Genomic DNA, 54,617 nt, shown 5'->3' with positions numbered 1-54,617 from the left:
AAGTTGCCAACCACACACCACCCCATGACGGGATTGCAAAGGGACAAGTCCCTTTGCCCGCCGGAGGCACCTGCACTCCTGCCCCTCAACCCCCGCCCAAGTTTTTCTTGCTTGCCGCCTGATGCGCGGCTTCGCACATTCGGGCTATGACTGCTTCCTTTCCGGCCGCCCCCTTTTTGGCGGCAATCGCGCAATATCCGATTGATGAACTGTCCGATTGGGCGGCCTATGAGGCCAAGCTGCGCCGCTGGGTGGGTGAGGCGGCGGGGCAGGGGGCGGCGGGAAGGGGCGCGGCTTTGCTGGTCTTTCCCGAATATGGCGCGATGGAGCTGGCGGCGCTGGACCGTAAGGGCAAGTCGGATCTTGATGCCAGCCTTGGCGCGGTGTCGGACCTGCTGCCTCGGGTGGATGCGCTGCATGGCGAACTGGCGCGGGCGCATGGCGTCTATATTCTGGCGGCCAGCGCGCCCTGCAGGGTGGGGCATCATTACGTCAACCGGGCGCGCTTTTTCGCTCCCTCGGGCGCGATGAGCCATCAGGACAAGATCATGATGACCCGCTTTGAGACCGAGCAATGGGGCGTTTCTCCCGCCGGTGCGATCGGCGGCGGGCTGCGCCTGTTTGACACGGCGCTGGGGCGGATCGGCATCACCATCTGCTATGACAGTGAATTTCCGTTGCTCGCCCGCGCGCTGGCGCAGGCCGGGGCGGACATTATTCTGGCCCCTTCCTGCACCGACAGTTTGCATGGCTATTGGCGGGTGCGCATCGGCGCGCAGGCGCGTGCGCTGGAAAACCAGTGCTTTGTCCTGCAATCGCCCACGGTGGGGGATGCGCCATGGTCGCCTGCGGTCGATGTCAACCGGGGCGCGGCGGGGCTGTATGGTCCGCCCGACGCCAAGCCTGCGGCCGGGGCCGATATGCCCGCCGACGGCGTGCTGGCGCTGGGCGAGGAGGGTGTGGCGCATTGGGTTTATGCTCAGGTCGATCCGGCCCGCGTGGCGGCGTGGCGAGGGGATGGCTCGATCCTGACCCATCGCGACTGGGCGGTTCAACCGGGGGCGGGGGCGTTGCCTGAGGTGGAGGTGGTGGTTTTGCGGTAGAGGGATTTTTGCCTCCGGCGGGCAAAGGGCGGGGGCCTTTGCAATCCCATTATTGTCTTTGTTGCGCTAGACAGGCGAGGCGGGGCTTATAGTTTTAAAGCCTGCGGCGCCTTTTAGCGCTTGATCGCCGCGCCGCAGGCTTTTGAAACCCTCGTCTTTTGGCGCCATATTGCCAAGCATACACTACCCCATTAACGGGATTGCAAAGGGACGAGTCCCTTTGCCCGCCGGAGGCACATTTTGGCCCACCCCCGCATAAAGATCTTCTTCGACGGCGGCTGCCGCCCCAACCCCGGCCCTATCGAAGCGGCCGTGGTTATCAAGGGCGAGGTCCACTGGTTCGACCTTGGCCATGGCAACAATCAGGATGCCGAATGGCTGGCGCTGATCGAGGCGGTGAAGCTGTCGCAGACGCTGGGGTTGGAGCATGTCGAGCTGATCGGCGATGCGCTGGAAGTGGTGGATCACGCCAACCGGGCGATGCGCAACAGCGCGGGCGAGCAGGGCCATGCCGCCATCTTCGCCGCGCTTGTCGAAAACCTCCGCCCGGCCCGCATCCGCTGGATCAAGCGTCAGCAGAACCTTGCCGGCATCGCGCTGGCCTCACGGCATCCTCGATGATTCAGCCAATCCCGTCCCACATCAGTTTGAGACCCACCACGATCATCATCGCATAGATGATCCGATAGAACCGCGCCGCATCCACCCGCCGCACCACCCAGACCCCCGCCCATGTGCTGAGCAGCGCCAGCGGCATCAGCACCGCCGAATGCACCAGATTGGCCCGCGTGAACTGCCCCAGCGCCATATAGGCAGGCACCTTGATCCAGTTCATATAGGCAAAGGCGATGGCGGTCGTGCCCACCAGCACATCGCGCTCCAGTCTTTTGGGCAGCACGTACATCTGAAACGGCGGCGCGCCCGCATGGGCGATATGGCTGACAAAGCCGGAAAATGTGCCGAACAGCACGCCCACCCAGCCCGGCGAATTGGAGGGCAGGGCGGTCCTTCCGCCGCGCTCGTTCCACATGCGCTGCACCCCGAACAACAGCGACACCACGCCTACCGCCAGCAACACCGCCTTCTCGCTGACGCTGCGCGAAAACAGCCAGCCCAGCGCCACGCCGATGGTCATCCCCGGCATCATCACCTTCAGCACCGCCCCCGACCAATGCCGCCGGAACGACCACACGCTGACCGCATCCTGCACGATCAGGATGGGCAGCATCACCGCCGCGCTCTCCACCGGCGCATTGGCCAGCACCATGATCGGCATCGCCAGCCCTCCCAGGCCCGCAAAGCCCCCCTTGGCCATGCCCGACACCACCACGGCCAGCACCGCGCAGACAATCGCCATCGGTGTGTCGAGCATGGGGGAAACCTTTCATCCGGGGGGAAACCGATAATCGCATCAGAGCGATAGAGGCACCCGCCCGTCAAATCCAGCCACCTTTCAACACCATCTTAACCGCCACGCCGCTAGATACCCCCTATGACCCTGCTGCTCAGTTTCGTGCCGGAATTTCTGGTGATCGCCGCCCTGCTGCTGGTCGAGCGGGCAGGGCCGCGCACCGACTGGTGGCGCAATCTTCAGATCTGGGCGCTGCAACTGGCCGTGGCGCTGACCATCCTGCCCCTGCTGCGCGGCTGGGTCGGCCCGGCGCTGATCGAGGGCGCACACCTGCCTTTCTGGCTGGGCTTCATCCTTTTTCTGCTGCTCAAGGATCTGGCCGAATTTGTCTTTCATCTGGCCCAGCACCGCATTCCCTTTCTCTGGGCCATGCATTCGCTGCACCATTCCGACCCCGAAATGGCGGTCTTGACCACCCAGCGCCATTTCTGGGGTGATCAATTGATCAAACAGGTGACGGTCTGGTCGGTGGTGCTGATGATCCTATCGCCCACGCCCGCCATCGCCTTTGCCTATGGCATGGCTTCCCTGTGGAATCTGTTTGCCCATCTGGATGCGCGGATCGACTTTGGCCGCTGGTCCTGGCTGCTCAACAGCCCGGCCTATCACCGCCGCCACCATTCGCGCCTGCCCGAACATTATGACACCAATTTCGCCGCGATCTTTCCCATTTTCGATGTCATCTGCGGCACCTACCGACGCCCCGACGGCTATCCGCCCACCGGCATGGAGCGCCAACCCGAAAACCTGTGGCAGGCCGCCATCTGGCCGCTGATCTGGGACCGCCCGCAGCCCGCACCCACCCCGACCAGCACCACGCCCGGCACCGCCCCATAGAGCCACCCGGCCCGGCAAGGCGATCCCTAACCCGGCACTTCGCCGCGCGCCCTCGGCCCGATCCGGCCATCGTCCATAGCATCGCCCAACCGGCGGGCCACCTCCTCGTCCAGCGTAAAGGGCGGGGGCCGCCGCACGCGCATCAACCGCGCCTCCTCGCGCGCATAGCGGTGATACCGCGCCAGCCCCAACGCCTCGTCCCCCTCGCGCAGCAAGTCGGGCAAATGGCGAATGCCCGCCCGATCCATCGCCCCGGCGCCCGCCTCCTCGACAGCCTCCCCCGCTTCATCGGCGGGCGCCGCATCCTCCTGCGCCGCCTCCGCCTCACCCATATCCTCCCCTTGCGCATCCTCATCGCATGGCGCCGCCTGCGCCGCGATCCAGCGCTCGCGCATCCGCTCCAGCTTCATGTTGATGCTCTCAAGGATCTCCTCGGCCTCGCGCTCCTCCTCGATGGCCCGCGCCCGCTCCTCCGCCGCGCTCAATGGCCGCTCGCCCCCGCGCGCGCCATAGGCGTCATACCGATCCCGCCGCCGATTGCGCAAAAGAAACATCAGCAAAGGCGTGTCATACCGCCGCCAACTGGCCACCACCTCGCCATGCCGGACGATAAACCGCTCCTCGCCCGCAATCGCCCGCTCCAGCGCGCAATCCTCCAGCCGCGCCATGCCGCGATCCACCGCCTCCTCCCACGCGGCGGCAAATCCCTCCGCCCCCGGCGCATTGCGGATCTTGTACAAAGCCTCCAAACTCGCCCCGATCACCCGCGCCGCCTGCGTCACAATCCCGCTCGCCGCCAAGGCCGCAATAAACGCCCGCTGCCGATCCGGCGTGATCGAATTGCTCCGCGGCTGCTTGTGAATATAAGGTGCAAACCCCAGCAAAGGATCACCCTCCACCGGCGCCTCCCCCCGAAACGCCACCCGACTGGTCCGACGGCCCGGCCGCACACTGTCGCAATGCACCGCCCCGCGCGCCTCTGCCCCGCGCCCCTCCACCTTACCCATCGCCAACCTCCATCCACCAAGCCCAACCCACCCCCTCCGCCAAGCAAAGGGGAAGAGCGGTCTAACAAAGGGCAGGGGGTGTAGGAAAGAACGTTATGGGAACATTGCGGTGTGGTGGTCGGAGAGGGGGGGAAGGGATCGCTGCGCGATGGTTTTAAGGGATTAAGGGTGCCTCCGGCGGGCAAAGGGCGGGGGCCCTTTGCAATCCCTATATTGGGAGTGCTGGAGTGGTTATATTAATTCGAATATTGATAGCCATATTTGGGAGGGCGCACGTCTTTTAAACCAAAAGTATAATAATATTTTCTTGCGGCTCTCCATCCTCTGCGGAAACTGGGTATCCGAAAATCTGGCTTGTCTTCGCCATCCCAACAACTGGAGTCGATCCAATTTCCTTTTATCAAGTCTATATTACTAGGAGATATGCTAGAATAACCAAATTTTTTTATCAGGATCGCATTTCTTTTTCTTGTCGCTTGCCTGAGTGAGTTGACCAGCCAACCATCAAGTGAACGTAGCGTATCTTGATCATCAAGAAGAGCGTAAAAGCTCATTAAGCCTCTCATCTTTTTTAGTTTTTTGCCATCAAACATCATCGATGACAATTCACTCTCTGAAAGGCCACCATATAAATAATTTCTAATTTCCATGATCAAGCCAAGAAAATCCCAATCAAATTTATTTGCAGCGCTAAATCTCTTGGGATTGTATTGGAATTTATCTCCATAATGGAAAAGGTAAAGATGTATTAATCTTGATATCCTCCTTTTTATTCTTAAAACGCTAGAATCAGAAAGAGACAATCCAGAATTTTTAAAGCTATATCCTAAATACTCTATGCTTTTTGCGGTTCGTATTTCACCATCTTTTTCGGCTATTAGAGTTATTCCTGGCGATTTATTCGTATTTATTTTTATTCCTGTCTCACGGCAATGCTGCGCAAAGCAACTTTCGATAGCAACTGCACTTTCGTAGCTGTTGCATACGGCTGTCACGTCATCAGCAAAACGGACAAACTTCCCTGGCATGCGCTCTAGTCGAACGTCCAGTTGGTGATTTGCGAGATTGGCAAGGAGTAAGGATATGGAAGACCCTTGTGGTGTTCCTATTCGCCTAGTCATAAAGGATCCGGCGGCATGCCCTTCTTTGCTTGCATACTTATGAAACATAAATGCGCGAACAGCTTTTTTTTCAACTTCTGTTGAAACAATCATTTCTCTGTTATCAAGAAGATTCTTGATATACTTACTGGGAATTGATTCGAAGTATTTTTCGAAATCTATTTTAACCGAGTAAACTTTATCGGTTGATACAATGTAGCCCCTTAAATCTAAGATGGCGTCAAAAATGTTCCTCTGAGGGTGATATGCGAAGGAATGCGGAGAAAATCTTTTCAGATTCCGTTCTCGAATTCTTCTCATAAGCACATTCGCAAGTGCTGTGTCCGGAATAGAAAACGCCATAATGTCGCGCTTTCCGCCACCAGTTTTATCGATCTGAAAGTGTTGGGCAGGCTTTGGGCGATATTCCTGGATAAGAACCTTATGCCAAAGTGTTTTTGCCAAGAAATTTGCATTTCTTTTGCAATATACCGGATCGAAATGACGATTGATATATTCCACTGGTTTTTTTTCCGGTTCTTTCGGTGGCTCACCGGTGCGCCGAGCAATTCGGGATCGATGCTCAAGCTTCACTTTTTTCTTGGAAGATTGTTTTGCAAATATGCGATCGCAAATGATTTTTATTTCGCGTTTGATCTCAGTTTGCATAAATGCCCTGCATTATTTCGGCGAGATCAGAGAAGAAATGGCCACTCCTGCATTTCTGCATCGGTGTACTCAATTGCGAAACTTTACCTAACGGCAGAATTTCACGCTCAAGGCATTGGAGGCCTGTAACCTCCAGTTATCTTTGATCTCGCCTCGGCTACTACGCCACTAAATATGGTTAAATCACGTCATGTTAGTTGTTGTCAACAGAGTTCCGTGATTTTCGTTGTGAAGCCACAAAACTAGTAACAGGATTGCAAAGGGTCGAGACCCTTTGCCCGCCGGAGGCATCCCCCCCCCCAATGCGACGAACCGCTCAACGTCTCACCGCATCCCGCTTGCTCGATGCCCGCCGCGCCAGATATTCCCGTTCCCATCGGGTTTCAGGGAATAACAATCATGAAGGCATATCTGGCGGGATTGGCGATGATGGCGGCGGCGTTGGCGCCGGGGGCGGCTCTGGCGGATGATCCGCGTGATCCGGCGATGCGCAGTGCTGCGGCGCGGGCGCGGGACAAGGCGGAGATCCAGTGGCTGAACCGCAACCAGCTTGCCTATGTGCGCAAACGCGATGCCGGTTATGCCAAGGACTGGGCGGCCTATCGCGAGGCGCAAGGGCAGGGGCAGGCGCGCGGCGGCTCTGATTATGAAGAGACCTCTTATGATGCGGGCTATGGCGCGCGGCGCGACGCTGCCGATTATGCGCAAAGCCGCCGCGACTATGAGCGCGACCTTGCCGAATGGCGCTATGCGGCGGGCCAGTGCCGCGCGGGCAATTACGCCTATTGCGCCCGCTAAAGGCGCCGCAGGCCTTACAACAACATAGCCTCCGGGCATTCCGCCGCCCACATGGCGCAACGCGGACAGTAAAGGGATTGCAAAGGGTCGAGACCCTTTGCCCGCCGGAGGCCTGAACAACCCCGCCGGAGGTAAATCCCTCCGGCCGAAATCCTTTGCTCCCATAAATCGCTACCCGCGGGCCGCCCCATGCCCTAAGGCCGGTGGGCATTAAGGAGGCATCATGGCGGATCTGTATTTGAAAGCGCTGGAATCCGAGCGCAAGAAGCTGTGGGCCACGTGCCGCCTGAAGGGCTTGGCGCGGGACACGCCGGAGCGGCAGCGCATTGCCGAACTGGACGAACTGCTGCGCGCGCATAAGGCGAAATCGGCCTGAACGGTCCGGGGCGGGGCGGTTGGCGGGGTTCGCGCCCCGCCATCCTTGACCTGCGCGGCGAATGGGCGTAGGGCGCCCCAATTCTTGCGGGGTTTGGCTTGTTCAAACCTCGGCATAAGAGAGCTGAACATTGCCGGTGCGTGCCGGGTTTTGCGGGGTATCTCGCTGAAATCCTGGTGTAATCCGTCAAAGTAACCCGGCGCCTTTGGGCTGGGTGGAGCGTTTCGGTTCGTTTTTGCGTGGCCCGGCGTCTGTCGTCGGGCGATTCGCGATGGCGGTCTGTTTCCTTCATCCATGCATTGGCGCCAGATGGTCATGCGGCCTTTCCGGCCAATTGGCTTGTTCGCACCGGAAGAGGCGCTGCTGCAAGAGCGGCGCATTCGGAAGGGCGCTTTTGTGGCGGCGTATCGCCGTCACGCAAACAAGGTGAAGAGATTCAATGCCTACTATCAACCAGCTGATCCGCCACGGGCGCGAGCCGCAGAAGGCCAAGAGCAAGGTTCCCGCTCTTGAGCAGAACCCCCAGAAGCGCGGCGTCTGCACCCGCGTGTACACCACGACCCCGAAGAAGCCGAACTCGGCTCTTCGCAAGGTGGCCAAGATCCGTCTGACCAACGGCCGCGAAGTCATTTCGTACATCCCGGGTGAAGGCCACAACCTTCAGGAGCACTCGGTTGCTCTGATCCGCGGCGGCCGTGTGCGCGACCTTCCCGGCGTGCGTTACCACGTGCTGCGCGGCGTGCTCGACACGCAGGGCGTGAAGAACCGCAAGCAGAGCCGTTCGAAGTACGGCGCCAAGCGTCCGAAGTAAGACCTTCCGGTCTTTCTCGTCGGTCTTACAGATTTAAGGAATACAAGCGATGTCACGTCGTCGTCGTCCCGAAAAGCGGGAAATCCTGCCTGATCCCGTCCATGGCGATCAGGTCCTTTCGAAGTTCATGAACAACCTGATGCTTGACGGCAAGAAGTCGGTTGCGGAATCGATCGTGTACAGCGCGCTGAACACGATGCAGACCCGCGCCAAGGCCGATCCGGTTCAGCTGTTCCATGACGCGCTGAACAATGTGAAGCCCCAGATCGAAGTCCGCAGCCGCCGCGTCGGCGGTGCGACCTATCAGGTTCCGGTCGAAGTGCGCCCCGAGCGCGCCCAGGCTCTGGCGATCCGCTGGCTGATCACGGCCGCCCGCAACCGCAGCGAAACCACCATGTCGGCCCGCCTGTCGGGCGAGCTGCTGGACGCTGCGAACAACCGCGGCAGCGCGGTCAAGAAGCGCGAAGACACGCACCGCATGGCGGATGCGAACCGCGCCTTCTCGCACTACCGCTGGTAAAGGCTTTGGGGCGGGGCCGTTTTGGCGGCTCCGTCACAGGTTTGTCACTATTCCGAACCTAAGGGCGGGGATTGTCTCCTCCCGAACCCAAGGAAAACCCCATGGCACGCAGCCATCCGCTCGAGAAATACCGCAACATCGGTATTATGGCGCATATTGACGCCGGTAAGACCACCACCACCGAGCGTATCCTTTATTACACCGGCAAGTCCTACAAGATCGGCGAAGTCCATGACGGCGCCGCGACGATGGACTGGATGGAACAGGAACAGGAACGCGGCATCACGATCACGTCGGCCGCGACGACCTGCTTCTGGAACGACCACCGCATCAACATCATCGACACCCCCGGCCACGTCGACTTCACCATCGAAGTCGAACGTTCGCTGCGCGTGCTCGACGGTGCGGTTGCGTGCTTCGACGGCGTTGCCGGCGTGGAGCCGCAGTCGGAAACCGTGTGGCGTCAGGCCGACAAGTACGGCGTGCCCCGGATGTGCTTTATCAATAAGTTGGATCGCACTGGCGCCAACTTCAAGTACTGCGTGCAGTCGATCATCGACCGCCTGGGTGCGAAGCCGGCCGTGCTGTATATTCCGATCGGTCTCGAAGCCGATCTGAAGGGGCTGGTCGATCTGGTCCATAACCGCGCGATCATCTGGAAGGATGAATCGCTGGGCGCCGAATTCTTCTACGAAGAAATCCCGGCCGACCTGGCCGACGAAGCCGCCGAATACCGCGCCAATCTCATCGAGCTTGCCGTTGAGCAGGACGATGATGCGATGGAAGCGTATCTGGAAGGCAACGAGCCCGACGTCGACACGCTCAAGAAGCTGATCCGCAAGGGTACGCTGAACCAGTCGTTCGTTCCCGTCTGCTGCGGTTCGGCGTTCAAGAACAAGGGCGTCCAGCCTCTGCTCGACGCCGTGGTCGACTATCTGCCTTCGCCGCTCGACATTCCTGACGTCCAGGGCGTCAAGATGGACAGCGACGAGAAGGATAGCCGTCCCCCCGCCGACGACGCGCCGTTCTCGGCTCTGGCCTTCAAGGTCATGAACGATCCCTTCGTGGGCTCGCTCACCTTCATCCGCATCTATTCGGGTACGCTCACCAAGGGCACCTACCTGAACTCGGTGAAGGACAAGAAGGAAAAGGTCGGTCGTATGCTGGAAATGCATGCGAACGAGCGTAAGGACATTGACGAAGCCTTTGCGGGCGACATCATTGCTCTGGCCGGCATGAAGGAAACGACGACCGGTGATACGCTGTGCGCCGAACGTCAGCCGATCGTGCTGGAACGCATGGAATTCCCCGAGCCGGTGATCGAACTGTCGGTAGAACCCAAGACCAAGGCTGACCAGGAAAAGATGGGCGTTGCGCTCAATCGTCTGTCGGCCGAGGATCCCTCGTTCCGCGTGTCGACCGATCACGAATCGGGCCAGACCATCATCAAGGGCATGGGCGAACTTCACCTGGACATCATCGTCGACCGTATGCGTCGCGAGTTCAAGGTCGAAGCCAACGTCGGCGCTCCGCAGGTGGCCTATCGCGAATATCTGGCCAAGCCGGTCGACATCGACTTCACCCACAAGAAGCAGTCGGGTGGTACGGGTCAGTTCGGTCGCGTGAAGGTCAAGGTTTCGCCGGGTGAACGCGGCAGCGGCATCACCTTCAAGGACGAAATCAAGGGCGGTAATATTCCCAAGGAATATATCCCCGCCATTGAAAAGGGTTTCCGTGAAACGGCCGCCACCGGCTCGCTCATCGGCTTCCCGATCATCGACTTTGAAATCGTGCTGTATGACGGCGCCTACCACGACGTCGACTCGTCGGCTCTGGCGTTCGAAATCTGTGCCCGCGGCGCCATGCGCGAAGTGGCCCAGAAGTCCGGTATCAAGGTGCTGGAACCGATCATGAAGGTCGAAGTCGTCACCCCTGAGGAATTCATGGGCGACGTCATTGGCGACATCAACAGCCGCCGTGGTCAGATCCAGGGCACCGACAGCCGCGGCAACGCACAGGTTGTCGAGGCCATGGTGCCGCTGGCCAACATGTTCGGTTACGTGAACCAGCTGCGTTCGTTTACCCAGGGCCGTGCCCAGTACTCGATGCAGTTCTCGCACTATGACGAAGTGCCGGCGAACGTTGCCACCGAGCTGAAGGCCAAGATGGCCTGAGGTTAAGTTGAATACTGTCGGGGCTGGCGTGCAACATGCGCTTGCCAGCACCGACAGATCAGGCTAGGGGCGGCGCCTGAATTTCAGGCGAGTCTGGCAGGTGCCGTCTCGTGCAGAAATCTCATTTGAACGAAAAGAAGGTTTGAAACATGGCTAAGGCTAAGTTTGAGCGGACCAAGCCGCACTGCAACATCGGCACCATCGGTCACGTTGACCACGGCAAGACTACGCTGACCGCTGCCATCACCAAGGTGCTGGCCGAAACCGGCGGCGCGACGTTCACGGACTACGCGAACATCGACAAGGCTCCCGAAGAGCGCGAGCGCGGCATCACGATCTCGACCGCCCACGTGGAATACGAGACCGCCAACCGTCACTACGCTCACGTCGACTGCCCGGGTCACGCTGACTATGTGAAGAACATGATCACCGGTGCTGCCCAGATGGACGGCGCGATCCTGGTGGTGAACGCTGCTGACGGCCCGATGCCGCAGACCCGCGAACACATCCTGCTCGCCCGCCAGGTCGGCGTGCCGGCTCTGGTCGTGTACATGAACAAGGTCGACCAGGTTGACGACGAGGAAATCCTCGAGCTCGTCGAGCTGGAAATCCGCGAGCTGCTGTCGTCCTACGACTTCCCCGGCGATGACATCCCCGTGATCCCCGGTTCGGCTCTGGCCGCTCTTGAAGGTCGTGACGATGCCATCGGCAAGGAATCGATCTACAAGCTGATGGAAGCTGTCGACAACTACATCCCGCAGCCCCCCCGTCCGACCGACAAGCCCTTCCTGATGCCCGTCGAAGACGTGTTCTCGATCTCGGGCCGTGGTACGGTTGTGACCGGCCGCGTCGAAACCGGCATCATCAAGGTTGGTGAAGAAGTCGAAATCGTTGGTCTGAAGGCCACCGCCAAGACCACCGTGACCGGCGTGGAAATGTTCCGCAAGCTGCTCGACCAGGGTGAAGCCGGCGACAACATCGGCGCTCTGTGCCGCGGCATCAAGCGTGAAGACGTTGAGCGCGGTCAGGTTCTGGCCAAGCCCGGCACCTGCACCCCGCACACCAACTTCGAATCGGAAGTTTACGTGCTGTCGAAGGACGAAGGTGGCCGTCATACGCCGTTCTTCGCCAACTATCGTCCGCAGTTCTACTTCCGCACCACCGACGTGACCGGCTCGGTCACGCTGCCCGAGGGCACCGAAATGGTGATGCCCGGCGACAACGTGAAGCTCCAGGTTGAGCTGATCGCGCCGATCGCCATGGACGAGGGTCTCCGCTTCGCTATCCGCGAAGGCGGCCGCACCGTCGGTTCGGGGGTTGTCGCGAAGATCACGAAGTAATATAGGCCGCGCAGCCCGGAGGTGATTCGTCGCTTCCGGGCTCCGGTTTTCAAGGGTCGCCCTTTGCTGTAGCAGCGAAGGGCACTCTTTCTTTTTTGGCTCTTTCTCATCGGTAGCAGGACATGGAAGCTCAAAACATCCGCATTCGCCTGAAGGCATTCGATCATCGCGTGCTGGATCAGGCCACCGGCGAGATCGCCGACACCGCCCGTCGCACGGGCGCACTCATTCGCGGGCCCATTCCGCTGCCGACCAAGATCGAGAAGTTCTGCGTTAACCGCGGACCCCACATCGACAAGAAGTCGCGCGAGCAGTTTGAAGTTCGCACCTACAAGCGTCTGCTGGACATCGTTCAGCCCAACGCCGCGACCGTCGATGCGCTCATGAAGCTCGATCTCGCCGCAGGCGTCAACGTTGAAATCAAGCTGGCATAAAGGGATTGCGTCTGCTAAGGGCGCGACCTCTGGCCGAACTTGATTCGGCTGTTTGCCAGAAATGGTGCCTGCGCAGCTAAGCCTGCAAAGGAAAATGGGATACCTCCGGAAGTCTCGCTGGTCCTTGGATCGGCACTTGTTCCGGGCAGCGTCCCCCGTCTTGCCGAGCCTGAGATGGCCTGGCACTCGACCCGGACGGGGTCCGCTTCGTACATTGGGTTGAACACGCCTGTGGGGGATGGTCCGCTGCAGGCCTCTGTAAGGAGTAAAAGGTCATGCGCACCGGCGTGATCGCTAAGAAGGTGGGGATGACCCGCCTTTTCCAGGAAGATGGACGTCACGTTCCTGTGACTGTTCTGTCGCTGGAAGACTGCCAGGTGGTTTCGGTTCGTACCGCTGAGCGCGACGGTTATGTCGCTCTGCAGCTGGGTGCGGGCGCCGCCAAGCAAAAGAATGTCAACAAGCCGCAGCGCGAGCACTTCGCCAAGGCTGAAGTTCCGCTGAAGATGGAAGTTGCCGAATTCCGTGTGGCCGATGACGCCGTGCTGGAAGTTGGTTCGACCATCGCCGCCTCGCACTTCGTGTCGGGCCAGCTGGTTGACATCACCGGCCACACCCAGGGTAAGGGCTTCTCGGGCGCTATGAAGCGCTGGGGCTTCGGCGGTATGCGCGCCACCCATGGTGTGTCGATCTCTCACCGTGCGCATGGTTCGACGGGTAACCGTCAGGATCCGGGCCGCGTCTTCAAGAACAAGAAGATGGCCGGTCATCAGGGTGATCGTCAGCGCACCCAACAGAATCTCGAAGTTGTCCGCACCGATGATGAGCGCGGTCTGGTCTTCGTCAAGGGCTCGGTGCCCGGCGCGAAGAACGGCTGGTTGCTCGTTCGCGATTCGGTCAAGGTCGCTCGTCATGCCGACGCTCCGTATCCTGCCGCGATCAAGTCGGCTGTGGTCGATGCTGCTCCGGCTGTCGAAGCTGCCGAAGGTCAGGAGGGCTAAGTCGTGGTCAAGGTAACTCTGCAAAACCTCGACGGTTCGGCCGCTGCTGGCGAAATCGAACTGAACGATGCGGTGTTCGGCCTCGAGCCGCGCGCTGACATTCTGCACCGTGTTGTCACTTGGCAGCTGGAAAACCGTCGTGGCACCGCCCGTGGCGCTCGCGAGCGCAGCGATGTGGCCCGCACCGGCAAGAAGTTCGGCAACCAGAAGGGTGGCGGTACTGCCCGTCACGGCGACCGCAAGGCTCCGATCTTCATCGGCGGTGGTAAGGCTCATGGCCCTCGCGTCCGTGACTTCAGCCTGTCGCTGAATAAGAAGATCCGTGCGCTCGGCCTCAAGCTCGCTCTGTCCTCGAAGGTTAACAGCGGTCTGGTGGTCGTCGAGAACTTGGAACTGGCGGAAGCCAAGACCAAGGCTCTGGCTGCGACCCTCGCCAAGGCTGGCTATGCCGGCAAGGTGCTGGTGATCGACGGCGAAGCGGTGAACGAGAACTTCGCCCGCGCCGCAGGCAACATCGTCGGCGTGAACGTTCTGCCCGCCGTGGGCGCGAATGTTTACGACATCCTGAAGCATGACACGCTGGTGCTGACCCGCGCCGCTGTCGAGAAGCTGGAGGCCCGTTTCAATGGCTAAGGACAGCATCGACACGCGTCATTATGACGTGATCGTGGCGCCCCACATCACCGAAAAGACCACGTTGCTCTCCGAGAACAACGCTGTTGTCTTCAAGGTGGCTGAACGCGCGACCAAGCCTGAAATCAAGGCTGCGGTCGAGGCTCTGTTCGGCGTGAAGGTGACGGGTGTGAACACCCTGACCCAGAAGGGCAAGACCAAGCGCTGGAAGGGCAAGCCCTACAAGCGCACCGACGTCAAGAAGGCCGTTGTGACCCTGGCTGAAGGCCAGTCGATCGACGTGACCAGCGGGATCTGAGGGCGGTAGAACATGGCACTCAAGAGCTATAACCCGACCAGCCCGGCCCGTCGTGGCCTCGTCCTGGTTGACAAGAGCGCCCTGTGGAAGGGCAAGCCGGTCAAGGCGCTTACCGAAGGTAAGAGCAAGACCGGTGGTCGTAACAACAAGGGTCACGTGACCAGCCGCGGTATCGGCGGTGGCCACAAGCAGCGCTATCGTTTCATCGATTTCAAGCGCCGCAAGTGGGACCAGCCGGCAACCGTTGAGCGTCTGGAATATGACCCCAACCGCACCGCGTTCATCGCCCTCGTCAAGTACGAAGACGGTGAGCAGACCTACATCATCGCTCCCCAGCGTCTGGCCGTTGGCGACACCATTGTCGCTGGCGAAAAGACCGACGTGAAGCCCGGCAATGCCATGCTTCTGTCGCAGATCCCGGTCGGCACCATCATCCACAACGTGGAAATGAAGCCGGGCAAGGGCGGTCAGATCGCTCGTTCGGCTGGCACCTATGTGCAGGTCGTGGGCCGTGACCGTGGTCTGGTGATCGTTCGTCTGAACTCGGGCGAACAGCGCTACCTGCGTGGCGATTGCATGGGCACTGTTGGCGCCGTGTCGAACCCCGACAACGCCAACACCAACCTTGCAAAGGCCGGTCGCAACCGTTGGCTTGGCCAGCGCCCGCTTACCCGCGGCGTTGCCAAGAACCCGGTCGACCACCCGCATGGTGGTGGTGAAGGCCGTACTTCGGGCGGTCGTCATCCTGTTACGCCGTGGGGCAAGCCGACCAAGGGCGCTCGCACCCGTCATAACAAGAAGACTGACGGCATGATCATCCGCTCGCGTCACGCGAAGAAGAAGAGGTAATCGACAATGGCTCGTTCCGTCTGGAAAGGTCCTTTCGTCGACCTGCACCTGCTGAAAAAGGCCGAGGTCGCCCAGGATGCTGGCAACCGTGCCGGCCCGATCAAGACCTGGTCGCGTCGGTCGACGATCCTGCCGACGTTCGTTGGTTTGACGTTCAACGTCTACAACGGGCATAAGTTCATCCCCGTGTCCGTGAATGAGGACATGGTCGGCCACAAGCTGGGCGAATTCGCGCCGACGCGCACGTTCCCCGGTCACGCCGCTGACAAGAAGGGCAAGCGCTGATGAGCAAGCCTAAAGCTCCCCGTCGCGTTGGCGACAACGAAGCCCTGTCGGTCGGTACGCAGATCCGCGGCTCGGCTCAGAAGCTCAATCTGGTTGCGGCGCTTATCCGCAACCAGAAGGCTGAAGATGCGCTGAACATCCTGACCTTCTCTAAGAAGGCCATGGCGGTTGACGCTCGCAAGGTGCTGGCTTCGGCCATCGCCAACGCTGAAAACAACCACAACCTCGACGTGGACAGCCTCGTCGTGGTTGAGGCTTCGGTCGGCAAGTCGATCACGATGAAGCGCTTTCACACCCGCGGTCGTGGCAAGTCCACCCGCATCCTGAAGCCCTTCAGCCGTCTGCGCATTGTGGTGCGCGAAGTTCAGGAGGCTTGATCCATGGGTCATAAGAGCAACCCTATCGGTCTGCGCCTGCAGATCAACCGCACCTGGGACAGCCGCTGGTATGCGGAAGGTCGCAGCTACGGCAAGCTTCTTGAGGAAGACCTCAAGATGCGCAAGTTCATCTTCAAGACGCTGCCCCAGGCTGCGATCTCGAAGGTGGTGATCGAGCGTCCCGCCAAGGTGTGCCGTGTGTCGATTTTCGCTGCCCGTCCGGGCGTGATCATTGGCAAGAAGGGTGCAGACATTGAAAAGCTGCGCCTTCAGCTCGCCAAGTTCACCGGCAGCGACGTCAAGCTGAACATCGTTGAAATCCGCAAGCCGGAAATCGACTCGAAGCTTGTCGCTCAGGGCATCGCCGATCAGCTGATCCGCCGTGTTGCCTTCCGTCGCGCCATGAAGCGCGCCGTTCAGTCCGCGCTGCGTCTTGGTGCTGAAGGCATCAAGATCACCTGCTCGGGCCGTCTGGGTGGCGCCGAAATCGCGCGTATCGAATGGTACCGCGAAGGCCGCGTTCCGCTGCACACCCTGCGTGCGAACATCGACTATGCCGAAGCCGAGGCGCTCACCGCCTATGGTATCATCGGCATCAAGGTGTGGATCTTCAAGGGCGAAATCCTTGGGCACGATCCGATGGCGCAGGACCGTCTCATGATGGAGGCCCAGACCTCCGGCGTGCGTCCTGCACGTTGAGGTTGAGGTAACAGATCATGTTGCAACCGAAGAAGACCAAGTTCCGCAAGGCGTTCAAGGGCCGTTTGCACGGCAACGCCAAGGGCGGCACCGACCTGAACTTCGGTTCCTATGGCCTCAAGGCTATGGAACCGGAGCGCGTCACCGCTCGTCAGATCGAAGCTGCACGTCGTGCCATTCAGCGTCACCTGCGTCGTCAGGGTCGCCTGTGGATCCGCGTGTTCCCCGATCTGCCCGTCTCGAAGAAGCCTGCTGAAGTCCGTCAGGGTAAGGGCAAGGGTTCGATCGAATATTGGGCTGCTCGCGTTAAGCCGGGCAAGATCCTGTTCGAACTGGATGGCGTTTCGGGCGAGCTGGCCGCTGGTGCGTTTGAACGCGCCGCGATGAAGCTGCCGATCAAGACCAAGGTTGTTGCCAAGCTTGGCGACACCTCGCACCTGGGAGGCGAATAATGTCCAAGATCGCTGATCTGCGTGGCAAGAGCGATGACCAGCTGGTTGCCGAGCTGGGCGACCTGAAGCGCGAGGCCTTCAACCTGCGCTTCCAGGCTGCCACCAACCAGCTTGAGCGTCCTGCACGCATCAAGGAAGTGCGCCGCGATATCGCCCGCATCAAGACGCTCCAGAGTGAGCGTTCTGTTGCAGCGAAGGCGTAAGGAGGAAACCATGCCCAAGCGTATTCTTATCGGGACTGTGGTTTCCGACAAGACCGACAAGACCGTGGTCGTGAAGGTCGAGCGTAAGGTGAAGCACCCCCTTTATGGGAAGATCATCCGTCGCTCGAAGAAGTATCACGCTCACGACGAAGACAACGCCTTCAAGGCTGGCGAAGTTGTCCGCATCGAGGAAACCGCCCCGATCTCCAAGCTGAAGAGCTGGAAGGTGATCGAGCGGGTTCAGGCGGGCAAGGGCGTCGCTGTCGAAGCGGACGTCTAAGGTCGTTGAAAAATTCTCTGGCGCTCTGATCCGAATCGGGTTAGGGCGCCGGACCGCTTCACGGTGCCCGTTTGCGCGGGCGCCGTTTTTTGGAACTGCCGGACTTGTTCCGGCAAGCCTAACGTAAGGAACCGGATCCATGATCCAGATGCAATCCCAGCTTGACGTTGCTGACAACAGCGGCGCCAAGCGTGTCCAGTGCATTAAGGTACTGGGCGGATCGAAGCGTCGTACCGCTGGCGTTGGCGACATCATCGTGGTGTCGATCAAGGAAGCCCAGCCGCGCGCCAAGGTCAAGAAGGGCGACGTTCACCGTGCGGTGATCGTTCGTACCCGCAAGGACGTTCGCCGTCCCGACGGTTCGGTTATCCGTTTCGACGGTAACGCGGCTGTGCTGATCAACAAGAACGCTGAGCCCATCGGCACGCGTATCTTTGGCCCCGTGGTTCGCGAACTGCGCGCCAAGGGCTATATGAAGATCATCTCGCTGGCTCCGGAGGTTCTGTAATGTCCGCTGCTAAGATCAAGAAGGGCGACAATGTGATCGTCCGTTCGGGCAAGGACAAGGGCCGTACCGGCCAGGTTCTGTCCGTCCTGCCGAAGGAAGGCAAGATTGTGGTTGCCGGCGTGAACGTCGCTGCCCGTCACCGCAAGCCGACCCAGGTGAATCCGCAGGGTGGCATTGAGCGCCGCGAAGCGCCGATGGCTATCAGCAAGGTTGGTCTCGTCGATCCGAAGACCGGTGCGGCTACCCGCATCCGCTTCGAGGAAAAGGACGGCAAGAAGGTCCGCGTGGCCGTGAAGTCCGGGGAGGCTATCGATGGCTGATAAGTACACTCCGCGTCTCAAGACCAAGTATGACGCCGAAATCGCTGCTGCGATGACGGAAAAGTTTGGTTATAAGAACGCGCTCGAAATCCCGAAGATCGAAAAGATCACGCTCAACATGGGTGTGGGTGAAGGCACGCAGGACCGTAAGAAGGTCCAGACCGCTGCCGCCGAAATGGAAGCCATTGCCGGTCAGAAGCCGGTTGTGACTCGCGCCAAGAAGTCGGTTGCGCAGTTCAAGCTGCGTGAAGGCATGGCGATCGGTTGCAAGGTCACGCTGCGTCGCGAGCGCATGTATGAATTCCTTGACCGTCTGATCACGATCGCGATGCCCCGCATCCGCGACTTCCGTGGCCTGAATCCGAAGAGCTTCGACGGCCGTGGCAACTATGCCATGGGTCTGAAAGAGCAGATCATCTTCCCGGAAATCAGCTACGATCAGATCGATAAGGTGCGTGGCATGGACATCATCGTCACCACCTCGGCCAAGACCGACGAGGAAGCGCGCGAACTGCTGCGTCTCTTCGGTTTCCCGTTCACTGCCACCGCCGAAGCCAAGCAGGCGGCGTGAGCGAGCAAGATTGAGAAAGAGAGCTTAAGTCCATGGCGAAACTGAGTTCGATCAACAAGAACGAGCGCCGTAAGGCCCTCGTCAAGAAGTACGCAGCTAAGTACGCGAAGCTGAAGGCTGTTGCTGACGATGAATCGGCTGATGAAACCGAGCGTCTGATTGCCCGCCTGAAGCTGGCCGAGATTCCCCGCAACGGGAACCCGACCCGCGTGCGCAACCGTTGCGCAACCACCGGCCGCCCGCGCGGCTACTATCGCAAGTTCGGCCTGTGCCGCGTTGAGCTGCGTGATCTTGCCAATAAGGGCATGATCCCCGGCGTGACGAAGTCGAGCTGGTAAGGAACAAAGCGATGGCATTGACCGATCCTCTGGGTGATATGCTCACCCGTATCCGCAACGGCCAGCAGGCGAAGAAGGATTCCGTCCTTTCGCCGGCTTCGAAGCTGCGTTCGCGCGTTCTCGAAGTGCTCCAGCGCGAAGGCTATATCCGTGGTTATTCGGAGGACGCCACCGGCGCCCATCCGCAGCTGCGCATCGAGCTGAAATATTTCGAAGGCGAGCCCGCGATCAAGCATCTCGCTCGCGTCTCCAAGCCGGGTCGCCGTGTGTACTCGGGCAGCAAGGAACTGCCCGTGGTGCGTAACGGCCTTGGCATCACCATCGTCTCGACGCCTCGCGGCGTGCTTTCGGATGCCGAAGCGCGCGCTGCCAACGTCGGCGGCGAAGTGCTGGCGGAGGTGTTCTAATGAGCCGCATTGGTAAGAAGCCTGTTGCCATTCCGGCGGGCGTCTCGGCGAATATCGCCGACGGCGTGCTGTCCGTGAAGGGCCCCAAGGGCGCGCTGACGCTGAACCTGCGTGACGAAATCAGCTATGCTGTCGACGGCGACACCATCCTGGTGAAGCCCGCCAACGACACGAAGCAGGCTCGCGCGTTCTGGGGGATGCAGCGCACGCTCGTCTCGAACCTGATCACCGGTGTGACCGAAGGCTACACCAAGACCCTGCAGATCACCGGTGTGGGCTATCGCGCCACCGCTCAGGGCAAGGTGCTCAAGCTTCAGCTGGGCTATAGCCATGACGTCAACTTCGACGTTCCCGAAGGCATCGAAATCAAGACCCCGGACAACACCACGGTCCTGATTTCCGGTATCGACAAGCAGAAGGTGGGTCAGGTTGCGGCCGAGATCCGTCGCTGGCGTAAGCCCGAGCCCTATAAGGGCAAGGGTATCAAGTACGCTGGCGAGTTCATCTTCCGCAAGGAAGGGAAGAAGAAGTAATGGCCAAGCTGTCTCTGTTCGAGCGCCGTCGTCGGCGCGTTCGCACCGCTCTCAAGGCTCGTGCCGGTGGGCGTCCTCGTCTGTCGGTGCACCGTTCGGGTCGCCACATCTACGCCCAGATCATCGACGATGCCGCTGGTCGTACCCTCGCTTCGGCTTCGTCGCTGAAGAAGGGCAGCAAGGATATCGGCGCCAATGTCGATGCCGCTGTTGCTGTGGGCAAGGAACTGGCGGAAGCCGCCAAGGCCGCTGGCGTCACCACTGTCGTGTTCGATCGCGGCGGTTTCCTGTTCCATGGCCGCGTCAAGGCGCTGGCCGATGCCGCCCGTGAAGGCGGGCTGGAGTTCTGACAATGGCTGACGAAACCAACCTTGAAACCGGTGCCGTTGTCGGCGCCGAAGCCGCTCCCGAGGGCAACGAGCGTGAAGGTCGTCGTGGTCGTGGTCGCGGACGTGATGGCGAGCGTGGCGAAGGCCGCGGTCGTGGTCGCCGCGATGACCGTCGCGGCAAGAATGACGAGGAACAGGGTGAAGAGCTGATTGAAAAGCTCGTTCACATCAACCGCGTCAGCAAGACCGTGAAGGGCGGTAAGCGCTTTGGCTTTGCTGCTCTCGTCGTGGTCGGCGATGGCAAGGGCCGCGTTGGCTTTGGTCATGGCAAGGCTCGCGAAGTGCCTGAAGCCATCACCAAGGCGACTGCCTCGGCCAAGAAGAAGATGGTTCGCGTTCCCCTCAAGGAAGCGCGCACCCTTCACCACGACGGTAAGGGCCATTTCGGCGCCGGCAAGGTGAGCGTGCGTTCGGCCCCGGCCGGTACGGGCATCATCGCTGGCGGCCCGATGCGCGCTGTCTTCGAAAGCCTGGGCGTTCATGACGTGGTGACCAAGTCGGTCGGCACCTCGAACCCTTACAACATGATCCGCGCCACTTTCGACGCTCTGACCAACCAGTCGAGCCCGAAGTCGGTGGCGCAGCGTCGCGGCAAGAAGGTCACCGACCTGCTGAACCGCGATGGGCATCACCACTCTGAGGCGCAGCTTGAAGCTGCTGCCGCTGCGATTACGGAGTAAGCGCAATGGCAACCATCAAGATCAAGCAGATCGGTTCGCCGATCCGTCGCCCCGAAGCTCAGCGCAAGATGCTGATCGGTCTGGGCCTCAACAAGATGAATCGCGTTGTCGAACTGACGGATACCCCCGAAGTTCGCGGCACGATCGCCAAGCTGCCCCACCTGGTGGCCGTGGTCGACTGATCGACCCCGGGCTTTCAGGTTGAAGCACAGGACAAGGCCTCGGAGTGATCCGGGGCCTTTTCTTGTGGTCATTTGCTGGGGCCTGATGAGGGAGGGGGGGGCATGAATGTCTGGGTGGCTGGACGTGGACATTCCAGTTGATCGCACCTAGCTTGTTTGCGGTTCTGTATGAATAAAGTGCGCTTGCATAGATTAGCGAGGCCGGAATAATTGCGGTAACGCGCTGGTCCTCGTGCTGCGCCATAGAGCATGCTTGCCTGACATCATGGAGATGGTGGACGCCCCGATTTTGGGGTGCAGGGCCGTACTGGTGTCAATGTTCGCTTGCCTGAATGTGTGCGACCTTCGGCAACTGACGGATCTTGCAGCACAATAGTCCGGAGCGGGGCGCGACGCGGAAAAAGGGTGACAGGGCGGCGCATTTCGCCTAAGGGCGCGCCTTCCATCAAGCGCGATAAAAGCGAAAGCGAGTGCAGAATATGACCAAGTTGAATGATATCCGTGACAATGCTGGCGCCCGCCACCGTCGTATCCGCGTCGGCCGCGGCATCGGTTCGGGCAAGGGCAAGACCTCTGGCCGCGGTCAGAAGGGTGCCAAGGCGCGTTCGGGCGTGTCGATCAATGGCTTCGAAGGCGGTCAGATGCCGCTTCACATGCGTCTGCCGAAGCGTGGTTTCAACAACCCGTTTGGCAAGGACTATGCTGAAGTGAACCTGGGCATGGTCCAGAAGGCGATCGACGCCGGCAAGCTCGACATCTCGGCTGTTGTGGATCACGCTGCGCTCAAGGGCGCCGGTCTGGCTCGTGGCGGCAAGGACGGCGTGCGTCTGCTCGGCAAGGGCGTGTTCAGCGCCAAGGTTAGCTTCAAGGTTGCCGGCGTGTCGGCCGGTGCCAAGTCGGCTGTCGAAGCTGCTGGCGGTTCGGTCGAAGTGCCGGCCGTGGCTGAAGCTGCCGAGTAATTTGGTTTGGGCTTGCGGGCGGGGGTTGTATCCCCGCCCGCAGTCCTTATCCTTTCCCACCTATGGGTAAAGGTCCGCCGCCCATTTTGGCGGCCAGGGTCAGGGTTTGAGCAATCCTATGGCATCGCGCGCCGATAATATCGCCAGTACACTCAGTCTCGCCAATTTTAACAAGGCGACGGAACTCAAGAGCCGCATCTGGTTCACCGTCGGGGCGCTGATTGTCTTTCGTTTTCTGAGCTTTGTCCCGCTTCCGGGCGTCAATCCGCTGGTGCTCCAGCAGCTTTACGCCAAGACGCAGGGTGGCATTCTCGACATTTTCAACACTTTCTCGGGCGGCAGCCTTGAGCGCATGAGCCTCATCGCGCTTGGCGTCATGCCCTATATCACGGCCTCGATCGTCGTGCAGCTTGCCGCTTCGCTGCATCCGGCGCTGGCTTCCTTGAAGAAGGAAGGCGAGAGCGGGCGCAAGAAGCTGAACCAGTGGACGCGCTATGGCGCGGTGCTGCTGACCGCGATTCAGGGCTGGGCGATCGCTTCGGGTCTTGAGGCTTACGGCACTTCCGCCGGGCTTCAGGCTGTGGTTATTCCGGGCATGCTGTTCCGCGTCTGCGCGGTGATTTCGCTGATCGGCGGGACGATGTTCCTGCTGTGGCTGGGCGAACAGATCACCAGCCGCGGTATTGGCAACGGTACCTCGCTGATCATCATGGCCGGTATTGTGGCCCAGATGCCGCAATTCTTCATCCAGCTGTTTGAAGGTGGGCGTTCGGGGTCGGTCAACGGCCTGACCATCTTTGCGATGGTGGCGCTGGTGGTCGGCATGATCCTGTTCATCAGCTTTATGGAGCGCGCCACTCGCCGCCTGTTGATCCAGTATCCCAAGCGGGCGACTCAGAACGGCATGATGCAGGCCGATCGCAGTCATCTGCCGCTCAAGATCAACACTGCGGGCGTGATCCCGCCGATCTTTGCAAGCTCGCTGCTGCTGCTGCCGCTGACCATCACGCAATTTGCCGGCAAGTCGGTCGCGCCCGATTCGACGCTGGGCAATGTGATTGTCACGCTCAACCAGTATCTGGGCCACGGCAAGCCGCTGTATATGGCGCTTTACGCGCTGGGCATCGTGTTCTTCTGCTTCTTCTACACCGCCGTGGTGTTCAATCCGGAAGAGACGGCCGATAATCTCAAGCGCAACGGCGGCTTCATTCCGGGCATCCGTCCGGGCAAGAACACGTCGACCTATCTCGACTATGTTCTGACGCGAATCACGGTAATCGGCGCTGCCTATATTACCATAGTATGTGTTGTGCCCGAGTTCTTCATGGAGCAAACCGGGCTGCGGCTGGTGGTGGCCGGCGGCACGAGTTTGCTGATCGTGGTGAACGTGACCGTCGATACCATCACCCAGATCCAGTCGCATCTGTTGGCTCACCAATATGGTGATCTGATCAAGAAGGCGAAACTCAAGGGGCGGATGCGCTAACGCGCGCCGCTTCGATGGTCTGAACGGAGGGGAGAGACCGGTGAATATCATTCTGCTTGGACCGCCGGGAGCCGGTAAGGGCACCCAGGCCCAACGCCTCGTTGAGCGTCATGGCTTCCGCCAGCTTTCGACCGGCGACATGCTGCGTGCGGCCGTCAAGGCGGGCACGCCCGTCGGCCTTGAGGCCAAGGCGGTGATGGAGCGCGGCGAACTGGTTTCCGACGCGATTGTTTCGGCGCTGATCGGCGAAGAGCTGGACAGTATGGGGCCGGAAGCGGGTGCGATTTTCGACGGCTATCCGCGCACTGCTGCGCAGGCCGAATCGCTGGACGCTATTCTGGGCGAGCGTGGTCGCAAGCTGGATCATGTGATCGAGCTGGACGTTGATGAAGATGCTTTGGTCGAGCGTATCACGGGCCGCTTTACCTGCGCCAATTGCGGCAAGGGCTATCACGACAAGTTCGAGCAGCCCAAGGCCTTTGGCGTTTGCGACAAGTGCAACGGCACCGAATTCAAGCGTCGTCCTGACGACAATGAGGAAACGGTGCGCACGCGCATGGCCGAATATCGTGCCAAGACCGCGCCGATCCTGCCGATCTATGAGGCGCGCGGCATTGTTTCTCGCGTCAATGGCATGGCCGAACTGGGCCATGTCACCGATGCGATCGAACGGATTATCGCATAAGGTGATTCTCGCCCTGGCCGGTCAGCAGGCCGGTCAGGGCGGATTTTGCCGTTTGGAGCGCAGCGCGGAGGGGGCCGAAAATTCCGGTTTACCTTTCCGCAAAAATTTGATCGCTCGCGTTGACTTGTCGGGCGAATCGGTCTAGGCGCGCTCTTCACATGTCGAAAACGGGTCAGTCCGGCAGGAGGCACGCATGATTGTGCACCCGTCGGGCTTTTTTGCCGTCAAGGCGATCTGACTTTGTCATTGTGAAAAAGCGTTGAGATGGGGGTGTGTGGCCTGTTGCTTCATCGGAGGCGGCCCTTCCGCATACCCCTGTGGAGCATGGAGAAAAGAGTGGCTCGTATTGCCGGGGTTAATATCCCCACCAACAAGCGCGTTATCATCGCGCTGACTTACATTCATGGTATCGGCTCGTTCAAGGCCAAGCAGATCGCCGACAAGCTGGGCATCGACCATAGCCGTCGCGTGCAGGATCTGTCGGACGCTGAAGTCCTGCACATCCGTGAAACCATTGACGCCGAACACACCGTGGAAGGCGATCTTCGTCGCGAAACCGCGATGAACATCAAGCGTCTGATGGATCTGGCCTGCTATCGCGGCCTGCGTCACCGTAAGGGCCTGCCCGTTCGCGGTCAGCGCACCCACACCAACGCCCGCACCCGCAAGGGTAAGGCCAAGCCCATCGCTGGTAAGAAGAAGTAAGCGGTTCCCGCTAGCTTCATCTGTTTGACCGGAAGACGAGGATAAGATCCCATGGCACGTGAACCCCAGCGCCTTCGCAAGCGGGAACGTAAGAATATTTCGAGCGGCATTGCGCATGTCAATGCCAGCTTCAACAACACGATGGTGACCATCACCGACGCTCAGGGCAATGCGATCAGCTGGTCCAGCGCGGGCATGATGGGCTTCAAGGGCAGCCGCAAGTCGACCCCGTATGCCGCTCAGGTGGCTGCGGATGACGCCGGCAAGAAGGCCGCCGAACACGGCGTGCGCACCCTGGAAGTCGAAGTCAAGGGCCCCGGTTCGGGCCGCGAAAGCGCTCTGCGCGCGCTGCAGGCTGTCGGCTTCACCATCACCTCGATTCGCGATGTGACCCCGATCCCGCACAATGGTGTGCGGCCTTCGAAGCGTCGCCGCGTCTGATCGTGCTTGCGCGGGCGGTGTTTGGCCGTCCGCGCAGCCACAAGGATCGACCGCGGCCCGCATCGTGCGGGAGCGCCGTGGTCGTTCCCGCCAGTAGAGAAATCAGGGGAAGTCCATGACTGTCAACATCAAGAACTGGCAGGAACTGAAGAAGCCCAACAGCCTCGAAGTCAAGCCGGGGAACGACCCCAAGCGCCGCGCGACCTTCGTCGCCGAACCGCTGGAGCGCGGTTTCGGTCTGACGCTGGGCAATGCGCTGCGTCGCGTCCTGCTTTCTTCTCTGCAGGGCGCCGCGATCACCTCGATCAAGATCGAGAACGTGCTGCATGAGTTCAGCTCGCTGGCCGGTGTGCGTGAAGACGTTACCGACATCGTGCTGAACGTGAAGCAGATCGCGCTCAAGATGCAGGGCGAAGGTCCGAAGCGCTTGCAGCTCTCGGCCACCGGTCCGGGCGAAGTGCGCGCTGGCGATATTGCAGTGACGGGCGATATCGAGGTTATGAACAAGGACCTCGTGATTTGCCACCTCGACGAAGGTGCAACGCTGAACATGGAACTGACCGCAGACAGCGGCAAGGGCTATGTGCCGGCGGTGCAGAACCGTCCGATTGATGCACCGATTGGTCTCATTCCGGTCGACTCGCTTTACTCGCCGGTGCGTCAGGTCAGCTACAAGGTTGACAATGCGCGTATCGGTCAGGAACTGGACTATGACAAGCTGAGCCTTTCGGTGGAAACCGACGGCACGGTGGCTCCTGAAGACGCGGTGGCCTATGCTGCGCGCATTCTGCAGGACCAGCTGGCTCTGTTCGTCCATTTCGAGGATATCGCTCCGGTTGGCGCGGCTCCGATGATTGGCGGCATTGCTGCTGCTGCTCCGGAAGAGGGCGACACCAACCAGCTCAACCGCTACCTTCTCAAGAAGGTCGACGAGCTGGAACTGTCGGTCCGCTCGGCCAACTGTCTCAAGAACGACAACATCATCTACATCGGCGATCTGGTCCAGAAGACCGAAGCCGAGATGCTGCGCACGCCGAATTTCGGTCGCAAGTCGCTCAACGAGATCAAGGAAGTGCTCTCTTCGATGGGTCTGCGTCTGGGGATGGATATCCCCGGTTGGCCGCCTGAGAATATCGAGGAAATGGCCAAGAAGCTCGAACAGGAGCTGCTGGGCTAAAAGTTTCGGCGGGGCTGGGAAACCGGCCCCGCCAAACGGTTCTGGCGGCAGCCGTCAAATGTCGCCTGGATCGGGGTACCTGAAACGGCCCCCCTACGAACGCGAAGGAATATGCAATGCGTCATAAGTACGGCCAGCGTAAGCTGAACCGCACCAGCCAGCACCGCCAGTCGCTGCTGCGCAACCTGTCGGCTTCGCTCATCAAGCATGAGCAGATCCTGACCACTGTTCCCAAGGCTAAGGAACTGCGCCCCTACCTCGAAAAGCTGATCACGCTGGCTAAGCGTGGCGGTCTTTCGAACCGTCGTTTGGCGCACGCCCGCCTGCAGGACGATGCTCAGCTGGTTAAGCTGTTCGACGTTCTGGCTTCGCGCTATTCGGATCGCAACGGTGGCTACACCCGCGTGATCAAGGCCGGCATCCGTGCATCGGACGCTGCGCCGCTGGCGATCATCGAACTGGTTGACCGTGACGTGGCCGCTAAGGGCCAGGACTCGGGTCCGGTTCTGACTGCGGATGAAGGTGAGGAATAATCCTCGCTGATCTTCCAAAGGTCGCAATAGAAAACCGCCGTGGCAGATGATGCCACGGCGGTTTTCTATTGCCCGGGTGATGTGCGATCAGCGGAAGGGCGGCTCACGGAAAGCGCGCAGCTTGCGTGAATGCAGCCGCTGGCCTTCGGCCCGCAGCAGATCAACGGTGGTGGTGCCTATGGCCAGATGGGCGGCGATGGCCTCCTCATAAAAGCGGTTGGCTTGGCCGGGCAGCTTGATCTCGCCATGCAGCGGCTTGTCCGAGACGCAGAGCAGCGTGCCATAGGGAACGCGGAAGCGATAACCCTGCGCGGCGATGGTCGCGCTTTCCATATCAATGCCTACCGCTCGGCTCAGGCTGAAACGCTGAGCCGAGAGCGTGTAGCGCAACTCCCAGTTGCGGTCATCGGTCGTCACCACTGTGCCGGTGCGCAAGCGTTTCTTCAGGTTCGCACCGGTCTGGCCGGAAATGATCTCGGCGGCATGTTCAAGCGCCCGCTGTACTTCCGCAATGGCGGGGATGGGGATCTCGGGCGGCAAGACCGGGTCGAGCACGTGATCGTCGCGCAGATAGGCATGGGCCAGCACATAGTCGCCGATCTTCTGTGTATCGCGCAGTCCGCCGCAATGGCCGATCATCAGCCATGCCTCGGGGCGCAGCACGGCAAGGTGATCGCAGATCGTTTTCGCGTTCGATGGACCGACACCGATATTGACGAGGGTGATCCCGCTACGGTTTGGACCGATCAGGTGATAGGCGGGCATCTGATGCCGCCGCCAGGCCGTGTCAGAGAGCAGGACACGCGCATTGTCATGCTTCTGGGTCAGATACAGCCCGCCCGCGCCCGACAACGCCGTATAGCCGTTCTCGCCCAATTGCTGGCCTGCCCAATCGACGAATTCGTCGACATAGCGGTGATAATTGGTGAACAGCACATAGCGCTGGAAATGGCTGGGGCTGGTGCCGGTGTAATGGGCCAGGCGGGCGAGGCTGAAATCGGTGCGCAGCCCGTCGAACAGGGCCAGCGGCATTACCTGTCCGTCCTGCCCCATATCGACCAGCCCATCGGACAATTCATCGCCGATCAGCGCCAGTTCGGTGGTCGGGAAATGTTGCGCCAATTCCCATGGGCGAGCCGAGGTCGCGTTGGTGGCATCCAGCACATAGGGAAAGGGGATCTGCTGATTCGACCGGGCAACCTCGACCGTGATTTCATAATCCTCGGCCAGCGTCAGCAATTGCTCCTCAAGATAGCCCGCAAACAGATGGGGTTTGGTGACGGTGGTGGCATAGGAGCCAGCGTCATTGAGGCGGCCAAACGCGCGACTGGCATCGGGATGGGTCTCGCGTCCCGAATAATGGACCCGCAATTCAGGATAACACCACGCATTTTCAGCGATCCGCGCGGCGGGCGGGATCGTGCCCTTTTCGGCAAAATCCGCGATATCGGACCGTAATGTGGCGACGGCGGCATCATAGATGGCGCTCAATTGGGTGATGATTTGCTCTGTGTTCATGGCGGTAAAACTATCGCACTGGCGCAGCGCCGCAAGAGGGGGCGAAGAAATGGCTGACTTGACGGCGTAAGTTTGGCGCGCAAGGATGACGATGCGGGCGCAAAACAGGGAAGGCGCCCCGACATTTCATCCCATGGGAGAGAGAGAATGCGCAAGACGGGCCTGCGAGCCGCTTTAACCGCATCGATGCTTGGTAACGTTTTCATGGTTGGTTCGGCCATGGCCCAGAACGCCGCAGGCGACCCCGGCCCGGTGATCGACGTTCATATGCATGCCGGGGAATTTGCCAGCGGGGGCATGCCGATGTGCCCCAATGCCGACCGTTTCCTCGCCTCGGACCCCGCCGACGGGCCGGAGGCGCCCTTCGGCTGGTCGAAGGAGGATTGCACGCCGCGCCTCTATCCTGCGGCCAAGGGGCAATATATGCCCGAGGTGCTGGCCGAGATGAAGCGGTTGAATGTGACCGGCGTGTTCTTCGGCGATCCGGCTGAGGTGAAGAAATGGCAGGCCGCCGCGCCCGAGCGTGTGATCCCCGGTACGGCCTTCAAGAGCGTAACGACCCCCGATCAGGCCGATCAGCTCAAGCGCCTCGAGGTTGCTTTCACCAAGGACGGTTTCAAGGCGATGGGCGAGATCGGCCTGCAATATGAAGGCATTTCGCCCAGCGACATGCGCGCCGAGCCCTATTTCGCTCTGGCCGAAAAGCTGGATATCCCGGTTGCCATCCATATGGGCACCGGCGGTTCGGGGCGCTCGAATGTCTCGCGTCCGACCTTCCGCGGCTCGATGGGCAATCCGCTGCTGCTTGAGGAACTGCTGGCCCGCCATCCCAAGCTGCGGGTGCAGGTCATGCATGCCGGTTATCCCATGGCCGAAAACATGCTGACGCTGCTTCAGGCCAACAGCCATGTCTATGTCGATATCGCCGGGCTGATCTGGTCCTATCCGCGCAAGGAAGTGAACCGCTATATCCAGCGCCTTGTCGAGGGCGGATTTGGCGACCGCGTAATGTACGGCACCGATCAATTGCTCTGGCCGGGCCTGATGGCCTATTCGATCGGCATAATCCAGAACGCTGACTATCTGACGCCGGAACAGAAGCGCGATATTCTGTACAACAATGCCGCGCGTTTCCTGCGCATCAAGAAGTAACGCACAGAAAAGGGGGCGCGGTTTCCCACGCCCCCCGATTCTTTCGAGTCCGAAGACCCGCGAAAACCGATTATTCGGCTTCCGCTTCGCCTTCCAGCAGCTCCGCCGGGATTTCGCCGGGTTCTGCATTCGGGTCATAAGCTTCGGTGAAGCCACCCACAGCGTTGTCGAACAGCGCTTCCGAGACGTTGACGCCCTGGGCCTGGAGTTCGGCTTCGTCGGGCGAACGGGCAACGTTCACCTTGACGGTCACCGACACTTCGGGATGCAGAGCAACGCGAACGTCGTAGATGCCGATCGACTTGATCGGGCGTTCCAGAACGATCATCGCCTTGGTCACCTTGGCGCCATCGGCGTTCAGGCCATCAGCGATGTCGCGCACCGAAACCGAGCCATACAGATGGCCGGCGTTCGAGGCGGCGCGGATCAGAACCACGCTCTTGCCCTCGACGTCGCCCGACTGGGCTTCGGCCGCAGCCTTGGCTTCAGCGTTGCGCTTTTCGATGTCGGCGCGCTGGGCTTCGAACACCTTGCGGTTGGCTTCGTTGGCGCGCAGCGCCTTCTTGTTGGGCAGCAGGAAGTTACGGGCGTAACCGTCCTTCACGGTGACAACGTCACCGATGTGGCCCAGCTTCTCGATACGTTCGAGGAGAATGATCTGCATGGATTTTCTCCCTTACTTCACGAGGTAGGGCAGCAGGCCCAGATGGCGGGCGCGCTTGATCGCCTGGCCCAGTTCGCGCTGCTTCTTGGCGGAAACGGCGGTGATGCGGCTGGGAACGATCTTGCCACGTTCGGACATGAAGCCCTGAAGCAGGCGGATGTCCTTATAGTCGATCTTGGGAGCGTTCTTGCCCGAGAAGGGGCAGCTCTTGCGGCGACGGAAAAATGCACGAGCCATGGATCAAGCCTCCTCGCGTTCGCGGCGACGGCTGCGCTCGCGATCGTTCTTGCGCATCTGGACCGACGGGCCAGCTTCCAGTTCATCAACGCGAACGGTGATGAAACGGATGATGTCTTCGTTGATGCCGATCTGGCGCTCCAGCTCGGCGGTGACGCCGGCGGGGGCTTCAACGTTCAGCATCACAAAGTGAGCCTTGCGGTTGCGCTTGATCTTGTAGGCGAGGTTCTTGAGACCCCAGGTTTCGGTCTTGGTGACCTTGCCCCCGTTGGTTTCAATGATCTCGGTGGCGGTGGCGGCAAGCGCATCAACCTGCGCTTGGCTCAGATCCTGGCGAGCCAGGAACACGTGCTCATAGAGAGCCACGGCAGCTTCCTTTTCATCCGTTAACCGATCGCTGGCTTGTCCGCACGATTGCGGGGCCCCTCCGGCTTTCTTCGCATATCATGTGCGCGGGCTGCGAATCCGCACTTTCAGAAGATGCGGCCCTTAGCGAAATCCGCCCCCAAAGCAAGGGTTTTCGCGCGCGAACCTGCCGCTTTCCTGTTCCCGCGCGCGGTCTGGCCCGGCGATAGGTATTTCAACAGGGAGGGGCGCTACGCCGCGCCAACCACTCCTTGCTACTGTGCAATCGGGTGCAGGCAGCGGGATTGAAACGGCATGATCGGTGACAAGGCTAGAATCGGCAGTCGGCTGATCTTTGCCATCGTGGGCCTTGCCATTGCCTTGTCGGCGGCCGCGATTTTCGAGATCCGCTATGGCGGGCCGATCTATCGCAAATATGCGCTGCAGGACGAATTGGTGGCCGATATACTGCCGCCGCCCGCCTATGTTGTCGAACCCTGCCTCGAGGCCTCGCAGGCCATGCTCCATCCCGAACAGGCAGGGCTGCATCTGCAAAATCTGGCCACGCTGGAAAAGGACTATCTGGCGCGCAAGGCCTATTGGCAGACCGCGCCGATCCCGGCCGATCAACTTGACGTTCTCAAACAGAGCCAGACCCATGCCGATGCTTTCTGGAGCGCGCTGAACGCCCGCTTTGCCCCGGCGGCTCGCATGGGCGACGAGGCCGCGATGCGCCGGGTCTATGATGAGGAACTGGCCCCGGCCTATGCCAAGCAGCATGAGGCTATCCTGCGGCTGGTCAAAATGTCCGCCGATTTCCGCGAGGCGGAGCATCGTTTCGACGATCCGCTGGTGGTTGGGGCATTGGCTCTGGTCGGTGTAATGATGGCGCTGGTGGTGGGGGCGATTGTAATGGCGCGCCGGTTCATCGACCAAGGCATCGTCTCCCCGCTGCATGTCACCGCACAGGCGATGGGGCGCATGGCTCAGGGCGACTATTCCTTTGAGGCCGAAGGACGCGAGCGCGGCGATGAAATCGGCATCATGGCGCAGGCCATGGAGGTCTTCCGTCAGGCCGGTCTTGCCCAGAAACAGGCGCAGGTCGAACAGAAACAGGTGGTCGATGCGTTGAGCGGCGCGCTGACCCAATTGGCAGCCAAGGATCTGGAGCATCGCCTGCACGATGCCTTTCCTCCCGAATACGAGGCCCTGCGCCGGAATTACAACCATTCTGTTTCCTCGCTGATGGATGCGCTGGGCACGGTTAGGGTGGGGGCGGGCGGGGTGATGCGCTCGGTCAGGGAAATCAAGGCGGCTGCCGATGATCTGGCCGGCAGGAACGAGACGCAGGCGGCCAGCCTTGAGGAAACCGCCGCCTCGTTGCGCGCGGTGTCCGAAACGGTTCAGGCCTCAGCCCGGACTGCGGCTGTGGTGCGCACCGCCACGCAGGAGGCCCACCGTCAGGCCAGCGATGGCGGCGATGTCGTTTCCCATGCGGTTGAGGCGATGGCTGCCATCGAACGATCCTCGCAGCAGATAGGCCAGATCATCAATGTGATCGATTCCATCGCCTTTCAGACCAATCTGCTCGCGCTCAATGCTGGGGTCGAGGCCGCACGCGCGGGCGAGGCGGGGCGCGGCTTTGCTGTGGTGGCCAGTGAGGTTCGCGCTTTGGCCCAGCGCACGGCTGACGCCGCGCGTGACATCAAGAGCCTGATCCACAATTCCTCCACCCAGGTCGAGGCGGGTGTCGATCTGGTCGGGCGCACAGGCGAGCGTTTGCAGGGGATTGTGGCCAAAGTCTCGGAAATCAGCGGCCTGATCGAGGAAATTGCCGAGAGTTCGCAGCGACAGGCGACCAATATCCGCGTGGTTAACGATGCCGTGGGCGATATGGATCGCATGACCCAGCAAAATGCCGCGATGGTGCAGCAATCGACGACCTCCACTCGCAATCTCTCGCAGGAGGCCGAGAAACTGGCGCAACTGGTATCGGGTTTCCGCACCCGCGATGCGGCGGTCCGGCGCGAGCGCAGCGATGATCCGGTGCCCTTCCGCCGCCAATCCACGCTGCACCGACCCCGCCCGGTGTCTGAGACGCGCGCGCCCCGCGCCCGAAGCGCATCAGCGCTCATCCGGCCTTGCGCGGGCCGTGGGCGATGACTGGAGCGAATTTTAGCATCTGGTCAAAGGTTTGGCGGACGGATAGAGCCAAGGGCCAAGGAGATGCCCGATGGCCAAGGCAACGCGCGCAACGCAATTTCTCGACCGCTCAGGTGTGACCTACACGCTGCACACCTATGATTACGACCCCGACGCCGACAGCATCGGACAGGCCGCTGCGGCGGCTCTTGGCGAACCGGCGGGGCGGGTGTTCAAGACGCTTATGGTGCTGGCCGATGGCAAACCGGCCTGCGTGATTGCACCGAGCGACCGCGAGGTGGCGATGAAAAAGGCCGCCGCTGCGCTGGGTGTCAAACAGGCGGTGATGATGAAACCGGCCGATGCCGAGCGGATCACCGGCTACAAGATCGGCGGCATCAGCCCCTTTGGCCAGACCCGCAAGGTTCCCGTGGTGATCGACGCCAGCGCGCAGGAATGGGACAGTATCTACATCAACGGCGGGCAGCGCGGACTTCAGGTCCGTCTGGCCCCCGATGACGCGATAAGCGCGCTGGGGGCCAGACAGGCCGAAATCGCGGTTTAACCGACCTTCATGCCGCCCTTCCACAGTGCCAGAACCCGGCCCTGTACGCCCTGACCGTCAAACGGGGTATTGCCCGCAGCCGCCGCCATCTTGTCCGAAGAGACAATCCAGGGGCGATCCGCGTCGATGATGGCGATGTCGGCCTGGAGGCCGACTTCCAGCGCGCCCGCGTCCACGCCCAGCAGCCCGGCAGGATTGGTGGCCAGCAGGCGGAAGGCGGCGGCCGTATCGATCACTCCGTCGCGCACCAGATTCATGGTCAGCGGCAAGAGCGTTTCGGCCCCCGCCATGCCCGGTTCTGCGTCGGCAAAGGGCAGGCGCTTGTCTTCCGGCCCGCGCGGATCGTGGCCGCTGGCGATGATGCTGATCGTGCCGTCGCCAATTGCCTCGATCACGGCCTTGCGGTCATCCTCGCGGCGCAGGGGCGGCGAGAACCGGCAGAAGGTGCGGAAATCGGCCAGCGCCGTGTCCGACAGCATGAAGTGCGCCGGGGTCACCCCTGCCGATACTGCCACGCCGCGCTTTTGCGCCGCCCGGATCAGGTCCAAGGCGCCGCGCGTGGTGATCTGGCGAAAATGCAGTTTCGCCCCCGCCATTTCGGCCAGAGCAATGTCACGCGCCACCGCCAGCGCCTCGGCTTCCACCGGGGCGCTGGGCAGGCCAAGCCGGGTCGCCATCTCGCTGGCCGTGGCAACAGCATTGCCGGTCAGGCCGCTGTCCTCGGCATGAGCGATCACGGTCAGCCCCAGCATCGCGCAATAGCGCAGCAGGCGCAGCATCGTTCCCGAATCGGCGATCCAGTGGCGCCCGGTGGCCACAGCCTTGGCGCCCGCATCGCGCATCAGCGCGATCTCGGCGATGTCGCTGCCCTCCAGCCCGCGCGTGGCGGCGGCAAGCGGATGGACCCAGAGGTCGGGCTTGCCGCTTTGCGCCGCATAGCGCACCGTCGAGGAGCGATCGAGCGGTGGGTTCTGATCGGGCATCAGCGCCGCGCGGGTGATCCCGCCGAAATGCAGCGCGGGCTTATCAATCGCAAACACGCCCAGATCGACCAGACCCGGCGCGATCAACCTGCCGCGCGCATCTTCAACCCGGTCGCCTTCCTGCGGCAAGACATCGGTGCCGATGGCAACGATCCGGTCGCCGTCGCAGCGGATCGCGCCCGCAACCGGCGCACCCTCGCGGCCCACGATCAGGCCGTTGGTGATGGTCAGAGCTGCCTGTTTCATTGCCAGCCCTCCAGCTTGCGCGCTTTTCGAGTCAACACTTCCAGACAGGCCATCCGCATCGCCACGCCCATTTCCACCTGCGTCGTAATCAGGCTGCGCCCTGGCAGGTCGGCCACGTTGGAGTCGATTTCCACGCCCCGGTTCATCGGGCCGGGATGCATGACGATGGCGTCCCCGGCCGCCCGCGCTAGACGCTCCACCGAAAGGCCGTAAAGATGGCGATATTCGCGCGGCGAGGGGATGAACTGGCCGGTCATGCGCTCATTCTGAAGGCGCAGCATCATGACGACATCTGCGTCTTTGAGCGCGGCGTCAAAGTCATAATAAGGCGTCACGCGCATCCGCTCGATATCGGCGGGCATCAGCGCGGGCGGCGCACATACGCGCACATCGGCACCAAGAGCCGTCAACGCCAGAATGTTCGAGCGCGCCACGCGGCTGTGCAGAATATCGCCGCAGATCACAACTTTCAGGCCCACAAACTTGCCCTTGGCCCGCTTGATGGTCAGTGCGTCCAGCAAGCCCTGCGTGGGATGCTCATGCTGGCCATCGCCCGCGTTCAGCACCGGACAATCGACCTTTTCCGCGATCAACCGCACTGCGCCCGATGACGCATGGCGGATCACGATCGCATCGGCGCGCATAGCGTTGAGCGTCATGGCCGTGTCGATCAGCGTCTCGCCCTTCTTCACGCTCGACTGGCCCACCGACATATTGACCACATCGGCGCCAAGGCGTTTGCCCGCGATTTCAAACGACAGCAGCGTGCGCGTCGAATTTTCGTAAAAGGCGTTTATGATGGTCAGCCCGCGCAGGTGATCGACCCGCTTGGTCGGCTGACGGTTCAGCTCCACCCATTGCTCCGCTTCGTCGAGCAGAAAGAGGATCTCATGCGGGGCAAGGCCGGCAAGGCCGAGCAGCCCACGGTGCGGGAATGCCAGAGAGCCCGCAGGGTAGCGGCTCCGGCTGGAGGAGTTTGCTGATGTCATTGAAGAGAGCGCTCTAAACCTGTGCCCGGCCCGGCTCAAGAGGAAAGGGATGCTTTGTCCACTTCTCTGTTGGGCAAATCCTTCGTAGGGTGGGGCAAGACGACGGAGAAGACATGGCTTTTGCAAAATCGGTGTGGCGCCTGCTGGTGGCGATCAAGGATGGGCTGGTGCTGGCCTTGCTGCTGCTGTTTTTCGGCGGGCTGTACGCCGCGCTCTCGGCCCGGCCTGCGGCCCCACAATTGCGTGAAGGGGCACTGCTCATCGAGATGAAGGGCGCGGTGGTCGAGGAATTGCAAAAGACCGATCTGCAAAGTGTGCTGACGGGCAATGTGGGCGACCCGGAACTGCGCGAGCGCGACGTGATTCGCGCGCTGCGCGGGGCGGCCACCGATGAAAAGATCAAGGCCGTGGCCATCGACATGAGCAAATTCGGCGGCGCGGGCTTTGTCCATGCCGTTGAAATCGGCGAGGCGATGGATGTGGTGCGCAAGGCCAGGAAGCCGGTGCTGGTCTATGGCACGATGCTGGGGGATCGCGGCCTGCTGATCGCATCCCATGCCAGCGAGATCTGGATCGACCCGCTGGGCGGCGCTTATGTCGAAGGGCTGGGCGGACAGAATCTCTATTTCGCCAAACTGCTGGAACGGCTGAAAATCTCGGCGCATGTGTTCCGGGTGGGGACGTACAAGGATTTCGTCGAGCCTTATATTCGAGATTCGATGTCCGAACCCTCGCGTGAGGCGCGCAAAGCGCTGCTCGACACGATCTTTGCCCAATGGCGCGAGAATGTGCTCAAGGCCCGCCCCAAGGCGCAGGTCGATAAGGTGGTGGCCGATCCGGTGGGGTGGTTCAAGGCCTCGGGCGGGGATGCGGCCAAGGCTTCGCTGGCGGCGGGGCTGGTGGACAAGATCGGCACGCGGGCCGAATGGGGCGATGCGATTGCCAAGATCGCGGGCGAGGACAAAGCGGGCGATGAAGTCCCCGCTCCGGGCAGTTTTGCCCATACGACGTTGGCGGCATGGCTGGCGGGCCATCCGGTCAAAAAGGATGGCCGCGCCATCGGCGTGGTGACGGTGGCGGGCGAAATCACCGATGGCAAGGCCGGGCCGGGCAGCGCCGGGGGCGAGCGGATCGCCAAGCTGATTGATGCCGCCTCGACGCAGAAGCTTGCCGCGCTGGTGGTGCGGGTGGATTCGCCGGGTGGGTCGGTGACGGGGTCGGAGGCCATTCGTGCAGCGATCCTGCGGCAAAAGGCGCGCGGGGTGCCGGTGGTGATCTCGATGGCCAATGTCGCGGCCAGCGGGGGCTATTGGGTCTCGACCTCGGGCGCCAAAATCTTTGCCCAGCCCGGTACGATTACGGGGTCGATCGGCATCTTTGCCGTGATCCCCAGTTTCGAGCGCGCGCTGGAGGGCTGGGGCGTCAAGGGCGATGGTGTGCGCACCGGGCCTTTGGCCGGGCAGCCCGATGTGTTGACCGGGCTGACGCCGGAGATCGAGCAGATTTTACAGGCCAATATTGAATCGGGCTATGGTCGCTTTGTCGGTCTGGTCGCCGCCTCGCGCAAGAAAACGCCCGAGGAGGTGGACCGCATTGCGCAGGGCCGCGTCTGGGATGGCGGCACCGCGCGTCAGATCGGGCTGGTCGATGGGTTCGGCGGGCTGGATGCGGCGCTTGCCGATGCGGCCGGGCGGGCCGGGATCAAGGATGGCGCATGGCATACGGTCTGGCTGGGCGATGAGCTCAGCCCGGTTGACCAGATCCTGCGCCAGTTCGGCGCGCAGGATAATGAAGCGGGCAGTGAGGATGACGCCGCCCTCGATTGGGTCGGCATGGTGACCCAGCGTCAGCGGACGCGTCTCGCCTCGGCAGTGGTCGGGGCGCAGCGGTTGATGGCGGTGCGCGGGGCGCAGGCCTATTGTCTGGAGTGCGAGGCGGGCGTTGTTGATCACTCTGGGGCCGGCCAGATGGGCCAGACCCGCTCGTGGCTGATGGTTCTGGCCCGCTGGCTGGCTCTCTAGCGCTTACTGGGTGGAGCGGGGATGGGCCGCTTCTATTTCGGCCAGAACGGTGGGGCGGTCCTGACGGGCCGCCTCACGCAGCGCGTGGTTGATATCGCCCAGAGCGCGGCCTGCCGCCTGTTGCACATGGCGGCTGTCGTCATGGCAGGGGCCGTGCAGCGTGCCATTCGCCTTTTTGGCCACCGGCAGCCGGGTGGCAAAGGCCCCGTCGCCCAGCCGCCTTTCGACAATCAGTTGCGCCTGCCAGTGGCATGAGCGTTCGTGGCCGCGAGTGGGCGCATGGACGCCCCGGGCCTCGGTGCGCAATTCGACATGGGCGCGGTAATGAAGGTCGATCGCACGGTCGCGATAGGAAAGCGTTTCGGAATGGGCGGCGGGCCCGGCCAGCGCGGCTGCCGCCATCAATATGTCAAGCATGGTCACCTCCTGCGTGTCGGCCTGTATGGTTTGTTGTCTCAGGCCTGATCCGCAGGTAGGCCCGGCGCGTTTCTCGTCCGTTGCTGGACGGTAAAAATTGCCGGTTAAGGGCTTTGAACGCGGCAATAGGGCGCGCCGATACGCGGTTTACGCGCGATCTGCGTTTGGGCGCTTGCCCTTTTGGTCCAAGCTCTCTAAGGCCCCCCATCTGAATTTGACGTAGCTTCGTCTTCATGCGGGCGTGGCGGAATTGGTAGACGCGCTGGTTTTAGGTACCAGTATCGTAAGATGTGGGGGTTCGAGTCCCTTCGCCCGCACCAGTCTTCCGCCCCGTGCAAGCGACAGTTGCGAGTTGGGAAGGCGTTGAATTATCATGCAGATTGTCGAAACCACCAATGAGGGTCTGAAGCGCGGCTTCACCGTGACGATCCCGGCTGGCGTCATTGCCGAAAAGATCGAGAGCGAGGTCGTCAAGATCGCTCCGCAGGTGCAGCTGCCCGGTTTCCGCCCCGGCAAGGTGCCCGCGAATCTGGTCAAGAAGCGCTTTGGCGCGCAGGTTCATCAGGATGTGCTCTCGCAGACCATCCGCGAAGCGCTGGACAAGCTGGTCGCCGACCACGCTCTGCGTCCCGCCACGCAGCCCGATGTCGCGCTGGGCGAAGGCTATGAAGAAGGCAAGGACGCCGAGCTGACCGTCAGCCTCGAAGTGCTGCCCGTGATTTCGGCCCCCGACCTGTCCGGCCTCAAGCTGGAAAAGCTGGTCGTTCCGGTCAAGGACGAAGCCGTTGACGAAGCCGTCACGCGCATCGCCTCGTCGGCCAAGCGTTTCAGCGATGCCGAAGAAGGCAAGGAAGCCGAAACCGGCGACCAGCTCATCATCGACTTCGTGGGTAAGCTGGACGGCGTTGAATTCGACGGCGGCAAGGCTGAAGACGCCGCGCTGGAAATCGGCGCCGGTCGTTTCATCCCCGGTTTTGAAGAACAGCTCGTCGGCGCCAAGGTTGGCGACGAGAAGGTCATCACCGTGACTTTCCCTGAGGAATATCAGGCCGCTCACCTCGCCGGCAAGGAGGCCACCTTCGACATCACCGTCAAGTCGGTGAAGGTTGCCGGTGAAACCGTGATCGACGACGAATTTGCCAAGAGCCTGGGCCTGACCGATCTGGATCAGCTCAAGGGCCTGCTGCGCGGTCAGCTGGAAGGCGAGACCGAAGGTCAGACCCGCACCCAGATGAAGCGCCAGCTGCTCGACATTCTGGCCGATGGCGCCGAATTCGACGTGCCGCCCAGCATGGTCGAAGCCGAATTCAACCAGATCTGGCAGCAGCTGACCCAGGAAGCCGCGCGCGAGGAAGATCCCGCCGCTGCTCTGGCCGAAATCGAAGCCGAGAAGGAAGACTATCGCAAGATCGCCGTGCGCCGCGTGCGCCTCGGCCTCCTGCTGTCGGAAATCGGCCAGGCCAACGGTGTGGAAATCACCGCGCAGGAATTCCAGATGCTGGTATCGCAGGCTGCGCAGCAGTATCGTCCGGAAGACCGTCAGCGCTTCGTCGAATACGTCCAGTCCGAACCGATGGTCGCCGCCCAGCTGCGCGCGCCGCTCTATGAAGAGAAGGTTGTGGACTTCCTGTTCGACAAGGCTGAAGTCACGACCCGCGAAGTGACCAAGGAAGAGCTGCAGGCCGCGATCGAAGCCGAAGAAGGCGAAGCCGGCCACGTCCATGGTCCCGACTGCGACCACGGCCACGAGGAAGAAAAGCCTGCCGCCAAGAAGAAGGCTGCGCCCAAGAAAAAGGCTGCTGCCGAGGGCGAGGAAGCGGCTGAAGCTGCTCCCAAGAAGAAGGCTCCGGCCAAGAAGAAGGCTGCCGAGGAACCGGCTGCTGAATAAGCGGCTGGCTTCAGCCTGATGAAAGGCCCGCTTCCCGGATAGGGAGGCGGGCCTTTTCGTTTATGCTTCAGGCAAAAGTCGCATATTTGCGGTCGTCGCACCAATTGCCGTGCAGGCCCGATTTCAGGCGGAAAGGCAGCTTGGCGCGGCCCACCGGCCCATCCTCCAGCCTTTGCGCGTCCAGCACCACCAGATCGGAATAGTTGGTCACCAGATTGTCGACCACGGCGATGATCCAGCCGTCACCCTCGGGGGAATCGGGCGAGCGGGGGACGAAGCAGGGCTCCTGAATCATGCAGTGCGGCCCGGCCCACCAGCTGTCCTGCGCGCCGGTGGCATGATCGATATGGCCGATGCGGTTCATGCGGAAGCCAGATGCGCGCGCGCCGGGGAAATCCACCGGCATTTCAGGGTCCATCACCAGCATATAGCCATGGCGATAGGGCTGGCCGACATAGCGTTCGTCGATGCGGGGGAATTCGTCGATCCAGTTCGAGAGCTGCTCGACCTTGAGGAATTCATCTGACTTTGACGCCAGATCGACCGTCCAGCGGGTGAGGAAGGGGCGGGCGGCGATCGGGTCGAACGGCGCGCCGTGGATGTCGGGGAAGAAGGGGAAGCAATTGCCCACCGCCTCGGGCGTGTCGAAATGGATCTTCGTTCCATCTTCGAAGGCGTTCATCACATGGCTGGCAAAGATCGTCTTGGGCGCCTTGAACCAGCGGATGTCCTTGCCTGAGACGCCCGGACCGCGCGGCAGGATGCCGAGGTAAACCGGCAGCGTGGTATCAAAACCGAAGTGCGGCAGGCCCGCCTTCAACCGGTCCCAGTTGCCGGTAGAGGGCACGATATGGAACACTGCATAATGCTCGGTGATCGCATAATCGTGCATCATGCAGTAATAGGGCGCCTCAAAGAAGGTCTCATAGAGCAGATTGCCCTGCGGGTCGATTTCGAAGAACGAGCAGTCGCGCGTCAAAAGGCCCGTGGCGGCATAGCCGAAATTGCAGAAATTGCCGGTGACCGGATCAATCTTGCCATGGGCGGAAAAGGTCTGGTTCTTAAGCTTGCCGTCGAAGAAGGTGAAGCCTTCGGTCTCCAGCGTAAGCGGGTCCATGACAAGGGCGGGGCCATCTTCCTTCATCGCGAGGAGCTTGCCCGCATGGACCATGACATTGGTGTTGGTGGTCGAGCGGATCTGGCCCTTGACCTCGTCATCATCGGTCAGCGGATTGCGATAGGCGCCGAACAGGGCGCGGCCTGCGGCGCGCTCCAGCTTGAACTTGTCTGTATGGGCATAGCGCTGTTTGAAATCGACCTTGCCGCCGCGAAAGCGGAACAGGCTGACCATGCCGTCGCCATTGAAAAACTGGTCATCGGCAAATTTCGGGGGAAATTGCGAATCGGGATGCACGCGGTGAAACGTGCCGTTCATCGATTCCGGGATTTCGCCCTCGATTTCCATGTCCAGAATGTCGCATTCCAGCCGGACCGGGCGCAAAATGCCGGTAAAGCTGCGGGTGTCGGGGAAATGAGCCATGTTTTTCCTCTCCGGTTCGGACCGTTTGTGACGGCATTTTGTATGTTATACATATAATATCCGAACCTCGGGTCAAACCTGATCTGGGTCAAATGGCAAAAATGACGGGCGAATTTGTCGGCCGCCGGCCATGCCGGGGGGCGAAGATTAACCCAAAAGCAGTCCCTCTTCGTCCAGGGTGCGGTTAAGCCACTTGAACATTGCGGCGCGAGACGCGACATAGGCGTAGCAGACAAAGAGGAAATTTCATGATCGATCTGTTCGGACGCAACGATGCTCAGGGCAAATTCAGTGTTGATCCCGTGACGGGCGCGTTGATCCCCGTGGTGGTGGAACAGTCCAGCCGGGGCGAGCGCAGCTTTGACATCTATTCGCGCCTGCTGCGCGAACGCATCATTTTCGTCACCGGCCAGATCGAGGATCATATGGCCAGCGTGATCGTGGCCCAGTTGCTGTTCCTCGAATCGGAAAATCCGACCAAGGACATCAGCATGTACATCAACTCGCCCGGCGGCGTGGTGACGGCGGGCCTGTCGATCTATGACACGATGCAGTACATCAAGCCCAAGGTTTCGACCGTGTGCATCGGTCAGGCCTGCTCGATGGGCAGCTTCCTGCTGGCGGCGGGCGAACCGGGGCAGCGAATCGCTCTGCCCAACGCGCGCATCATGATCCACCAGCCCAGCGGCGGCGCTCAGGGCATGGCATCGGATATCGAGATTCAGGCCCGCGAAATCCTGCGCATCCGCGCCCGGATGAACAATCTTTACGTGAAGTTCACCGGCAAGAGCCTTGAGGAGATCGAGGCCGCCATGGATCGCGATACCTTCCTTGAGGCCGATGAAGCGCTCAAGTTTGGTTTGATTGACAAGGTGTTTGAGCGTCGCCCCGATGCCGACGGTGCGGCTGGTTGATGATGAAACCGTCGATGGCCGCCCTGTTCCAGCTTGGGATGGTGCCCATCGGGGGTATTGAATTTGGCGCTCGCGTGGCTAGGTTGGCATTATTGTCAGGCTCCACGCGGGCCATTTGGGAAAAAGCATGACGAAACTGAGCGGATCCGACGCCAAGAGCACCCTGTACTGCAGCTTTTGTGGCAAGAGCCAGCATGAGGTGCGCAAGCTGATCGCGGGCCCGACCGTGTTCATCTGCGATGAGTGCGTCGAACTGTGCAATGATATCATCCGCGAGGAAACCAAGGGCGGCATCGCAGGCAAGCGCGATGGCGGCGTGGTCAGCCCGCGCGAGATTTTCGAGACGCTCAACGATTATGTGATCGGCCAGGACCGCGCCAAGCGCGTGCTGTCGGTGGCGGTGCATAACCATTACAAGCGCCTGAAGCACAGCGGCAAGGGCGGTGATGTAGAACTGTCCAAGTCGAACATCCTGCTGGTGGGCCCCACCGGTTCGGGCAAGACGCTGCTGGCCCAGACACTGGCCAAGACGTTCGACGTGCCCTTCACCATGGCCGACGCCACCACGCTGACCGAAGCCGGTTATGTGGGCGAAGACGTGGAGAACATCATTCTCAAGCTGCTGCAGGCAAGCGACTATAATGTCGAAAAGGCGCAGCAGGGCATCGTCTATATCGACGAAATCGACAAGATCAGCCGCAAGGCCGAAAACCCCTCGATCACGCGCGACGTGTCGGGCGAGGGTGTTCAGCAGGCTCTGCTCAAGCTGATGGAAGGCACCACCGCCAGCGTGCCGCCGCAGGGTGGGCGCAAGCATCCCCAGCAGGAATTCCTGCAGGTGGACACGACGAACATCCTGTTCATCTGTGGCGGTGCCTTTGCTGGTCTGGAAAAGATCATTGCCGACCGCCTGCAAAAGCGTTCGATCGGTTTTGGCGCCCATGTCGCCGATCCGGAAAAGCGCAAGGTGGGCGAACTGCTTCAGAAGGCTGAGCCGGAAGATCTGCAGAAGTTCGGTCTGATCCCCGAATTCATCGGCCGTCTGCCGGTGATCGCCACGCTCAACGATCTCGACATTCCCGCGCTGGTGCAGATCCTGCGCGAGCCCAAGAATGCGCTGATCAAGCAATATGCCAAGCTGTTCGATCTGGAAAACGTCAAGCTGACCTTCACCGACGATGCGCTCGAAGCCATCGCCAAGAAGGCCATCGAGCGTAAGACCGGCGCGCGGGGCCTGCGTTCGATCGTCGAAGGGCTGCTGCTCGACACGATGTTCGACCTGCCGACCGAGAATGATATTGCCGAAGTGGTGGTGGACAAGGATGTGGTCGAAGGCCGCAAGGAACCTGTCCGCGTGCTCAAGGGCAAGGAAGAAGCGGCCTGATCTCAGGTTGAGCGAGGATAAAGGAAAGGGGCGGGGCCATATCGGCCGCCGCCCCTTCTATTTGGACCTTTCAGCCTTCGCCGGCCTTGCGCCGCGCGGCCATGCCCATCAGTCGGGCGAGACGATCCGGCGGCAACACCTCGGCCGGATTGGAGTTGGTGGCGAATTGCGGAATATCGGTGGGCAGGGCCACCCATGGCATCGCCTCGCTGACATAGATCACCGCATCGGGACGCATGATCTCGGGCGTATCGAGCGTGGTCACGCGCAGCCCCAGACCGAGCCGCCCCAGCCGGGGATAGAAGCTCCACAAGGCGACGCCGCATTGGGCGCAGCGACAGATCGTGTGCGCCCCGCCGCTGCCCGATCTGACGGTATTTTCCACCAGCGCGCCGCACAGCAGTTCGACCGCCTCGGCCTCGTAAAAGGCATTGACCACGCTGGTCGAGCCGGTCTGCTGTTGGCATTGGCGGCAATGGCAATTGTTGACGATGATCGGCATCCCCTGCGCCCGATAGCGCACATGGCCGCAACCGCATCCGCCTTCCAGAACCACATCCATCCTCACGTCCTCCTTATCGCCGCCGCCACATATCCCAGCTGAACACCGCCAGCGCGGCCCAGATCAACACGAAACTGGCCAATTGGGCCGATTGCAGCGGCTCGTGAAACAGCAGCAGGCCCTGAAAGAACACCAGCGTGGGGGCCAGAAACTGGACAAAGCCGAGGATCGAATAATTCATCCTCTGGGCTGCCATGGCAAACAGCACCAGCGGCACCGCCGTAATCACCCCCGACATGGCCACCAGCGCGTCATGCACCCCGTTGCCTTGACCCAGCGTGATGCCCAAAGGCCCATGGCCCAGCGCAATCATTGCCACGCCGGGCAGAGCCAGAATCCCCGCTTCGATCGACAGGCCGGGCAGCGCGGCCACCGGCGCCTTTTTCCGCACCAGACCGTAGCCCGAGAAAGTCGCGGCCAGCGCCAGACTCCATCCCAGCGTTTCGGCCGCGCCCGAGGCCAGGATCACCACGCCCACCGCCGCCAGCGCCACCGCCACCCATTGCGCCCGACTTAGCTTTTCGCCCAGCAGAAAGGTGCCCAGCACGACATTCATCAGCGGGTTGATGTAATAGCCAAGGCTGGCGGCAAAGATGTGCCCCTGCTGGATCATCACGACATAGGTGGTCCAGTTTGCCCCGATCAGCAGCGCCGAAGCCGTCAACGCCATCACCTTGCGGCGGTCGCTCAAGGCTGCCCGCAAGGCCGCCCCCTGACGCAGCACGACAATGGCCAGCGCACAGGCGGGCAAGGTAAACAGGGTGCGCCAGCCCACGAATTCAAACGGAGGCACATCATGCACCTGCCGCAGATAGAGCGGCAGCAACCCCCAGATCAGATAGGCGGCAATGGCATAGGGCATGCCGTCATTGCGGGTTTCGGGCTGCGTCATGTTCAATCCTTTCGCCCTGCTCCATGGCGCAAGAAAGGGTTCAACGCATCCCGAAATTGGCGATCAAATCATACAAATGTCAGATTTCGGTCTTAGATTTCGGGGGCAAAGCCCGTGCCGATCATCGCGCGCGGATGATCCATCTCGGCCGAGCTGACCGGATAGGCGCAGGAATCGGCCTCGTAATAACCACCGGGGCGAAAATTGCCCGACAGGCCGACGCCGCCCGACGGCACGCCGGGCAATTCGGTGATGGTCGCCCGGTTCCAATGCGTCAGTCCGGTGCGAACATTGGCCCAGAATCGGTTATATTCCTCCTGCGTCCCGCCGATCAGCGCCGAAACCAGCCCATAGCGCGTGGCATTGGCCTGGGCGATGGCGGTGTCGAAATCGGGAACGCGGATGACCTGCAGCAGCGGGCCGAACAATTCGACATCGGGCCTTTCGCGCATGTCGGTGACATCGATGATTGCCGGGCTGATAAAAGGTCGCTGCGGGTCGAGGCGGGCCATATGCTTGATCGGCCGCCCCCCGCGCGACATCAGCCAGATGAAGCTCTGCACCAGCCCATCGGCGGCGCGATTGTCGATCAACGGCCCCATGAAGGGCGTGGTCTCATCACTCGGCGCGCCGCAGATGATCCGGTCGGCCAGACGCTTGACCGCCCCCAACAAGGGTTCGGCCATCGCCTCACGCACAATCAGGCGGCGTGCGCAGGTGGCCCGCTGGCCCGAGGCGGTAAAGGCCGATTGGACGACCAGCATCGCGGCATCCTCGATCTGGGGTGTATCCCAGACCACGATGGCATTGTTGCCGCCCATGTCCAGCGAGAGCAGCTTGCCCGGCCGTCCGGCAATTCGCCGCGCCAGATTTTGCCCCACTTGAGTCGAGCCGGAAAAGAGCACGCCATCGACACCATCATGCGCGGCCAGATCCATCGCCGCCTCGCCCTGCGCCACGGCGATCTGAACGATATTGGCAGCCAGCCCCGCGCGTTTGATGCAATCCTCGATCAGCAAGGCGGTGGGAAGGGCGCGGCTGGAGGGTTTGAAGACAACCGCATTGCCCGCCAGAATCGCTGGCGCGATATGCGAGAGCGGCGTCAGCATCGGTTGGCAGAATGTGGTGATGACGGCCAGCACGCCCATCGGCTTGTGTCGCACGGCCACCGCGCCATTCGCGCCGCTTTCATGTCGCCGGTGGGCGCAGCGGTCGGCATAGGCGCGCACGCAGCCATCGACGCGGGCCAGCGCGGCCTCGACCTCGGCAAAGCAGTCCCACATTGGCCGACCGGTGTCGCGCGCGATGGTCTCGGCAAATTCCTGCGACCGCTGGCGCAGAGCCCCGGTCAGGCGGCGCACCGCATCGACCCGCGTGGAAAGCGGCTGGCAGGCCCATCCGGCATAGGCGGCGCGCGCAGCCGCGATCTGGGCCTCAAGATTGGTGGGCCAGGTCTGCATCAGCACCGCGCCGCTGGCCGGATCGCGCGAAATTACGGGATCAGGTGTGTCATCGGGCAGGGGGGCAAGGGCGATGGCTGACAAGATGGCTTATCCGAAAGGGGGCAGGCGGCGTTGGGCGGCGCCACGATTGCCAAGTCTAAACCAATCTAGGTTGGCAAATTCTTAATGCTCCCTTCCGTGTATCGGCTCCGCTGTCGCTTAAGCCATTGATGCAGAAACATGTCCTGCGGGGATGGGCGGTTCGCCCAAGGCATCGCCCAGCGCTCGTATGGCCGCGATGTGGCGATGGAGCGGGTCCCAGTCATCATCGCGGTCGATGGCGAGCCAAAGGGCCTCGACGGTTTCGATATGATTGTCGGGGGCGGGAGTCTGCCATGCGGGATGCACACGGGCATCGGCAACGGGCGTATAATCGCCCAATACCCCGGCCAGCGGCGAGCCTTCACGCAGCAGCGCCCGTGCCTCATCCGGCGCGCCGCGGAACAGGTGGAAGAAAGCATCGGGCGACATCTGCTCTTCGCGCATATGCGCGCCCGCCGCCGCCAGCAGCGCGCCGTCCTGTTCATCGCCCAGCGGTTGCAGCCCGATCCGCCACAGCACTCGCCGCGCCAGCGCCGCCTGATACAGCCCATCGAACCGGTCTAGCGCGGCGATCAAGGGCGCCGTATCGGCCACCAGCAGGCGCAGCGACACCGCCAACTGTCCGCAATTCCACTTGATCGCCTCGGCCTGTTTGCCAAAGCGATAGCGGCCCGCATGGTCGAAATAGGCGGCGGTAAAATCGGCATCCCATCGCGGCAGCCAACGCCACGGGCCATAGTCGAAACTTTCGCCCGAAATGTTCATATTGTCGGTGTTCAGCACGCCATGGACAAAGCCCGAGGCGACATAGGAAGCTGCCATATCGGCAAGGCGCTCGACCACCTGATGCAGCAGGATGATCCCGGGTTGGTCGCGGCCGGGTGCATCGGCGGGCGGCAACGGGCCGGGAAATTGCGCCAGCGCATAATCGACCAGTTCGGCCATATGCTCGGCTTCCTCCAGCACCAGAAGGCGTTGGAACGTGCCGATGCGGATATGGCCATGGCTCATCCGTACCAGCACCGCCGATCGGGTGGGCGAGGGCTCATCGCCGCGCCACAGCGCCTCGCCGGTTTCGATCACGCTGAAAGTCTTGGAGGTGTTCGCGCCCAAAGCCTCCAACATCTCGGTTGCCAGAATTTCGCGCACAGCGCCCTTCAGCGTCAGGCGGCCATCGCCCTGCCGGCTCCACGGCGTCTGCCCCGAACCCTTGGTGCCGAGGTCGATCAGCCGTCCGGCGCCATCGCGCATCTGGGCAAACAGAAACCCGCGTCCATCGCCAAGTTCTGGATTATACACGCCAAACTGATGACCATGATAGCGCAGCGCCAAAGGTTGCGGCAGATTGCCGTCTAAAGGCGCGAACCGTCCGAAATGGGCAACCCATCCCGCATCGTACAGCCCATCCAGCCCCACGCCCCGCGCCCAGCGGTCATTGCGCCAGCGCAGATGCGCCTCGGGAAAGTCAGCGGGCGCAACCGGATCGCCCAGCCATGGGGCCAGACTGAGGATTTGCGGATCGGGGGCGTAGGCATTCGCTTGCGGTTCATGGCGCATGGGGCAATAAGTGGGCGCACAAGCGGCGGGGCGCAAGCCATGCCTGTGCAAAATTGCGATAAGGAAGCGCCCGCAAGGCCATGAACAATTTTACCGATCAATTCTGGCAAAGCCCCGATGGGCTGCGTCTGCACTATCGTGATTATGCCGGACCGGCGGATCGTCCGGTGGTGGTCTGTCTGCCGGGCCTGACGCGCAACGCACGCGATTTCGAAGGGCTGGCGGGGCGGATCGCGGGGCAATGGCGGGTATTGTGTCCGGACATGCGCGGGCGCGGCGATTCGCAATATGCCAAAAATTCGGCCACTTATAACCCGCTGCAATATGTTCAGGACATCAACGCGCTCTTCGATGAATTGCGGATCGAGCGCTTTGTGGTGGTCGGCACCTCGCTGGGCGGGCTGATGGCGATGCTGTTGGCGATGATCGACGCCAAGCGGCTTGCGGGCGCTGTGCTCAACGACATCGGTCCGGTGATCGAGCCATCCGGCCTTGCCCGCATCCGCGATTATGTGGGGCAGGGGCGCAGCTTTCCGACATGGATGCACGCCGCTCGCGCGCTGGAGGAGGAGCAGAGCACATCCTTCCCCGATTATGACGTGCATCAATGGCTGGCCATGGCCAAGCGCGTGATGACGGTGGGCCAGAACGGTCGCATCGTCTATGATTACGACATGAAGATCGCCGAGCCTTTCGAACGCCCCGGCGGCGAGGCGGGGGTTGATCTGTGGCCCGGCTATATGGCGCTTGCCGGAAGGCCTTTGCTGCTGCTGCGCGGGGAATTGTCGGATCTGTTGTCCACCGAAACGCTGGGCGAAATGGCGCGGCGTATTCCCGATGCCGTTGCGGTCAGCGTGCGCCGGGTCGGTCATGCGCCCACGCTGGATGAACCCGAAGCGGTGCAGGCCATCGAGCGCCTGCTGGAACGGGTGGCGCAACAGGCATGAGTGTCAATCCCTTGCGTGTCCTGCATCTCCATTCCAGCTTTAACCCCGGCGGCAAGGAACTACGCTGCGTTCAGCTGATCAACGCCTTTGGCGCGGGGGTGGCCCATACGATCGTCTCGGCCATGCCCGATGCGATGGAGGCCGCGCGCCGCATCATGCCCGGCATCCGCTGGCAGGCAGGCACCGACTTCCCTTCGCTTCAGGGCAAGCCAAGCCCCAAGCGTCTGATCGCGCTGGCCAGCGCGATGGCCGATTATGACCTCGTGCTGACGTATAATTTCGGCGCGATGGATGCGGTTCTGGCCCATACTCTGTTTGCCCAGATCCTGCGCCTGCCGCCTTTGATCCATCATGAGGACGGGTTCAACCAGGATGAGGCGGTCAGCCTGAAATCCAGCCGCAACTGGTATCGCCGGATCGCGCTGGGCCGCGCCAGCGCGCTGGTGGTCTGTTCGCAGCGGTTGGAGGGCATTGCGCGCGGCGTGTGGCAACAGCCTGCGGGCAAGGTCCACCGCATCCCCAACGGCATCCGCACGGCTGCCTATAACGCCAGGCCGCGCCCCGATGCCTTGCCCCGCGTGATCAAGCGCGAGGGGGAATTGTGGCTGGGCACGCTGGCGGGGCTGCGGCCGGTGAAGAACCTGCCGCGTCTGGTACGCGCCTTTGCCGCCTTGCCCGAACCGTGGCAATTGGTGATCGCAGGCGATGGGCCGGAACGCGAGGCGATCCGCGAGGAGGCGCTGCGGCTGGATATTGCGCACCGGGTCCATCTGCCCGGCCATGTCGGCGATCCGGCCAAGGTGGTGGGTCTGTTCGACCTTTTCGCGCTGTCATCGGACAGCGAGCAGTTCCCGATCAGCGTGGTTGAGGCGATGGCGGCTGGACTGGCCGTGGTCAGCCCGGATGTGGGCGATGTCGCGTGTATGCTGGCGGCAGAGAACCGGCCCTTTATTGCCCCGGCGGGCGATGAGGCCGGCTTTGCCGCTCATATGGCGCATCTGGCCGGGGATGCGGATCTGCGCCGCACGGTGGGCGCCGCGAATCGCGCGCTGGCTGTGGCCGAATATGACGAAGGCGGGATGGTTGAGCGCTACCGCGCGCTTTACGCAAGGGCGATGGGGCGCAATAGTTTCCCATGATTGCCGATCTGTTGCCCAGCCATTGTTAACCTGCCGTCTCATTGCCGTTGAAAAGCCCGGCCCATCCGCTAAACGGCAGTTTCGTTTTTTTACACGCGGTGTGACTTTTTCGCCCGCATCGATGATCAGGAAGTGAAGTCCCTTGGCCCTGCGTCCTACTCCTCCTCAGACTCGCGCCCAGCAACTGGCCGCACAACAGGCCCAGCAGGGCGACGCTTTCCTGCGCGAGGTGGATGACGCGCTGCGCGAGGATCAGATGATGTCGGCGGTCCGTCGCTATGGCAAGCCGGTGGGCGCCGGGCTGGTGCTGGGTCTGGCGGCGCTGGGCGGCTATCTGTGGTGGGGCCACCATCAGGAGCAGCAAGCGGCCACGCGTGCCGAGCAGCTCACCATCGCGCTGGACCAGATCGAGGCGAGCCGCACGGACCTAGCCAACAAGACGCTGGACGGTCTGGCCGCAGGCGGCGATTCCGGCTCGGCGGTGGTCGCGCGGCTGGTCGAGGCGGGCTTGCTGGTCACTCAGGGCAAGGCTCAGGACGCTGCCACGCGTTATGCCGCCGTGGCCGCCGACGCCAATGCGCCGCAGACCTACCGCGATTTCGCCACGTTGCGTCAGGTCTCGCTGAACTATGACCAGATGAAGCCCGAAGAGGTTGTCGCCAAGCTCAAGCCTCTGGCCGCACCGGGCGCGCCGTGGTTTGGCGCGGCGGGCGAATTGCTGGGTCTGGCCTATCTGAAGCAGGGCAAGAAAGAACTGGCCTCGCCGCTGTTCGGCGCGATTGCCAAGGATAAGGATCAGCCGGAAAGCCTGCGCGCCCGCGTGCGTCAGGTCGCCAGCCAGCTTGGCTTTGACGCGGTGGATGATGTGGCCCGCCCGATTGAGATGAACGCGCCCCAGCCGGGCGCCGCGCCTGCGGCCGCCGCGCCGGTTGAGGCTGCTCCTGCGTCGGCTCCGGCCCCTGCGCCTGCCAGGGCGGCCGCCTCGGCCAAGGCGGCGAAGGCCGCCACGCCCGAAATCCCCCTGATGGTGGGCAAGCCTGGTGCGGCAACGCCTGCTGCGGCTCCTGCCTCTACCCAGCCCTGATCCATTCCTGACGGACCTTAAGGACCTGCCTCATGAAGTCTCTTGCCTCCTTCCGTCGTAATCCGGGCCGCGTCCTGCTGTCGGTGGCGCTGATCGCCGCGCTGTCGGCCTGCGGCGGCGGGCCCAAGCTGGGCCGCAAGCCCAAGCCGACCACGCCCACCACGGGCAAGCGCGAGCCGATCCTGAGCCGCGTCGAATCCTCGGCGCAGGCGGATATGGATATTGCCACAATGGCCGTCGTGCTGCCGCTGGCCCAGCCCAATGCCGAATGGGCCCAGCCGGGCGGCTCGGCTTCAAAAAGCTATGGCAATCTGGCGCTGGGCGAAAATCCCAAGCCGATCTGGCAAGTGCAGGTGGCCGGTTCGAACGTGCGGCGGCGTCTGGGTGCAGCGCCGGTTGTGGGCGGCGGTTCGATGTTCGTCTTCGACACCGATGGCGTGCTGCATGCCTTTGATGCGGCCACGGGCGCGCCGCAATGGACTCAATCGCTCAGCGTCACGGGCGGCGCGGGCGAGGCGGTGTTCGGCGGCGGTGCTTCGTATGACTCGGGCCGCGTCTATGTGACGACCGGGGTGGGCGATGTCGCCGCGCTGGATGCCAAGACCGGCAAGATCGCATGGAAAGTGCGCCCCGGCGGCCCGCTGCGCGGCTCGCCCACGGTGGCCTTCGGCGCGGTCTATGTGATGACGCAGAACAACGAGATCCACGCGCTGAAAATCGAGGACGGCACCGGCCTGTGGCAGGAATCGGCCTCGCTGGGCGCCACGGGCGTGTTCGGCGTGGCCGCCCCTGCGGCAGGTCAGGGCTCGGTGGTGGCCGGTTTCTCGACCGGTGAACTGATCGCCTATCGTTATGAAAATGGGCGGACGCTGTGGAATGACGCTCTGGCGCGCACCTCGCTTTCGACCATGGTGGGCGTGCTGACCGACATTGATGCCGATCCGATCATCGACCGCGGCCGCGTCTATGCGCTGGGTCAGGGCGGGCGTATGGCCGCCTATGAACTCGTCACCGGCCAGCGTCTGTGGGAGCTCAATCTGGCGGGTATTTCGACCCCGGCGATTGCGGGCGACTGGATCTTTACGCTGACCGACGAAGCCAAGCTGCTGTGCATCGCCAAGAACAGCGGCAAGGTGCGCTGGGTGGCCCAGCTCAACCGCTGGACCAAGCCCAAGAAGAAGGAAGGCCCGATCTTCTGGACCGGCCCGGTGCTGGCGGGTGATCGCCTGTGGGTGGCCAACAGCCGGGGCGAGGTCCATGTGGTGAGCGCGATGGACGGCGTTTCCAAGTTCTATACCGAGGTCAAGGCGCCGATCACGCTGGCCCCGATCGTGGCCAATGGCATCCTTTATCTGCTGGACGATTCCGGCCGGATTACCGCTTTGAAGTAAGCGTTTCCGCAGTCTTAACCAGTGGCTGCTAGGGCTGGCGGAATGGATTGTTCCGCCAGCCCTTCTGTTGTGGCCAGACCGCAAAGCGATGTTTCCGCCGGTGTCGGGCTGGTGGGGTTGGCTGTGTTGGTGGCCTGGGTGATGGTTTGCCGGTCATGGCCGATGGTGGCGGCCGCGCTCGATCTGGGCGGGCCGCGCGAGCCTTTGGCCGGGCCCTATGCGGCGGTTTTGGCGCTGGCGCTGTCCTCGGGTGCGATGGCCTTGTGGTCGGTGCTGGTGGACAAGGTGCATCGGCGGGTCTCGACCGGCATCGACTGGGCCCATCCTCGCCCCTTGCGCGATGTGCTGGGCATCAGCGCGGTCAAGCTGGTGGGCCTGTGGGCGACATGGGCGGTGATCGGCACGGCCTATTGCGTTTTCCGCTTTTACTGGCAGGAGCCTTGGCTTTTCGGCATCCGCCTGATCGGCTTGGGCGTGGTGCCGATGGCTTTGCTCTCGGTGCCCTATGTGCTGTGGCTGGACCGGGTGCTGATTGATCCGCGCGATGGGGCGTGGCATTGCGGGGCGTGGGTTCTGGGCCGGGATGGGGCCGATGGCGGCCAGCTGCTGCTTCATACGCGGCGCTGGGCGGTGAAGGGGTTTTTCACGGCCTTCATGTTCTCGATCCTGCCGGGCGGCTTTGCGGCGGTGGTGCATGTGGACGGGGCCGCGCTGGGCGATCCGGTGGTGCTCGTCAACTGGCTGATCACCTGGCTGTTTATGATCGACGTGCAGATCGGCACGGCGGGTTATCTCTTCACGCTGCGCCCGCTCGACGCGCATATCCGCAACGCCAATCCCTATCTGGATGGCTGGGTGGCGGCGTTGGTGTGCTATCCGCCGTTTATCATGATGGGGGGCAATGGACCGCTCGACTATCATCCCG

At 61.7% G+C, this 54,617-nt stretch carries 63 protein-coding genes and 1 tRNA gene (1 of these 64 only partly in view); 49 read left to right on the top strand and 15 right to left on the bottom strand.

Translation table 11 applies throughout. The annotated features are described in order from the left end of the window. Positions 1-146: 146 nt before the first annotated feature. Entirely contained in the window at positions 147-1,103 is a 957-nt protein-coding gene (locus tag BGP00_RS15405) for a carbon-nitrogen hydrolase family protein (RefSeq protein ID WP_292690933.1), read from the top strand. Between the two features lie 240 nt (positions 1,104-1,343). After that, a complete protein-coding gene (locus tag BGP00_RS15400; RefSeq protein WP_292690935.1) occupies positions 1,344-1,724 on the top strand; it encodes a reverse transcriptase-like protein in 381 nt (126 codons plus the stop codon). 1 nt (position 1,725) lies between these two features. On the opposite strand, the gene BGP00_RS15395 is transcribed toward BGP00_RS15400, so the two are convergent. Next, entirely contained in the window at positions 1,726-2,475 is a 750-nt protein-coding gene (locus BGP00_RS15395; RefSeq protein ID WP_290008856.1) for a sulfite exporter TauE/SafE family protein, read from the bottom strand. Between the two features lie 120 nt (positions 2,476-2,595). On the opposite strand from BGP00_RS15395, the gene BGP00_RS15390 reads away from it, so the two are divergent. Beyond that, positions 2,596-3,351 (top strand): sterol desaturase family protein, encoded by a 756-nt coding sequence (locus BGP00_RS15390; protein ID WP_292690938.1) that lies wholly within the window; start codon positions 2,596-2,598, stop codon positions 3,349-3,351. A gap of 26 nt (positions 3,352-3,377) precedes the next feature. Here BGP00_RS15390 and BGP00_RS15385 read toward each other — a convergent pair whose 3' ends face one another. Together BGP00_RS15385 and BGP00_RS15380 are read right to left on the bottom strand one after the other, a co-directional pair. Beyond that, entirely contained in the window at positions 3,378-4,358 is a 981-nt protein-coding gene (locus BGP00_RS15385; RefSeq protein WP_292690940.1) for a hypothetical protein, read from the bottom strand. A 236-nt stretch (positions 4,359-4,594) separates the two neighbouring features. Continuing rightward, positions 4,595-6,127, bottom strand: a complete 1,533-nt coding sequence (locus BGP00_RS15380; protein WP_292690942.1) for a reverse transcriptase domain-containing protein — start codon at positions 6,125-6,127, stop codon at positions 4,595-4,597. A gap of 399 nt (positions 6,128-6,526) precedes the next feature. On the opposite strand from BGP00_RS15380, the gene BGP00_RS15375 reads away from it, so the two are divergent. The 33 genes from BGP00_RS15375 (at position 6,527) to rplQ (ending at position 27,571) form a co-directional block, all read left to right on the top strand. Next, a complete protein-coding gene (locus tag BGP00_RS15375) occupies positions 6,527-6,925 on the top strand; it encodes a hypothetical protein (protein WP_292690944.1) in 399 nt (132 codons plus the stop codon). Between the two features lie 223 nt (positions 6,926-7,148). Continuing rightward, entirely contained in the window at positions 7,149-7,301 is a 153-nt protein-coding gene (locus BGP00_RS15370) for a hypothetical protein (RefSeq protein WP_168603836.1), read from the top strand. Between the two features lie 439 nt (positions 7,302-7,740). Then, complete coding sequence (rpsL, locus tag BGP00_RS15365) at positions 7,741-8,112, top strand: 30S ribosomal protein S12 (protein ID WP_168603835.1); 372 nt, start codon at positions 7,741-7,743, stop codon at positions 8,110-8,112. Between the two features lie 49 nt (positions 8,113-8,161). Then, the gene (rpsG, locus tag BGP00_RS15360; protein ID WP_168603834.1) at positions 8,162-8,632 is read left to right on the top strand and encodes a 30S ribosomal protein S7; all 471 of its coding nucleotides are present in this window, start codon (positions 8,162-8,164) and stop codon (positions 8,630-8,632) included. 101 nt (positions 8,633-8,733) lie between these two features. Beyond that, positions 8,734-10,806, top strand: a complete 2,073-nt coding sequence (fusA, locus tag BGP00_RS15355) for an elongation factor G (RefSeq protein ID WP_168603833.1) — start codon at positions 8,734-8,736, stop codon at positions 10,804-10,806. Between the two features lie 149 nt (positions 10,807-10,955). After that, the gene (gene tuf / locus BGP00_RS15350) at positions 10,956-12,146 is read left to right on the top strand and encodes an elongation factor Tu (protein ID WP_168603832.1); all 1,191 of its coding nucleotides are present in this window, start codon (positions 10,956-10,958) and stop codon (positions 12,144-12,146) included. A 122-nt stretch (positions 12,147-12,268) separates the two neighbouring features. Beyond that, positions 12,269-12,580, top strand: a complete 312-nt coding sequence (gene rpsJ / locus BGP00_RS15345) for a 30S ribosomal protein S10 (protein ID WP_091146544.1) — start codon at positions 12,269-12,271, stop codon at positions 12,578-12,580. Positions 12,581-12,855: 275 nt separating this feature from the next. Beyond that, positions 12,856-13,581, top strand: coding sequence for a 50S ribosomal protein L3 (gene rplC, locus BGP00_RS15340; protein WP_168603831.1), 726 nt, complete (start codon positions 12,856-12,858; stop codon positions 13,579-13,581). Positions 13,582-13,584: 3 nt separating this feature from the next. Then, positions 13,585-14,214: a 50S ribosomal protein L4 gene (gene rplD / locus BGP00_RS15335; protein WP_273616994.1), complete on the top strand. Its 630-nt coding sequence runs from the start codon at positions 13,585-13,587 to the stop codon at positions 14,212-14,214. Further along, positions 14,207-14,512 carry a 50S ribosomal protein L23 gene (locus BGP00_RS15330; protein ID WP_168603829.1) on the top strand — a complete coding sequence of 102 codons (306 nt, stop codon included), beginning with the start codon at positions 14,207-14,209 and terminating at the stop codon, positions 14,510-14,512. Before rplD ends, BGP00_RS15330 begins: the two co-directional genes overlap by 8 nt. Before the next feature lie 12 nt (positions 14,513-14,524). Beyond that, positions 14,525-15,361 carry a 50S ribosomal protein L2 gene (rplB, locus tag BGP00_RS15325; RefSeq protein WP_168603828.1) on the top strand — a complete coding sequence of 279 codons (837 nt, stop codon included), beginning with the start codon at positions 14,525-14,527 and terminating at the stop codon, positions 15,359-15,361. A gap of 6 nt (positions 15,362-15,367) precedes the next feature. After that, positions 15,368-15,646 carry a 30S ribosomal protein S19 gene (gene rpsS, locus BGP00_RS15320; RefSeq protein WP_168603827.1) on the top strand — a complete coding sequence of 93 codons (279 nt, stop codon included), beginning with the start codon at positions 15,368-15,370 and terminating at the stop codon, positions 15,644-15,646. Beyond that, on the top strand, positions 15,646-16,023 hold the full coding sequence (rplV, locus tag BGP00_RS15315; RefSeq protein ID WP_172342600.1) for a 50S ribosomal protein L22: 378 nt from the start codon (positions 15,646-15,648) through the stop codon (positions 16,021-16,023). Before rpsS ends, rplV begins: the two co-directional genes overlap by 1 nt. Positions 16,024-16,026: 3 nt before the next feature. Beyond that, positions 16,027-16,722, top strand: coding sequence for a 30S ribosomal protein S3 (rpsC, locus tag BGP00_RS15310; RefSeq protein ID WP_168603825.1), 696 nt, complete (start codon positions 16,027-16,029; stop codon positions 16,720-16,722). Positions 16,723-16,739: 17 nt separating this feature from the next. Beyond that, positions 16,740-17,174: a 50S ribosomal protein L16 gene (gene rplP, locus BGP00_RS15305; RefSeq protein ID WP_168603824.1), complete on the top strand. Its 435-nt coding sequence runs from the start codon at positions 16,740-16,742 to the stop codon at positions 17,172-17,174. Next, a complete protein-coding gene (gene rpmC / locus BGP00_RS15300) occupies positions 17,174-17,377 on the top strand; it encodes a 50S ribosomal protein L29 (protein WP_172249275.1) in 204 nt (67 codons plus the stop codon). Before rplP ends, rpmC begins: the two co-directional genes overlap by 1 nt. 10 nt (positions 17,378-17,387) lie before the next feature. Continuing rightward, a complete protein-coding gene (rpsQ, locus tag BGP00_RS15295) occupies positions 17,388-17,657 on the top strand; it encodes a 30S ribosomal protein S17 (protein ID WP_168603823.1) in 270 nt (89 codons plus the stop codon). Positions 17,658-17,796: 139 nt separating this feature from the next. Then, positions 17,797-18,165 (top strand): 50S ribosomal protein L14, encoded by a 369-nt coding sequence (rplN, locus tag BGP00_RS15290; RefSeq protein ID WP_110869606.1) that lies wholly within the window; start codon positions 17,797-17,799, stop codon positions 18,163-18,165. Continuing rightward, positions 18,165-18,485: a 50S ribosomal protein L24 gene (gene rplX / locus BGP00_RS15285; protein WP_168603822.1), complete on the top strand. Its 321-nt coding sequence runs from the start codon at positions 18,165-18,167 to the stop codon at positions 18,483-18,485. Before rplN ends, rplX begins: the two co-directional genes overlap by 1 nt. Continuing rightward, the gene (rplE, locus tag BGP00_RS15280) at positions 18,478-19,056 is read left to right on the top strand and encodes a 50S ribosomal protein L5 (RefSeq protein WP_168603821.1); all 579 of its coding nucleotides are present in this window, start codon (positions 18,478-18,480) and stop codon (positions 19,054-19,056) included. The genes rplX and rplE overlap by 8 nt, the downstream gene beginning before the upstream one ends. A gap of 32 nt (positions 19,057-19,088) precedes the next feature. Then, on the top strand, positions 19,089-19,394 hold the full coding sequence (gene rpsN, locus BGP00_RS15275; RefSeq protein WP_168603820.1) for a 30S ribosomal protein S14: 306 nt from the start codon (positions 19,089-19,091) through the stop codon (positions 19,392-19,394). 11 nt (positions 19,395-19,405) lie between these two features. Further along, a complete protein-coding gene (gene rpsH / locus BGP00_RS15270) occupies positions 19,406-19,801 on the top strand; it encodes a 30S ribosomal protein S8 (RefSeq protein ID WP_168603819.1) in 396 nt (131 codons plus the stop codon). After that, complete coding sequence (gene rplF / locus BGP00_RS15265; RefSeq protein WP_273616991.1) at positions 19,801-20,334, top strand: 50S ribosomal protein L6; 534 nt, start codon at positions 19,801-19,803, stop codon at positions 20,332-20,334. The genes rpsH and rplF overlap by 1 nt, the downstream gene beginning before the upstream one ends. Then, positions 20,334-20,684 (top strand): 50S ribosomal protein L18, encoded by a 351-nt coding sequence (gene rplR, locus BGP00_RS15260; RefSeq protein WP_168603817.1) that lies wholly within the window; start codon positions 20,334-20,336, stop codon positions 20,682-20,684. Before rplF ends, rplR begins: the two co-directional genes overlap by 1 nt. 2 nt (positions 20,685-20,686) lie before the next feature. Then, entirely contained in the window at positions 20,687-21,403 is a 717-nt protein-coding gene (gene rpsE / locus BGP00_RS15255) for a 30S ribosomal protein S5 (RefSeq protein ID WP_168603816.1), read from the top strand. A gap of 5 nt (positions 21,404-21,408) precedes the next feature. Beyond that, positions 21,409-21,585: a 50S ribosomal protein L30 gene (gene rpmD / locus BGP00_RS15250; RefSeq protein WP_168603815.1), complete on the top strand. Its 177-nt coding sequence runs from the start codon at positions 21,409-21,411 to the stop codon at positions 21,583-21,585. Between the two features lie 479 nt (positions 21,586-22,064). Continuing rightward, a complete protein-coding gene (rplO, locus tag BGP00_RS15245; protein WP_168603814.1) occupies positions 22,065-22,544 on the top strand; it encodes a 50S ribosomal protein L15 in 480 nt (159 codons plus the stop codon). A gap of 118 nt (positions 22,545-22,662) precedes the next feature. Further along, on the top strand, positions 22,663-24,030 hold the full coding sequence (gene secY / locus BGP00_RS15240) for a preprotein translocase subunit SecY (protein WP_183622345.1): 1,368 nt from the start codon (positions 22,663-22,665) through the stop codon (positions 24,028-24,030). 40 nt (positions 24,031-24,070) lie between these two features. Next, a complete protein-coding gene (locus BGP00_RS15235) occupies positions 24,071-24,715 on the top strand; it encodes an adenylate kinase (protein ID WP_168603813.1) in 645 nt (214 codons plus the stop codon). 336 nt (positions 24,716-25,051) lie between these two features. Next, positions 25,052-25,420, top strand: coding sequence for a 30S ribosomal protein S13 (gene rpsM, locus BGP00_RS15230; RefSeq protein WP_168603812.1), 369 nt, complete (start codon positions 25,052-25,054; stop codon positions 25,418-25,420). Positions 25,421-25,471: 51 nt separating this feature from the next. Further along, a complete protein-coding gene (gene rpsK, locus BGP00_RS15225) occupies positions 25,472-25,861 on the top strand; it encodes a 30S ribosomal protein S11 (RefSeq protein WP_168603811.1) in 390 nt (129 codons plus the stop codon). A 115-nt stretch (positions 25,862-25,976) separates the two neighbouring features. Continuing rightward, positions 25,977-27,038, top strand: coding sequence for a DNA-directed RNA polymerase subunit alpha (locus tag BGP00_RS15220; protein WP_168603810.1), 1,062 nt, complete (start codon positions 25,977-25,979; stop codon positions 27,036-27,038). 116 nt (positions 27,039-27,154) lie between these two features. Continuing rightward, positions 27,155-27,571: a 50S ribosomal protein L17 gene (gene rplQ / locus BGP00_RS15215; protein ID WP_168603809.1), complete on the top strand. Its 417-nt coding sequence runs from the start codon at positions 27,155-27,157 to the stop codon at positions 27,569-27,571. An 87-nt stretch (positions 27,572-27,658) separates the two neighbouring features. On the opposite strand, the gene BGP00_RS15210 is transcribed toward rplQ, so the two are convergent. Next, positions 27,659-29,089, bottom strand: a complete 1,431-nt coding sequence (locus BGP00_RS15210; RefSeq protein WP_292690963.1) for an AMP nucleosidase — start codon at positions 29,087-29,089, stop codon at positions 27,659-27,661. 204 nt (positions 29,090-29,293) lie between these two features. Here BGP00_RS15210 and BGP00_RS15205 point away from each other — a divergent pair, with 204 nt between their 5' ends. Further along, the gene (locus tag BGP00_RS15205) at positions 29,294-30,241 is read left to right on the top strand and encodes an amidohydrolase family protein (RefSeq protein WP_292924886.1); all 948 of its coding nucleotides are present in this window, start codon (positions 29,294-29,296) and stop codon (positions 30,239-30,241) included. A 70-nt stretch (positions 30,242-30,311) separates the two neighbouring features. On the opposite strand, the gene rplI is transcribed toward BGP00_RS15205, so the two are convergent. Genes rplI through rpsF form a run of 3 tightly spaced genes read right to left on the bottom strand, consistent with a single transcriptional unit; the run spans position 30,312 to position 31,508 of the window. After that, positions 30,312-30,905, bottom strand: coding sequence for a 50S ribosomal protein L9 (gene rplI, locus BGP00_RS15200; protein WP_168603806.1), 594 nt, complete (start codon positions 30,903-30,905; stop codon positions 30,312-30,314). 12 nt (positions 30,906-30,917) lie between these two features. Next, positions 30,918-31,142, bottom strand: a complete 225-nt coding sequence (gene rpsR, locus BGP00_RS15195; RefSeq protein WP_127710389.1) for a 30S ribosomal protein S18 — start codon at positions 31,140-31,142, stop codon at positions 30,918-30,920. Positions 31,143-31,145: 3 nt separating this feature from the next. Beyond that, entirely contained in the window at positions 31,146-31,508 is a 363-nt protein-coding gene (gene rpsF, locus BGP00_RS15190) for a 30S ribosomal protein S6 (RefSeq protein ID WP_168603805.1), read from the bottom strand. A gap of 294 nt (positions 31,509-31,802) precedes the next feature. Here rpsF and BGP00_RS15185 point away from each other — a divergent pair, with 294 nt between their 5' ends. Further along, entirely contained in the window at positions 31,803-33,650 is a 1,848-nt protein-coding gene (locus BGP00_RS15185; RefSeq protein ID WP_292690970.1) for a HAMP domain-containing methyl-accepting chemotaxis protein, read from the top strand. Positions 33,651-33,720: 70 nt separating this feature from the next. After that, complete coding sequence (gene ybaK, locus BGP00_RS15180; protein WP_292690972.1) at positions 33,721-34,194, top strand: Cys-tRNA(Pro) deacylase; 474 nt, start codon at positions 33,721-33,723, stop codon at positions 34,192-34,194. Here the strand turns inward: ybaK and BGP00_RS15175 are convergent. Next, complete coding sequence (locus tag BGP00_RS15175; RefSeq protein ID WP_292690973.1) at positions 34,191-35,423, bottom strand: dihydroorotase family protein; 1,233 nt, start codon at positions 35,421-35,423, stop codon at positions 34,191-34,193. The two genes, ybaK and BGP00_RS15175, sit on opposite strands and share 4 nt — an antisense overlap. Next, on the bottom strand, positions 35,420-36,412 hold the full coding sequence (locus tag BGP00_RS15170) for an aspartate carbamoyltransferase catalytic subunit (protein WP_292690975.1): 993 nt from the start codon (positions 36,410-36,412) through the stop codon (positions 35,420-35,422). Before BGP00_RS15170 ends, BGP00_RS15175 begins: the two co-directional genes overlap by 4 nt. Before the next feature lie 113 nt (positions 36,413-36,525). Between BGP00_RS15170 and sppA the strand changes: the two genes are divergently transcribed. Further along, the gene (sppA, locus tag BGP00_RS15165; protein WP_292690977.1) at positions 36,526-38,433 is read left to right on the top strand and encodes a signal peptide peptidase SppA; all 1,908 of its coding nucleotides are present in this window, start codon (positions 36,526-36,528) and stop codon (positions 38,431-38,433) included. Between the two features lie 3 nt (positions 38,434-38,436). Here the strand turns inward: sppA and BGP00_RS15160 are convergent, their stop codons facing one another. Beyond that, the gene (locus BGP00_RS15160) at positions 38,437-38,850 is read right to left on the bottom strand and encodes a hypothetical protein (RefSeq protein ID WP_292690979.1); all 414 of its coding nucleotides are present in this window, start codon (positions 38,848-38,850) and stop codon (positions 38,437-38,439) included. A gap of 235 nt (positions 38,851-39,085) precedes the next feature. Between BGP00_RS15160 and BGP00_RS15155 the strand changes: the two genes are divergently transcribed. Then, positions 39,086-39,170 (top strand) — tRNA-Leu (locus BGP00_RS15155). 53 nt (positions 39,171-39,223) lie between these two features. Continuing rightward, entirely contained in the window at positions 39,224-40,738 is a 1,515-nt protein-coding gene (gene tig / locus BGP00_RS15150; RefSeq protein ID WP_168603798.1) for a trigger factor, read from the top strand. Between the two features lie 67 nt (positions 40,739-40,805). Here tig and BGP00_RS15145 read toward each other — a convergent pair whose 3' ends face one another. Beyond that, positions 40,806-42,278 (bottom strand): carotenoid oxygenase family protein, encoded by a 1,473-nt coding sequence (locus tag BGP00_RS15145; protein WP_292690980.1) that lies wholly within the window; start codon positions 42,276-42,278, stop codon positions 40,806-40,808. 248 nt (positions 42,279-42,526) lie between these two features. On the opposite strand from BGP00_RS15145, the gene clpP reads away from it, so the two are divergent. Both clpP and clpX read left to right on the top strand, forming a co-directional pair. Continuing rightward, positions 42,527-43,192, top strand: a complete 666-nt coding sequence (gene clpP, locus BGP00_RS15140) for an ATP-dependent Clp endopeptidase proteolytic subunit ClpP (protein WP_273616975.1) — start codon at positions 42,527-42,529, stop codon at positions 43,190-43,192. 127 nt (positions 43,193-43,319) lie between these two features. Beyond that, positions 43,320-44,576 carry an ATP-dependent Clp protease ATP-binding subunit ClpX gene (gene clpX / locus BGP00_RS15135; RefSeq protein ID WP_168603795.1) on the top strand — a complete coding sequence of 419 codons (1,257 nt, stop codon included), beginning with the start codon at positions 43,320-43,322 and terminating at the stop codon, positions 44,574-44,576. Positions 44,577-44,646: 70 nt separating this feature from the next. Here clpX and BGP00_RS15130 read toward each other — a convergent pair whose 3' ends face one another. From BGP00_RS15130 to BGP00_RS15115, 4 genes are all read right to left on the bottom strand, one after another. After that, positions 44,647-45,138 (bottom strand): GFA family protein, encoded by a 492-nt coding sequence (locus BGP00_RS15130; RefSeq protein ID WP_292690982.1) that lies wholly within the window; start codon positions 45,136-45,138, stop codon positions 44,647-44,649. Between the two features lie 13 nt (positions 45,139-45,151). Beyond that, positions 45,152-46,030, bottom strand: a complete 879-nt coding sequence (gene rarD / locus BGP00_RS15125) for an EamA family transporter RarD (protein WP_292690984.1) — start codon at positions 46,028-46,030, stop codon at positions 45,152-45,154. 92 nt (positions 46,031-46,122) lie between these two features. Next, the gene (locus BGP00_RS15120; RefSeq protein ID WP_292691282.1) at positions 46,123-47,490 is read right to left on the bottom strand and encodes an aldehyde dehydrogenase family protein; all 1,368 of its coding nucleotides are present in this window, start codon (positions 47,488-47,490) and stop codon (positions 46,123-46,125) included. 201 nt (positions 47,491-47,691) lie between these two features. Next, the gene (locus BGP00_RS15115; protein WP_292690986.1) at positions 47,692-49,131 is read right to left on the bottom strand and encodes a protein adenylyltransferase SelO family protein; all 1,440 of its coding nucleotides are present in this window, start codon (positions 49,129-49,131) and stop codon (positions 47,692-47,694) included. 80 nt (positions 49,132-49,211) lie between these two features. On the opposite strand from BGP00_RS15115, the gene BGP00_RS15110 reads away from it, so the two are divergent. The 5 genes from BGP00_RS15110 to BGP00_RS15090 form a co-directional block, all read left to right on the top strand. Then, on the top strand, positions 49,212-50,078 hold the full coding sequence (locus BGP00_RS15110) for an alpha/beta hydrolase (protein ID WP_292690988.1): 867 nt from the start codon (positions 49,212-49,214) through the stop codon (positions 50,076-50,078). After that, positions 50,075-51,217 carry a glycosyltransferase family 4 protein gene (locus BGP00_RS15105; protein ID WP_292690990.1) on the top strand — a complete coding sequence of 381 codons (1,143 nt, stop codon included), beginning with the start codon at positions 50,075-50,077 and terminating at the stop codon, positions 51,215-51,217. Before BGP00_RS15110 ends, BGP00_RS15105 begins: the two co-directional genes overlap by 4 nt. Positions 51,218-51,359: 142 nt before the next feature. Further along, entirely contained in the window at positions 51,360-52,301 is a 942-nt protein-coding gene (locus BGP00_RS15100) for a tetratricopeptide repeat protein (protein ID WP_292690991.1), read from the top strand. A gap of 32 nt (positions 52,302-52,333) precedes the next feature. Then, a complete protein-coding gene (locus tag BGP00_RS15095; RefSeq protein WP_168603788.1) occupies positions 52,334-53,692 on the top strand; it encodes a PQQ-binding-like beta-propeller repeat protein in 1,359 nt (452 codons plus the stop codon). Positions 53,693-53,761: 69 nt separating this feature from the next. Then, on the top strand, positions 53,762-54,617 hold the 5' portion of the coding sequence (locus tag BGP00_RS15090; protein ID WP_349237687.1) for a methyltransferase. 422 nt of this gene lie beyond the right edge of the window; only the first 856 of its 1,278 coding nucleotides appear in the window; it begins with the start codon at positions 53,762-53,764; the stop codon falls past the right edge of the window.

Source organism: Novosphingobium sp. 63-713 (assembly GCF_001898925.1).
Lineage (GTDB): Bacteria > Pseudomonadota > Alphaproteobacteria > Sphingomonadales > Sphingomonadaceae > Novosphingobium.
This window is presented reverse-complemented; position numbering and strand designations above follow the sequence as displayed.

Bases quoted from the DNA above. Each gene is read 5' to 3' on its own strand.
- rpsJ (WP_091146544.1), top strand. From the start codon at position 12,269: ATGGAAGCTCAAAACATCCGCATTCGCCTGAAGGCATTCGATCATCGC.
- rpsK (WP_168603811.1), top strand. From the start codon at position 25,472: ATGGCACGTGAACCCCAGCGCCTTCGCAAGCGGGAACGTAAGAATATT.
- fusA (WP_168603833.1), top strand. From the start codon at position 8,734: ATGGCACGCAGCCATCCGCTCGAGAAATACCGCAACATCGGTATTATG.
- BGP00_RS15385 (WP_292690940.1), bottom strand. From the start codon at position 4,358: ATGGGTAAGGTGGAGGGGCGCGGGGCAGAGGCGCGCGGGGCGGTGCAT.
- BGP00_RS15095 (WP_168603788.1), top strand. From the start codon at position 52,334: ATGAAGTCTCTTGCCTCCTTCCGTCGTAATCCGGGCCGCGTCCTGCTG.
- BGP00_RS15390 (WP_292690938.1), top strand. From the start codon at position 2,596: ATGACCCTGCTGCTCAGTTTCGTGCCGGAATTTCTGGTGATCGCCGCC.
- rplF (WP_273616991.1), top strand. From the start codon at position 19,801: ATGAGCCGCATTGGTAAGAAGCCTGTTGCCATTCCGGCGGGCGTCTCG.
- rplN (WP_110869606.1), top strand. From the start codon at position 17,797: ATGATCCAGATGCAATCCCAGCTTGACGTTGCTGACAACAGCGGCGCC.
- BGP00_RS15145 (WP_292690980.1), bottom strand. From the start codon at position 42,278: ATGGCTCATTTCCCCGACACCCGCAGCTTTACCGGCATTTTGCGCCCG.
- BGP00_RS15170 (WP_292690975.1), bottom strand. From the start codon at position 36,412: ATGACATCAGCAAACTCCTCCAGCCGGAGCCGCTACCCTGCGGGCTCT.
- rpsL (WP_168603835.1), top strand. From the start codon at position 7,741: ATGCCTACTATCAACCAGCTGATCCGCCACGGGCGCGAGCCGCAGAAG.
- BGP00_RS15120 (WP_292691282.1), bottom strand. From the start codon at position 47,490: ATGCAGACCTGGCCCACCAATCTTGAGGCCCAGATCGCGGCTGCGCGC.
- tuf (WP_168603832.1), top strand. From the start codon at position 10,956: ATGGCTAAGGCTAAGTTTGAGCGGACCAAGCCGCACTGCAACATCGGC.
- BGP00_RS15205 (WP_292924886.1), top strand. From the start codon at position 29,294: ATGGTTGGTTCGGCCATGGCCCAGAACGCCGCAGGCGACCCCGGCCCG.
- rplV (WP_172342600.1), top strand. From the start codon at position 15,646: ATGAGCAAGCCTAAAGCTCCCCGTCGCGTTGGCGACAACGAAGCCCTG.
- rplX (WP_168603822.1), top strand. From the start codon at position 18,165: ATGTCCGCTGCTAAGATCAAGAAGGGCGACAATGTGATCGTCCGTTCG.
- ybaK (WP_292690972.1), top strand. From the start codon at position 33,721: ATGGCCAAGGCAACGCGCGCAACGCAATTTCTCGACCGCTCAGGTGTG.
- sppA (WP_292690977.1), top strand. From the start codon at position 36,526: ATGGCTTTTGCAAAATCGGTGTGGCGCCTGCTGGTGGCGATCAAGGAT.
- BGP00_RS15105 (WP_292690990.1), top strand. From the start codon at position 50,075: ATGAGTGTCAATCCCTTGCGTGTCCTGCATCTCCATTCCAGCTTTAAC.
- rpmC (WP_172249275.1), top strand. From the start codon at position 17,174: ATGTCCAAGATCGCTGATCTGCGTGGCAAGAGCGATGACCAGCTGGTT.
- rpsS (WP_168603827.1), top strand. From the start codon at position 15,368: ATGGCTCGTTCCGTCTGGAAAGGTCCTTTCGTCGACCTGCACCTGCTG.
- BGP00_RS15110 (WP_292690988.1), top strand. From the start codon at position 49,212: ATGAACAATTTTACCGATCAATTCTGGCAAAGCCCCGATGGGCTGCGT.
- rplO (WP_168603814.1), top strand. From the start codon at position 22,065: ATGACCAAGTTGAATGATATCCGTGACAATGCTGGCGCCCGCCACCGT.
- clpX (WP_168603795.1), top strand. From the start codon at position 43,320: ATGACGAAACTGAGCGGATCCGACGCCAAGAGCACCCTGTACTGCAGC.
- secY (WP_183622345.1), top strand. From the start codon at position 22,663: ATGGCATCGCGCGCCGATAATATCGCCAGTACACTCAGTCTCGCCAAT.
- rplE (WP_168603821.1), top strand. From the start codon at position 18,478: ATGGCTGATAAGTACACTCCGCGTCTCAAGACCAAGTATGACGCCGAA.
- rpsC (WP_168603825.1), top strand. From the start codon at position 16,027: ATGGGTCATAAGAGCAACCCTATCGGTCTGCGCCTGCAGATCAACCGC.
- BGP00_RS15115 (WP_292690986.1), bottom strand. From the start codon at position 49,131: ATGCGCCATGAACCGCAAGCGAATGCCTACGCCCCCGATCCGCAAATC.
- BGP00_RS15330 (WP_168603829.1), top strand. From the start codon at position 14,207: ATGGCTAAGGACAGCATCGACACGCGTCATTATGACGTGATCGTGGCG.
- BGP00_RS15160 (WP_292690979.1), bottom strand. From the start codon at position 38,850: ATGCTTGACATATTGATGGCGGCAGCCGCGCTGGCCGGGCCCGCCGCC.
- BGP00_RS15405 (WP_292690933.1), top strand. From the start codon at position 147: ATGACTGCTTCCTTTCCGGCCGCCCCCTTTTTGGCGGCAATCGCGCAA.
- rplC (WP_168603831.1), top strand. From the start codon at position 12,856: ATGCGCACCGGCGTGATCGCTAAGAAGGTGGGGATGACCCGCCTTTTC.
- BGP00_RS15210 (WP_292690963.1), bottom strand. From the start codon at position 29,089: ATGAACACAGAGCAAATCATCACCCAATTGAGCGCCATCTATGATGCC.
- tig (WP_168603798.1), top strand. From the start codon at position 39,224: ATGCAGATTGTCGAAACCACCAATGAGGGTCTGAAGCGCGGCTTCACC.
- BGP00_RS15370 (WP_168603836.1), top strand. From the start codon at position 7,149: ATGGCGGATCTGTATTTGAAAGCGCTGGAATCCGAGCGCAAGAAGCTG.
- clpP (WP_273616975.1), top strand. From the start codon at position 42,527: ATGATCGATCTGTTCGGACGCAACGATGCTCAGGGCAAATTCAGTGTT.
- rpsN (WP_168603820.1), top strand. From the start codon at position 19,089: ATGGCGAAACTGAGTTCGATCAACAAGAACGAGCGCCGTAAGGCCCTC.
- rarD (WP_292690984.1), bottom strand. From the start codon at position 46,030: ATGACGCAGCCCGAAACCCGCAATGACGGCATGCCCTATGCCATTGCC.
- rplI (WP_168603806.1), bottom strand. From the start codon at position 30,905: ATGCAGATCATTCTCCTCGAACGTATCGAGAAGCTGGGCCACATCGGT.
- BGP00_RS15175 (WP_292690973.1), bottom strand. From the start codon at position 35,423: ATGAAACAGGCAGCTCTGACCATCACCAACGGCCTGATCGTGGGCCGC.
- rpmD (WP_168603815.1), top strand. From the start codon at position 21,409: ATGGCAACCATCAAGATCAAGCAGATCGGTTCGCCGATCCGTCGCCCC.
- BGP00_RS15220 (WP_168603810.1), top strand. From the start codon at position 25,977: ATGACTGTCAACATCAAGAACTGGCAGGAACTGAAGAAGCCCAACAGC.
- BGP00_RS15375 (WP_292690944.1), top strand. From the start codon at position 6,527: ATGAAGGCATATCTGGCGGGATTGGCGATGATGGCGGCGGCGTTGGCG.
- rplP (WP_168603824.1), top strand. From the start codon at position 16,740: ATGTTGCAACCGAAGAAGACCAAGTTCCGCAAGGCGTTCAAGGGCCGT.
- BGP00_RS15185 (WP_292690970.1), top strand. From the start codon at position 31,803: ATGATCGGTGACAAGGCTAGAATCGGCAGTCGGCTGATCTTTGCCATC.
- rpsQ (WP_168603823.1), top strand. From the start codon at position 17,388: ATGCCCAAGCGTATTCTTATCGGGACTGTGGTTTCCGACAAGACCGAC.
- BGP00_RS15395 (WP_290008856.1), bottom strand. From the start codon at position 2,475: ATGCTCGACACACCGATGGCGATTGTCTGCGCGGTGCTGGCCGTGGTG.
- rpsH (WP_168603819.1), top strand. From the start codon at position 19,406: ATGGCATTGACCGATCCTCTGGGTGATATGCTCACCCGTATCCGCAAC.
- BGP00_RS15380 (WP_292690942.1), bottom strand. From the start codon at position 6,127: ATGCAAACTGAGATCAAACGCGAAATAAAAATCATTTGCGATCGCATA.
- BGP00_RS15130 (WP_292690982.1), bottom strand. From the start codon at position 45,138: ATGGATGTGGTTCTGGAAGGCGGATGCGGTTGCGGCCATGTGCGCTAT.
- rpsR (WP_127710389.1), bottom strand. From the start codon at position 31,142: ATGGCTCGTGCATTTTTCCGTCGCCGCAAGAGCTGCCCCTTCTCGGGC.
- rplR (WP_168603817.1), top strand. From the start codon at position 20,334: ATGGCCAAGCTGTCTCTGTTCGAGCGCCGTCGTCGGCGCGTTCGCACC.
- rpsG (WP_168603834.1), top strand. From the start codon at position 8,162: ATGTCACGTCGTCGTCGTCCCGAAAAGCGGGAAATCCTGCCTGATCCC.
- rplQ (WP_168603809.1), top strand. From the start codon at position 27,155: ATGCGTCATAAGTACGGCCAGCGTAAGCTGAACCGCACCAGCCAGCAC.
- rplB (WP_168603828.1), top strand. From the start codon at position 14,525: ATGGCACTCAAGAGCTATAACCCGACCAGCCCGGCCCGTCGTGGCCTC.
- rpsE (WP_168603816.1), top strand. From the start codon at position 20,687: ATGGCTGACGAAACCAACCTTGAAACCGGTGCCGTTGTCGGCGCCGAA.